Source organism: Aquirufa ecclesiirivi (assembly GCF_011250515.1).
GTDB classification, from domain to species: Bacteria; Bacteroidota; Bacteroidia; order Cytophagales; family Spirosomataceae; genus Aquirufa; species Aquirufa ecclesiirivi.
Window position 1 is genome coordinate 230686 of record NZ_JAANOP010000004.1, and the last position, 57671, is coordinate 288356.

Below are 57671 nucleotides of genomic sequence, written 5' to 3' on the forward strand. Positions count from 1 at the left end.
CGAATTAGCGGTAGGGTTGATGTTATTATCGGCTTCACCTGGTGGACCAACCGCCAATTTATATTCACATATATCTAAAGGAGATGTGGCACTCAATGTTACATTAACGGCTTTGAATAGTTTGATATCGGTATTTTCCATTACTATTATTGTAAATTTTGCCATGAAACAGTTCATGCAGTCGGATCAATATGTTCCATTACAGTTTTCCAAAGTAATGGAGGTAGTCATGATTGTTTTATTACCCGTTTCTATCGGTATGGTGGTTCGATCAAAATTTTCCAAATTAGCAGCCACACTGGATAAACCAGTGAAAATTGCCTCAGCCGTCTTTTTAACCTTGGTCATAGTTTTAACCATAATCAAAGAAAGAAATCATATCGTAGATGATTTCAAAGCAGTAGGATTAGCGACCTTGACATTGAATGTTGCTAGTATGGCCATTGGTTATTTTGTACCCTTATTTTTTCAACTAGGAAAAAAACAAGCCATTGCGATTGGGATGGAAATTGGCATACATAATGGGACATTGGCCATCTTCATTGCCTTGACGGTGATCGGAAATAGTACCATGAGTATACCTCCTGTTATTTACAGTCTTTTGATGTTCTTTACTGCGGCTATTTTTGGATATTTGGTCAATATTGGCAGAAAATATGCCTAGTATTGTCTGTTTTTGCTAGAATAGTTTACTTTTTGGAAAGTTTAATTAACTTATTCAGTCGTTTTATGCTATTATTTTGTGGTGTGTTTAACCAATATAAACGCCATGAAATTAATGTTCTCCTTTTTGCTTAAAAACATACTGCTCATTGCACTTATTAGTAGTAGTGTTTTTGCCCAAAAAACGAAAGTTACGCCGGAGACTGCATTGACTTCCTATATCCATAATGGAGATGCAAGCTATCAATGGGAGGTAAGAGATTCTTCAAAAATTGGATCAACAACTGCCTATCAATTGATTTTGACTTCACAAAAATGGAGGCAATACACTTGGCGTCATCAATTGACTATTTTCGTTCCAAAGGAAATCAAATACCAAGATGCCATGTTGTTTATTTCAGGTGGCTCAAACAAGAACGAGCAACCTAATTTAGTAGCTGATGAACGACTTTGGCCTATTTTAGCCAATATTTCAGATAAAAATAAAGCGATCGTTTCTTTGATTCGACAAGTTCCTAATCAACCCTTATATGGGGATAAAACAGAAGACGAGTTGATTTCTTATACCTTACATCAATTCAAAGAAACCAAAGATTATACTTGGCCTCTGCTCTTTCCTATGGTGAAATCAGCGGTTCGCGGGATGGATGCTGTACAGGAGTTTAGTCAAAAGCGTATTAAATCAAAAGTGTCTGGATTTGTGATTTCAGGCTTTTCTAAAAGAGGTTGGACTACTTGGCTAAGTGCTGCTATTGATGATCCTAGAGTGAAAGCTATCGGTCCCATGGTAATTGATATGTTGAACATGCCAGCTACTTTAGATTATCAGTTCAAAACGTACGGAGAGTACAGCATACAAATTCAAGATTATGTGAGTCTGGGAATCCCACAAGGGAAAGATACCCCAGACGGGAAAACATTAACCGCCTTAGTAGATCCTTTTTCTTATCGTGCCAAATTGAAGGTGCCAAAGACCTTATTCATTGGAACGAATGACGAGTATTGGACAGTGGATGCCATCAAACATTATTACGATCAGATTCCCGGTAAAAACATGATACATTATGTGCCCAATGCGGGTCATGATTTAGCAGGCGGGAAGCAAGCCTTTGAGGCATTGAGCGGATTTTTTGCCAATACCATTCAAGGAAGGGAATATCCTGTTTGTACTTGGAATGCTGCAACGACTAAAGATGGTGCTGAGCTAAAGGTACAGGTAGCCACGCAAGATTTAGTGGGAGCGACTTTGTGGGAAACCACTTCTATGGACAAAGATTTTAGAAATAATTTATGGCTTAGTTCCCGTGTGAAATTGGAGAATTTGCCTCAATTGAAATTGACCAAAGAATATCCTAAAAAAGGATTTCAGGCTTTTTATTTGGATTTACAATACAAAGATGCCTCTGGCGGAAAGTATACCATTAGTACTCGAGTATTTGTCACAGATACCGAAAAGATTTTATAATAAACCTCTAACCTATGAAACCGGTCAGGGCAGATGTCGAAAGATGTTTGCCCTGATTTTTTTTGGTTTATTTGATGGTATGTAATGAAAATAGAAATTCGGAACAGTTGACTAAACAATGCACCAAAGCGGCATAAAAGACATTTTTAGTCTTGATATAGGTATATCCATAAGCCCACCCTGCTACGCTGGCAAGACCCACAAATATGACGGAACCTGCATGAAAGTGAACTAGGCCAAAAAACATGCTCGTGATGGCCAGGGAAGTATAGGTGCCTGTTTTAGTTACATGATTCTTTTCTAAGAAATAGGCTCCCGCAAAAAGAGCCATAGAGATTAATCCCGGAAACCAAAATAAGTCTTTGTACATGGCATAACCTGTAAAGAAACTCAGTATGGTAAAAATCAGGGCTCCCCAGGTCCATAGGACTTTCCAATTGGCCATAAGGGCTATTTTTTTAGCCAATATATTTTGAATCAAACCTCTGAAAAATAACTCCTCAAATAAGGCCGTACCTATGTAAACGCGTATTAATTCACGAATAGCAGCTGGAATCACAATCCAAGCAAATCCTGAGAAAGGCTGGGAAATGTTAAAGTTCCAAGCAATTCCCGCAATGTAGACAAATCCCAAGAAAGACAACCATGAACCTAGAGCTACGCTCATGTATGACCATTTCCACGTAGGATAAAAGCCAACATCAGGTAATTTTCTTACCACGGTAAAGGCATAGGCAGCTCCTAGTATCAGTATGATTTTTTGGACAGAACTAAATCCATCTGTATCGTATGGGATATTACTATTTCCGGGAAAATGAATGATAGTGGAAGGAATTAATACCAATAGAAGGATAATCAAATCTGACCAAGAAACTTCATGTTTGGGAAATGCTAAAAATGCTAAGGTCGGGAAGAGGTACAAGAAGAAGTATAGCCCTGAGCTACCTATGAATGGATTGATGCCATGAAATAAGTAATGACTCATGAGCAACGAAAATAAAAAGAGAGGAATCCAAAGGGCCCTCTCTTTTTTTAGTTGGTAATAATCTTGTAGCTTTTCTACTATTGCGGGCCTTCCCATGGTGAAAATGAAGGCATATAAAACCAGAAAATAGCCGCTTGAAATCAATAGTTCTTGGCTGGGGACATCTTTGTTTAAATAGAGAAATACGGCATAAAGTAATGCTGTCATGATGCCTCCCTGCTGAATTGATTTCGAGTAGCTGTTCATTATCCGATGAATTTTTGAATGTGGTGGTAACTCTTCAAAATCAATTCTTCCTCTGTATTATAATTTTTGCGCCAGATACAAGCAGCTGGAAGTAATGGAGTAAAGGCCTCTACGACTAACCAACCTTTGTAATTCATTTTATCTAAACTTTCAAAAACATTGGCCCAATGTACTTGACCTTCCCCTAAGGTAGCGCGGGTGTTTTCTGATAATTGAAAATGACCTATTTCATCCGCGATGCGGATCATGGCTTCACCCGTATTGAATTCTTCAATATGAGCATGGAAAGTGTCAAACATGATTTTGACATTCGGGTGATTGATGGCTTTTACTAAGCTGTACAGCTGATCTGCTGAGCTTACCACATAGTTTTCAAATCGGTTTAAATATTCCAAGCCTAGCATCACATTCATTTTTTGAGCGTGCTCAGCTAGATCCAACATACTCTCTTTGGACCAGTCTAATTCCTGTTGGGTTGGTGCCGCTCCTGAAAAAACACCTAAAGCAGAATGGTAAGGCCCAGATAACCAAGTTGCCCCTAAATAAGCTGTGACATCTACCGCTTTTTTAAGAAATTCTACTCCATTTTTACGCACAGCTGGGTCCGGTGAAATGGTATTGCGATCAGCACCTAAAAAAGTCACCGTAAATACCTCTAAACCTAACCGGTCTATTTCTTCTTTCCAAGGTTTCCAATAGGCCAAATCCGTTTCGAAAATAGGGATTTCAACACCCGTATAACCGATTTCTTTGATGTAGGATAAATGAGGGATTAGTGATTCATTCATGTCGGGTCCGTAAACCAACATGTTCATCGCAACAGGATATTTCATATTTTATGAGTGATTTATGTCAATACGTACTTATTTCATTCCTCGGTAAGGAACGTTAATGTCTAATTTACCCACCCAGTTTTTAGGTACTTTTTTACCTAATTCCCAATGGATGGCATTTACAATCAAACGCTGGAAAGGCTCCACGGAAAAATCTTCAGGATGTCCCATGGTAGTAAAGAAAACTCGGCCTTTGTAAGGATTTACCCAGGTCCAAGCTATCGGCTGATCTTCAGCCGTTTTATCTGGGTTGACAGCTTTACCCATCATTAGCCACTCGGTTCCTTTGCTTGGATAATCTGGCAAAACACGGTATAACCATGAGCGAACATGGAAGCTCGGTGCCACACCTGTTAAAATGGGATGTTTGCTAGCAGAAGGAATCACCGAGGCATCCGTGCTGGCATTGTGGCCATAGTGGGTGTGCTTGGATTTTCCTCCCCAACCCGGAGGCGCTCCAAAAGTGGATTCAGCCCAAGCATTATACGATTCTAAAGGGTCGCCTTTGGGATAATTGAACGAGTGTGTGGAAGTGCGGAAGCCCATAACTGGTTTACCAGATTTGACATAGGCGTCGATCATGGCAACTTGATCAGCAGGTAATAATCTCCAGCGAAGGAAAAATACGGCTAAATCAGCTTCGGCTAAGGCCTCCAATCCGGGAATATTTTTCTCTGCATTTTGATCAGGAAATGATTTCAAAACTTTTGTTCGGAATCCGTAATTTTTTTCGAGTATCTCAGCTAAGAGAGGAAGCGTACTTTCTCCACTGTATTCATGGTCACCAGCTACAAATACGATCAAAGGTTTTTTAGCTTTTGATTTTTCTTTTAACTGGGGAGTAATACCCCATGAGCTGAAGAATAATAGACATAATTGTAGTAGTACAATCAGCCCAAGGCGAAGGTTACATTTCATAGTTCCAATTTTCAAGTGATAATTTCAGGTATCACCTAGATAGGTTTGTGTATTCTTCAAAACTAAATGATTTTTAACAAAACAATGAATACTTTAGCTAAAATTTATCTAGGATTTCATGGACTTTCATGTTTTATCTTCCATTAGCTTATTATTCATATTTTTGAGTTGTACGGTGATTATATGGATTGCAGGGGTTAAAATTACCCGAGCAGTAGATGCTATTACCACTCATTTTAAATTAGGAGAGGCATTTGGGGGCATGGTGTTTTTAGCCATTGTTACCAATTTACCAGAAATAGCCATTACCACGGTGGCAGCATACCACCATGATTATGACATCGCTGTCAGCAATTTGTTGGGCGGTGTGGCTATCCAAACGGTTGTTTTGGTTTTAATAGATGTTTTTGGGGTAGGACGATCAGCCCCATTGACCTTAAAGGGGCATTCACGGATCCTCATATTAGAAGGCGTAGCCTTAATTATGATTTTAACGTTAGTCATGATGGCCAAACAGTTTCCAGCCCAATTAGTGTTTTTTAGAACAACCCCGATAGAATGGCTCATCCTGATTATATGGCTAGGATCCGTTTATTCCATATCCCGATTAGCCAAATCCGAAGAAACAGTTTTGGAACAGCGCCAAATTCGCCTATCCAAATTGCGTCATCCAAAATCACCTTTTCTTGGAGGCATACAATCCGCCATGCTTGTTTTGGCGGTGGGGGCTGTTTTAACCTTGGGGGCAGGATGGGCTTTGGAATATTCGGGTGAAATTTTATCCAAACGCTGGCATATCAGTGGAGTGCTTTTTGGTGGAACCATTTTGGCCTTGGCAACTGCTTTGCCTGAAATATCAACGGGAATAGCCTCGGCTAAAATGAGGGATTATAATATGGCCGTGAGTGATATTTTTGGAGGAAATGCTTTTTTGCCGGTTTTGTTTTTAGTGGCTTCGATCATTAGTGGCGAGGCTGTTATTCCTACATTGAGTAATTCTGATATGTATTTAACAGGGTTGGGTATTATACTAACCTGTATTTACATGGTAGGTATGGTGCTGCATGCTAAGCGGCAAGTTTTTCAAATGGGGATAGATTCTTTTTGTGTTCTTTTAACCTACCTCATAGGCCTAATAGGCTTGTGGGCCATCGCATAAAAAAAGAGGCACCTAAATGCCTCTTTTTATCATGTTATTTATTTCCTAATGCGTGAATCCAAGTGGCTATTTTCTCCAAATCTTTTTGAGGAACATGGCTCATCGGTGCCATCGGAGTGGCAAAGTCAGGCCAGTTTTGAGGCTTAGGCTCCTTGATTAAAGAAATCAATTGAGCGACGCTGTATTTCCTTTTGGCAATTTCCGTATAGGCAGGTCCTACTGCTCTTTCATTGACTTTGTGACATGCCAAACAAGTATTTTTAGTCAAAAGCGCCATAGCCTCTTTATCCGTGACCAACTGCTTGGCAGCCGTTTTCTTTGGTCCTGCTTCCTTGGTCTGGTTATCGGGAGTATTTGCTTTCTCACCCGCATCAATCACGTCTTTGGATGCTTTGCGCTTAGGTGTTACTAACGGAATGTTTGCTTTTTCCCCAGTAGGAATTTGGTTTAAGGTATAGTATCCACTGCTATGCAATAAGGGGATATTTTCTTGTGCAGACAATACACCATCCGGTTTAATAGCATGGACATAGCCTTCACGCATTCCATCAATAACCAATCGAACGCGTAATCCATCATCACTCAATTTAGCTCCTCTTACAGCATTATCTTGACGATTGACCATCGGGCTTCCATAAACTGGGTGATACTTATAGGTATAATTAAAGACTTCATACTTGTTTACATCTTCTGCCAATTTTTTGTTAGCAGGTTGAGTAAATTCTATTTCAAAACCATCCACCATTGCACGGATAGCTTTCATCTCAAAAGGTATTTTACCTGTATAGACTAAGCGCTCAAGTCCAAAATCCTCCGAGCCCACAGAACCCCATCCACGATTGGTTCCACCAACTAGCATTTGTTGGTCTTTGCCCCAAGCCATACGTAAAACACCAGAACGGAAGCCGGAGCGAAACTCAAAACTTGCTCCTTGGTATTTTCCATTGATTTTTTCTAAAAATACTCGGTCTATTTTGGACATCCCTTGGTCTCCTACAAACACTTGACCGGCAAAGGGACCAAACTCTCCTTTGGTTTCATCCGTGATAATTTCTGAAGTAGAAACTCCCATGATACCATGAGGTAACCACACAGCAGGGGATTTTATGCCCATGTTAGGATAGGTCTTTTTACCTAATTCGTAAATGGTAGTCATGGCTTCATTCTTCACATATTCTGGCTTCACGAAAGGATTGTCTTTCGGATCTACTTGAGCAAAGACCATTTCTTTTCTCATTTTTACAGGAGATTCAGGACGGTCCGCCCATTTTAGGGAAGCGGGATGACCTAAAAAATCTCCTTTTTCCACATGAGAAATGAAGCCTGAACCCTGCCAATCACCTTGGTTATCACCATAGAAAAATTCACCATCAACCATACCAATACCACATGGAGAGCGCATACCCGCAGCAAAAGGTTCCATTTTTCCATCAGCTGAAATTTTCATGGTCCAACCTCTCCAAGGAACTAAGGATTTCCCTGCCCACCAGTCGCTATTACCAAATCCTACGTTTCCTGTAACATAAAATGAACCATCGGGTCCGATTTTTGGTCCAAAGGAATATTCATGGTAGTGACCTGAGATAGGCCAAGAGTAAACGGTTTGGTATTTATCTACTTTACCATCTCCATTTTGATCCACCAATTTGGTTAATTCACCTCGTTGGGCACAATACAGATAACCATCTTTATAGGCTAAACCCAATATTTCATGCAATCCACTGGCAAATTTGCGGTAAGTGGGTTTGGAAGATAAATAGTTTTCAATGATGTACACATCGCCGCGACGAGTAGAAACGGCAACATCTCCGTTCGGAAGGCTAACTAAACCGCCAACTTCTAAGGTAATTCCTTCAGGAATTGCCATACGAACTATTTTATAATAATCATTTTCAGTAGGAGCTTTTTGAGCTAAAACCGTTTGACAGCATAGTAAGCCAATGATGAAGCAGGCTTTTAAGCTATGGGTGAATCGTTGTATGTTCATGATGTATATTCTGGATTTTTACCAAAGAATGGAGTAAGTGATTTTTTCAGCAAGAGGTAGGACCAAAATCTGTCCTGTGGCCGTGGTACGAATACTCGCCTGTGGGGCTTGTATGTAATAACTTTGCCCATCAATGGCATATAAATCATTACCCATGGCTTGGATCGACTTAGCTGAAACGACTTTCAGGGAAGCATCGGAACTTGGTTTTTTGATGCTTAAAGTTCGCTGAAGGTATTTGTTTTCCATGACGCGAATTTCATCTCGAACTTGAGATCCCCAAATTTCATATTCAAACGTGGGCAATTCTTGTTCATTCACCTCATATCCTCCAATTTTAAAACCAGCCGTTTCTGGCATGCTTTCAATGGCTTTTTCCAAATCTGTAGTTTTTACTATCAAAGGACTAGAGCCTAGACTTAATACTGGACCTCTTGGTCTGGATGAACCATCACCTCGGTTGTCCCACATAGGTGTAGTATCCAAAAAGTCGCCCTTCCAGATCTGAGCAATTGCCCCATTGTCTAAATCGTAGGTATAATGTAAGTGAGCTGGATTGCCGACATTCACCGAATGAACTAAGCGTTTGCGGGAATCATTTTTTTGGATGTCTACAAAAGAACGCAGAAGCGTAGGTTTCGCTGCATCCATTAAGATGATATCAGATGGTCCATTGCCTAAAATAAGTGTGGAAAAAGGGTGTTGGAAATTGACCATTCTAAAATTGGGACCTTCGATACCAAAACCTAACATTGGACTCATGTCAGCATCAGCTTTATAATAAGTAATTTTTACAGCTGAATTTCCAGCAGGTAAATCCACTTCTACATTTTTCTTTCTTCTGTTGGAGTAAAGGGTATCGGATGCTATCATTTGACCGTTCACATGCAAGGCATAATTACCTGCACTGATTAGCTCAATGTTATGCTTTCCAGCCTTTGGAACGTTTAAGTTGGTCGTGTAAATAGCTGCAAATTCATCATTGTTTTTGCTGGCATTCCAGGCTAATTGAGCTTGAGAGCCGCTAGCATTAGGTTTTTTGTTAATAAAATCTTTGGGAGATTTGAATTTACCATAAAAAACTTGGTAGTTAACGGGACTTAAGCTAGCTGCTTGGCCATCAAAGTCTTTGATTTTCAGGTTTTTAAAGGCTACAGCACCATGATCTCCTTGGATCATGATTGGACCTCGGGCTACTTCTTTTTCAGAAATTGGACCGCCTGTAGGGCCACTTAATTCCACATTTTCATGTAAAATAAAACCATTTAATTTGATGAAAAGTACCTTGGCTGAGCTGATTTTGTTTCCTTGAGCGTCAAATTTAGGCGCCTGGAAAGAGATTTCCATATGTTGCCATAAGCCAGGTGCCAGACAGGCATTGACCCTTGGGGCATGGCCTTCATATAAATATTCTTGGGGGATGAATTTCCTTCTTTTGTAGATACCGCCACAATCCCCTGTGCTTGGGTTTTGAACGCCCCAGCTGTCCATCAATTGTACTTCATAGCGACCTTGCAAATAAAAGCCTGAGTTGGAGTGACTAGCCATCATGAAGTCAAATTCCACATCCATGTCACCATATTCTTTGACAGAAATCAAATTAGCCCTATTTTGAGGTTCTGGTAGATTGACCAAAACTCCTTGTCCAGGCTGAATAGCCATGTGTTCTTTTTTATTTAGATCGGCAGAGACTTGTCCGGCGATTTGCCAATTATTTTTGCCATTTGCTTTCCAAAAGCTTAAGTCTTGAAAAGATACGGGCTCTTTTTGAGCGAATAATCCAACTTGGATAAATAGGCAGCCAAACCCTAAGAGCCTGGAGAAAAATGTTTTTTGTTTCATTTAGTTTAATGCTAAAAAATAGAAGGTTAAAGGTAAGTAATTTGATAGATTTTATAAAAAATCCTCTCTAGAAGGATTAAAAACATCGATGAGCTCCCCCTCTTCCAAGCAGATAACACCGTGGATTTCTTGACTTGGGACAAAGTAGACGTCTCCTGCTTGAAGTATTTTTTTTAGACCAGCAATGTTGACTTCAAATTTACCCTTGGAAACGAAGGAGGCTTGGGTATGAGGATGGTGGTGTAGACTACCAATGGCATCTTTTTTAAAGCTAACTTTGACCAACATCATGAGATCGTTATGCGCCATGATTTTTCTTTGAATCCCGGGTTCGATGTCGGTCCAAGGGATATCTTGGTCTTGAATAAGTGTTTGCATGAATAAATGTATCGAGTGAAATTTTTAGGGTAATTGTTGCAAGGCTAAAGCATATCTTTTGCCTAATTCAGTCGCGGATCGACTGTCAAAATGGATGTGGTCACTTTTTGCCGTTAAATCTTTAGCAGATACAACCGCAATGTGCAGACTTGGCGCTCGAAAAGAGCTTAGTAATTGGTTGAAATCCAGGTAGTTTTGATTGAAATGGCCTAATTCTCCGACCACAAAAGGTAAATTCGTTTGTTTGGTGATGCTTCGAATTTGAGCGATTAAGGCATTTAATTTGTCAATATAGCCTACCCGTTTATTGGCTTCTGAATCACTTTCTCCCTGGTGCCACAGTATTCCTTTGATGACTCCGAGTTTTTGAGCTGCCAAAATTCGTTGAATAGCATCGTCTAAAGGGTGGGTTTTCGTAGCTTCATCGTAGCCATTGATAACCCAAGAATTGATGGAGGAGCCTCCCACAGCACAAGGAACTAATCCAATTTTTACCGAAGGAGATTGCTTGGCCATTTCCATACCAAAACTAAGTCCAGGACCAACACCCACTAGGCTAGGTTTGTCGAAATGCATAGGATGTTTCGCCTGAACAAATTGATTTTGAGTATGGAACATCCAAACTCGTTCATCTTGTTGAGATGAATAGGGCTCTACCATTTCGCCACGACCAGCCATGTTGGATTGACCCATCAGGATATAAATATGGAAATTGGGATCAGGACTAGATTGACTCCAAAGTGGGAGAAATGTCAAGTTGAGTAGTAAAATGAAACAGTATTTCATAATGATTTATTTTTCCAATAGTTGGCTAAAGTTGATCCATTGATATTCATCAAGGGACCAAAAATGGCTGCAGGTAATCCTAATGTGGCTACTTTCCCCATAGCCATGGCTAAACCAGAAGCGAGTCCAGCATTTTGTAAGCCCACTTCTATGGCGATAGTTCGACAGTCTTTTTCGGGTAAACCGGTTACACGACCACCCCAATAGCCTAAAATGAAACCGATGGTATTATGAAGGAAACATGCTAACACCAAGAGTGGACCTACGGAAAGTAAGGAATTTCGGCCATTTGCTGTGATAATAATGATGATAAAAGCAATACTGAGCATGGAAATAAGCGGTAATTGCTTTTGAAACCAAGGCCATTTTTGACCAATTAGTTGATTATATATGACACCCAATATAATAGGTATTAGGATGAGCTTTGATATTTCCCATACCATGTCCCAGAAATGTATTTCGATTAATTGACCCGCGAGGGTTTTCATGAGGAAAGGAGTTAGGATGGGAGCAAGAAAAGTTGCTATGGAGGTCAGAGTTAAAGAAAGAGCAACATTCGCTTTGGCTAAATATGACATTACGTTGGAAGCTAATCCACATGGCATACAGCCAACTAAAATAATACCAGCGGCAATTTCCGTAGGGAAGTCAAATACTTTGGTTAATCCCCAACCTACCAGCGGCATGATGCTAAATTGAAAAAAGACACCCAGAAATACGGCTTTGGGAGATTTTAGTATTTCTTGAAAATCTTGTAAACCCATGGTGGAACCCATCCCAAACATGATGAGTTGCAAAAGGGGAATGATGAAAATTTTGAATTGGATTCCCCCGGCACCAAGAAATGGACTAGGGTAAATTAAGGTAATGATAACAGCGATGATGATCCAAACGGAAAATGAAAGGCCATTGAATATTTTTTTCATAGTAGGTATATCGTCATGGCAAATATACGATTTACTAGAACGAATAAAAGGGCAAATTTTCCAACGCTGGCAAGGTTCTAAACCTTGACAGCGTTAGAACGAATGGCCAATTAATTTTATTTTATTCGGCTAACATCTTATCAATTTCCTGATTTTTTGATCAGTTAATAATCGATTTAATTTCGCGGAAATTTCTAAAAATGAATTAAAGACTTTCCATTTTCAAATGAAAAGTTATCTTTGCTTTCCTCCAATTAACCTATTCAATATGAAATCATTCCTATGGGGCCTTTGTGCCTATTTGCTTTGTTTTAGTTTACAAGCTCAAGAAGCTTATCATTTAGTTCCTAAGCCGGCTAAATTAATTCCTGTACCAGGGAAATTTGTTTTTCAAAAAAGTACAGCCATTACCTTGAATACTCAAGATGAAAGTTTCAATGCCGTGGCCACCATGTTGAAAGATCAAATTAGTGTATCTTCTGGATTGAATCTTCCCATAAAATCAGGATCATCAAGCTCAAAAGGCATTGTTTTTGTTCAAAATTCTAGCTTAGGGGATGAGGCTTATCGCTTGAATATTTCAACCAAGAAGATTGAAATTCAAGCTAAATCTGGAAAAGGTGCATTTTATGCCTTGCAAACATTATTTCAATTAATGCCAGCGCAAATATATTCGAATGTCACTTCCAATCAAGAATTGACCGCATTGACTTGTCAAATTGAAGACGCTCCTCGTTTTTCTTACCGTGGAATGATGCTAGATGTAGGCCGTTATTATTTTCCAGTGAACTTTATCAAACGATTTTTGGATTTGATGGCTGTTTATAAGTTGAATACCTTTCATTGGCATCTAACAGAAGACCAAGGTTGGCGAATTGAAATAAAGAAATATCCTTTGTTGACAAGTGTTAGCTCTGTCCGCAAGGAAACCATGGTAGGTCATTATCGAGATCAAAAATATGATAATAAACCCTATGGAGGCTTTTATACGCAAGAGGAAATCAAAGAGGTAATTGCCTACGCCTCCAAAAAATTCATCACCATCATTCCTGAAATAGAGATGCCGGGTCATTCTCAAGCTGTTTTGGCTGCTTATCCAGAATTAGGTTGTAATCCTGATAAAATTTATCAAGTAGCTACTAGATGGGGTATTTCAGAAGATGTATTATGTCCAAGGGAAGAAACGTTTACCTTTATGGAAAACGTTTTGACCGAAGTAATGGCCTTATTTCCCGGTCAATACATTCATATTGGAGGAGATGAATGTCCAAAGAAACAATGGAAGGAAAGTCGCTTTTGTCAGGATCTTATCAAGAAATTAGGCTTGAAAGACGAACATGAATTACAAAGTTATTTCATTCGTCGGATCGATAAATTTGTCACTTCAAAGGGTAAAAAATTACTAGGATGGGATGAAATTTTAGAAGGAGGATTATCCCCCAATGCTATGGTAATGTCTTGGAGAGGAACTAAAGGGGGTATAGAAGCAGCCAAGCAAAACCATGATGTAGTCATGTCGCCTAATAGTTTTTTTTATTTAGACTATTATCAAGCTGATCCCAAAACTCAGCCTTTAGCTATTGGAGGAAATTTAACTTTATCTAAATCGTACTCATTTGAACCCGATCTTCCCGAATTGACAGCGGAAGAAGCTAAGCATATTGTCGGTATTCAAGCGAATGTTTGGACAGAATACATCAGTACGCCTGCTTATGCTGAATATATGACTTTCCCAAGGGCATTAGCTTTATCTGAAATTTCTTGGTCACCCAAACAGCCCAAAGATTATGATGATTTCCTTCGTCGAGTTAAAGGAATTTTACCTGGTATGGATGCCCTTAAAATCAATTATTGCCCTGTAGGTTTGAAATAAACGTAGCATTGTTGGTTTTTTCCTAAACGTCGGCAAGGTTCCAAACCTTGACGACGTTGATTTTTAACAGGTCCTGATTTTTCAAACAAAAAACCAACGAATGAGAACTGACATTTATTTCGTAACTAATTGATAATTTCCCAATCAGGTATTTTTGCCACACGATGTTCGTGTTGGAGGATGGCGTCTAGTTGTGGGATTAATTCTGGATGCTGGTCAGCTATATTATTCTTTTCAAATGGATCCTTGTCCAAATCATAAATCTCCCAAGGAGCGAGTTTATTTTTCTTTAAGTTGGATTTTACTCCTTTCCATTGTTGAATACGGATGGCAACTTGACCTGTTTTTTCTGGAAACTCAAAATAAATGAAAGACCGCTGTTGCTGCTCTCCTTTTTTCAAAATGCTAGGTAAAAATGAGATTCCATCGGTATCTGCAACGCGTTGTCCCGTTAATTCTGCTAAAGTAGCCATCATGTCATATTGCACTGAAGGTAAGTGATTAATCTGACCTCCTGGTATTACGCCTGGCCAAGAAACAATCAGAGGTTCTCGAATGCCTCCTTCATAAAGATCTTGTTTTCGGCCTCTTAATCCAGCCGTACTTTGGAAAAATTCGGTATCTACCCCTCCTACATCAAAGGTGGCTCCATTGTCGGATGAAAAGAATATGATGGTTTGACTGTCGATTTTATGTTTTTTTAGAGCTCCCACGAGTCGACCAACCTGGGTATCTAAATAGCTAATCATACCTGCATACGTGGCCCTTGGATGAGCCGTAGGAGTATACCCTTTTTTACCTAAATAGGCACTATCAGGGAAAGCTCCTAAATAAGGCTTGATGGCCTCAGCGGGTGCTTGTAATGAAAGGTGGGGAAGAGAAAGTGGTAAGTAAAGGAAGAATGGATTATTTTTATTCTTCTCAACAAAGTTTAATGCTTTTTCCATCATGTTATCCACCACATATTCTTTGCCTTGAAACTGCTTAAAGTCGATGTCGAATGGTGCTCCTTTTCCTTGATATTGATGTACATTCATATATTGATTATTCAAGGTATCCCATTTTCCATTCTCCCATAAATGGGTAGTATAGTAGTTATGTGCTTGTTTTTGGTCTAACAATCCATAAAAATAGTCAAACCCATGTGCATTGGGATTCCCCGTTCCATTCGCCATACCTAATCCCCATTTACCAATGGCTGCCGTTTGATAACCAGCGTTTTTCATCAAGGTACCAAGCGTAAATGTATTGGCTTCCAAAGGCATTTGTCCTCTTTCTGTTTCATCTGTAAAACCTCCTAACTCATGATTTCCACGAATTTGGGAATGACCTGCATGCTTTCCTGTTAATAACATGCAACGCGCAGGGGCACACACGGGGGCTGACGTATAATGTTGCGTAAATTTTATTCCTTGTTTGGCTAAAGCATCCAAATATGGAGTTTTAATGATTTTTTGTCCATAAGCCCCCAATTCCCCATATCCTAAATCATCGGCATAAATATAAACCACATTCGGTTTTTTGATTCGACCAATATCCCTATTTCTCTTTCCTTTTTTTTGTGTTAAATCATCTCCTAGTTCTTCCCGAGCTTGATCTGCTACTTGTAATAGTTCTTTTACTTTTTCCGGATATTTAGCTTGTACATCATAGCGCTCACCAGGGTCTCTTCTTAAATCATAAAGCCCCTGAGGTACTGGAGCATTTTCATTCACTTGACCAGCTAAGCCATCATTGGCAGGTAAGAAACCCTCATAAGTCCTGCCTGGATGAGGTAAAACTAATTTCCAATGGCCTTTTCTAACCGCTTCTAAGTTGTTTTTACGGTAATAATACAAAAATTCTTTTCTTGGCTCAGCTTGCTTGTCGCCCTGTAAAATGGGCCAAATACTCACGCCATCAATCTTCTTTTTGGGTAGTTTAGCTTGAGTAACTTGGGCAATAGTCGGTAATACATCTATGGCCGCCGCTAATTTATTGGAAATTTGACCTGACTGAATTTTCCCCTTCCAATAGGCGATGAAGGGTACTCTTTGTCCACCTTCAAAAGTAGTGCCTTTTCCTTCTTTTAGCCCATTCGTTGAACCCGCATGATTGCCGTAATTTAACCAAGGGCCATTGTCGCTAGTAAAAATGACTAATGTATTTTCTTCCAAGTGATTTTTCTTTAATGTTTTGATGATTTCACCGATGGACCAATCCACTTCCATCATCACATCTCCGAAAAGTCCTTGATTGCTTTTGCCCTGAAAAGTGGGAGAAGCCGCTATCGGAACATGAGGCATGGAATGCGCTAAGTAGACAAAAAAGGGTTTATTTTTATTTTTTTCAATGAATTGTACCGAACGCTGGGTCAATACTTGAGTGATTTGTTCTTGGTCTTTTAAATTTCTCAAATAAATACTTGGCTCATTTCCATCAAATATGGATAATATGGGTAAATCTTGCTTATAAGCGCCGGGTTTAGTGATCGGATTTCCTTCCAAATCCACAGGCCACATATCATTGGAATAGGGAATACCCACATATTCGTCAAATCCTTGCTGCTTGGGCAAAAACTCTTTTTTATCTCCCAAATGCCATTTTCCGAAAATCCCCGTGGCATAACCTTGATCTTTTAGGATTTCTGCAATTGTTTCTTCCTCTGGATTTAATCCCACAGGAGAATTGGGAAAGAAGGCTCCCGAAACACCAACCCGATTAGGATAGCATCCCGTTAAAATTCCCGCTCTAGAAGCACTACAAACAGCTTGTGCAGATAAGAAATTAGTGAAACGAATACCTTGGTTGGCCATTCGGTCAATGTTGGGTGTTACGTATTGCAGGGCACCATAACAACTCAAATCACCATAACCTAAATCATCCATGAGGATTAAGATGACATTCGGTTTCTTGGATTTGGGGGCTTTGGACAAGCCACTAAACGCAGTTAAGAGGCTTAATAAGAGTAATAGTGTATGTTTCATAAATCAGGTTTAGTCCTTGAATTTAATCAATACTACTCGATAAAACATCCTGTCTTTTTTACTTTATCACATTGGATCTTTGAGGAGAAAAAAAATGACTAAGCTAGGCTTGATTCCCATCTTAGTCATTTTAAAGCAAACGTTAAATCATCTTAGTTGTTCAATGCTCCAGCATCAATCCAGGACTTAATTTGGCTGATTTCACAGCTGGATATTTTGGTGGAGGCATTGGGCATTGGGACAAAACCCGCACTATGATTGACTGAACCATACAGCTTACCATTGCTAACTACTTTTAAGACATTCGCATGAGTGCTTAGGTCAATACCAGCAGATGCTGTTGTTCCAGTATGACAACCCAGGCAATTGGTCTTTAAGATCGTTTGAATTGTACTAGAAAAACTAATATTCGTGGTAACACAAGCACTTCCACTGGGCTCACAAGAATTATTGAGCGCCCCTTGTTTAATCCAATTGAAAATGGCGGTTTTGGTATCTGTGCTTAGTGGAGCCATCGGTGGAACAGGCATACGTTCATCATCCGTTCGAATGATGCTTTTATATAATTTGCTGTTAGCCGGATCTCCCGCTCTAACCGATTTCATGATATTACTGTAATCGGTTAATTGAACTCCATCTTTTTTGCTGATGGCATCATGACAGCCACTCATGGCACAATTTGAGATGATAATAGGTAAGATTTTTTGTTGAAAATATACCAAATTCGGATCGCATGTCACCGTTGGAGGATTCACGGGAGGTTGAGTAGGACTAACCGCAACCACAGGGTTTACGGGATTGCTTGGATTTAAATCGACAAGAATACTTCCAGCAGGGTATGAGCCCACAATCCACTTCTTGATGGTAGTAACATCACATTTGGACAGAGTGGTGGTGGCATTTGGCATGGGGGAATAGCCAGTGGCATGAGTCATGGAACCGTACAGTTTTCCATTTTTAATATAGGGTACTATTTTATCATAGGTGCTTAAATCAACCCCACCCGAAATGATGGCACCACTATGGCAAGAAGTACAATTATATTGGAGTATAGGCCATACCGATTTGTCAAATGTAATGGTATTTGTATCACAAGAAGCGGTAGAATTAGGTAATTCTACTCCCGTATTATTTCCTGTTCCTGCTTCTGTGGCAGGCAAAGGACTATTTTTATCACTTAGGCAAGCCACCATGACTGAGGTGACTATGGTTATTACAAGGAACTGGTATTTCATTTATTTCTTTTGGGTAAACTGTATTTTACTTTTTACTTCTATCACTTCTGCAATTTTTGCAAAGACAATTTTGGGTATGTCAATTTGATAATCTTGTAATCGAACATCAAATTGGCTACTTAATTGTAACTGAGTTCCATCTGAAACAATGGTTCCTTTAATTTCAATCGGTTTAGTAACACCATGTATAGTAGCAGTACCTGCGGCAGTTACAGGATATGTCCCTGCTTTTTTTAGGTCTACTGCTTCTTTAATTTTTCCTTTAAAGGAGGCCATGGGAAATTTTTCACTTTCCAAATAGTTTTCATTGAAGTGTTCCTGCATGAGTTTATTGGGAAATACAAATGAAGTAATGCGCATTTGTACTGCAATTTCATTGGTAGCCACATTCATGATACTATTAACACTTTTGGATACGGCATCGATATTTTCTAATGGAGTTTTAGAAAAAAAGGAAACCTCGCCATTTTGTGCTTGGTACAATTGGGCATGGGCAGAAAAAGATGCCACCCATGTACCAATGATCATTGTTACTCGAAATATTCGTTTCATATAGGGGTTATTTATGTGTTTTTTTTGCTTCTGGGTCAAAACTGAAAGTCCTGGCGATATTGAATCCATAAAATATATCTCCATTTGCCCAAGTCCCTGTGGTTTGACCTATGAAATGTTTTTCAATCATCCCTCGAGAATTGGAGAAATGCAATTGAAATACGTGTCCTCCTGTTTCGATATCAAAGCCCAAGGCAAATGAATCTTGATAGGGATATACTTCTCCAGATTTAGCTAGGTAAGCCTTTTTATCAACCAAATTTTTATAATATTCAGCCGATATACTCAAGCGGTTACTCAATTTATACCTTCCACCAAATCCTACGGAAGTAAGGGTATTTTCGTGATAGGGAGTTTCACTTAAATTATTGTGCAAAACCGATGGCATGATTTGCAAGGAAAGTTTTTCATTCATCTTCCGTGCAATCAAAAGTTGACCTACAAAACTTTGACGCTGTTGGTCATTATAGAAGCGCATCAACGTGCCTGTTGGCATCGTATACCCAGTTGGCATGGTATTAAGGATCAGGCTACCATAAGCGGCTACACTTACCGGCATTTTGTTCGATTGTTTCAAAACCTTGTATTTGGTATAAAAGTCATAACTCTTTTCAATGGAGGAACGTCCTGCTCCCAACAACCATTGATCTGTAATACCATATTCTAGTCCTAGTCGGATTCTAGCTTCATCTAATCCAAAGAAGTTTTCAAGAAATCCCGAATTGACCGCACCAAAACGGTGTGAAATCCAAAAATTCAGATGTTTTTTGGCAATTGTCTCGATGGTTTGTCCATTGATTAAACGAGATCCTTTAAAGGTAGCTTGCGTATATACCATTTCTTTGGATGACTCTTTATCTAGCATAGCCATCAAATCTTCTTGGGCCATAGAGGTATGAGCCATACCACTTATTAGGAGCAGTAGGAAGGATATTATCTTCATGTGAATTTTATTTTATGAGAATACTCTCAGATTAGTGCCTGTTAAGGCTGTTTTATAAGTAGTTAAACCTCTGCTTCCATTGGCATTTAAGCCTTTACCATTGATGTCAAACATCGCGCCATGCACGGAACAATTAAACCCACCACTCGCATAACTAATAGCCACATTTCCCTCATGGGAACATACTTGAGTCACTGCCGCAAAGGTGCTTGAGTTAACACGCACAACTACGATTTGATTAACAATGACAAAACCATCAGGATTATTCAATTTGGAATAATCAGTTTTGGTTAAATCCAGCGTAAAGTCGACACCCGAAGCAGGGGTACCCGGTTTTACATTGGAGGAAGGACTCACGTTTTCTTCTTTTGAACAAGAACTTAGGCTTGAAGCAGTACAATACACTGCCAGAAGAGAGGCTCCCTTGAAGCCTAAAGACTTCAAGAATTCATTTCTGTTAAGATTGTTTTTCATTTTATTATAGAACATTAAGGGTTATTAAACGGCTAATGTTAAAAATTCTTTTTGAAAAACAAGGTTAATCTAGTGGAAATATAGAATTAGGAGTAAACTCTCAATGAGTTTCCAGTTAATGTTGTTTTATAAGTAGTTAATCCTTTGCTTCCATTAGCATTTAATCCTTTTCCACTCGTATCAAAATTGGCTCCGTGTTCAGGGCAATAAAACCCGCCACCACTGAAGATAACAGAAGCTCTTCCTTCGTGGGAACAAATTTGGGTAACAGCAGCGAAAGTAGTACTTGAAACCCGTGCAACCACCACATTTTGGGTCACGACATAAGAACCTACTGTATTGAGTTTGGAGTAAGCAGCCTGACTTAAATCTAGCGTGAAATCGGTCGAAGAGGAAGGCGTTATCCCAGTTTCATTTTTGCATGAACTCATGGCAGATGCACCGCAGTAGACAGCAACTAAGGAAGCTCCTTTTAATCCTAGGGATTTTAAGAACTCATGACGTTTTATTTTGTCATTCATAAATTATTAAGGGGTTTAATGTTTCCAAAACTAATCAAACAAACGAATGTTTTAACTGATCATGATCAGCTATTTCAATGATTTAGATTAAGGAGGCTAGCACGACTAGCAATAGGCTAATTGTGCCGACTTATCAATTCGTCAAATTGGGATCTTGTTTGTCAAGCAATTCCTCAGTTATTAATTGGTTTATGTGTTTTGTTTCTGTTAAATTCCCCATTGATTCAGATTTTTGATGATAAGAAAACCTTAAGTATGAATATTAAGTGGAGCAATATTTTTGTTGTGTTATTGATATCGAACTTGTCCTATGATATGCATGGTCAATTAAGCCAACGCCAAAAGGATTCATTAGCGGCATGTCATGTTCCTTTACCTTCAAAAAGGGGATTTGTCAAGGCAAATTTGGCCCAAACCAATCCAATCAAATCTTCTGTGGTACAAGGAATGAAAAAAATTCCTGCAGGAATTTTTGATATGGGAGCTCATGATGAAAAAGGTAGAACGGATGAATATCCCGTTCATCGAGTGGCGGTGAAATCCTTTTGGATGGATGAAACGGAAGTGACCAACGCTCAATTCGCCGCTTTTGTTGCTGCTACTGCTTATGTAACTACGGCCGAAAAGGCCATTTCTTGGGAGGAATTAAAAAAACAAGTGCCCGCAGGAACTCCTCGACCACCTGATTCTTTATTAGCACCTAGTTCTTTGGTGTTTGTCCCAACAACTGGCCCTGTTAATTTGGTGGATTACAGTCAGTGGTGGCAATTTGTCAGAGGGGCAGATTGGCGTCATCCAGAAGGGCCACTATCCTCCATCGTTGGAAAAGAAAATCATCCCGTGGTACAGGTATCTTGGGACGATGCTCAGGCTTATGCAAGATGGGCAGGGAAACGATTGCCTACGGAAGCCGAGTGGGAATGGGCCGCACGAGGAGGTCTGAAAAATTTAGAATTTCCTTGGGGTTCAGAAGCAATTGAATCAGGTATGTTTAAGGCTAATACTTGGCAAGGAAAATTTCCTTATAAAGATGAGGCCAAGGACGGTTACCTACATACGACGGCACCTGTAAAGCAATTTGCAGCCAATGGTTTTGGATTGTATGATATCGCTGGTAATGCCTGGGAATGGTGTTTTGATAATTACCGACATGATTATTATGCTACTTTAAAAAAGAAAGGTGGAGTTTCTCAAAACCCAAAAGGTCCAACAAATAGCCATGATCCAGATGAACCGGGCATACCCAAAAAAGTGATGCGAGGCGGTTCATTTTTGTGCAATGATTCCTATTGTGCATCCTATCGAAGCTCAGCCCGCATGAAATCAAGCCCTGATTCTGGTCTCATGCACACAGGTTTTCGCTGTGTAAAAGATGTGAGGTGATTTTTAATATCCATCTATTAAACTTTGGAATGCTTAATTAATATATCGGGTATTCCCAAAGTAAGATGCAGTATGAATGATGGTAAATGAATAACTAGAAGATAGATGGTAGCTAATAGGATTTTTTTCATCAGTTTTTTTGGTTTAAAGTATGATCCAATTTAAAATAGAGCGTTTCTAAATTGTTTTTACAAAAAAACAAGGACGAATCTAGATTCGCCCTTGTTGGAGAGTTAAAAACTGTTAAGCTTTAACATCTTTTAAGAAATTGATTATTAGTCGTTTCGTATTTTAATTGGCACCCTTAACTCGGCCTTTTTCATCATCCAAGCCTGTATTTCTATTGCGAGCTCCTTTCACTGCGGTATTTCCAAAACGGTAAGTGAAATTGAATCGAACCACACGAGTATCGTTTCTGTTTTTCACGGTTATATCAATATCTCCGTATTTGATTGTTGCCATTGGGTTTTGTGTATACAATATATCACTTGCATTTATCCGAATGGTTCCTTTTTTGTTCAAGACTGATTTTTGAACTCCAACATTTAGTGAACCTCCAGGGCCAAAATTAAAGGCTTGCTCCAAACCACCAGAGAAATATTGTCCTCCTAGTTCTAGTTTAATGTCATTTTTTAAGCTAAAAGTATGATTGGAGTTGATGTAGAACATATTTCCCACAGGGTTGATTTGTGCTTGATCTACTTTTCCTGAAAGCTCATTGCGATTCAATTGAATATCGGTATTACTTGTCCACCATTTGGTTACAGGAATAGGTAATGAGAAGCTTACACTATACGAAGTTCTTTGAGCCAAGTTGGCAGAAGTTTGATACGTTTTACGTGCTTCGGTATCTTGTCTCAACAATTGAGTGATTACATCATCGGTATGACTGTATCCAAAGGTGGTATTAAATGCTCCTTTGAACGTGTGAGTTAATTCAAACGAATTGGTTAATTGAGGCATCAACATCGGGTTACCTACTTGATAAGTATAATTATCTAAGAAGAAAACGAAGGGGTTTAAGTCGGAATAACCTGGACGATTAATTCTTCGGCTATAGTTTAAACCCAAGGTATGGTTTTTGCTTGCCTCATATTGTACAAAGGCACTTGGGAATAGTTGCTTGTAGTCGCGGTGGAAGGAAGAATCTGAAGCAGCATTTCCATAAGCCATTGATTTTCCATCGGCAATGGTCCATTCGCCACGTAAACCTATTTGGTAGCTCCATTTGCCCAATTTACGTTCTGTATTTAAGTAAACTGCGTGAATTTGTTCTTCGTACATAAAGCGATTGCTTTGTTTGTTAAGGAAAGTATAATCCACATCACTAGCTGTTTTTCCTCTAAACTGAAGGTCGTTATCCGTTTTTACATAGCTGGATTTTACACCCATTCCCCATTTGCTGGTTTTGCTGATAGGTAACACATAATCTGATTTGAAGGAGTATTGGTCAATGTTGGAAAATGCTCCAGTACGTAAAAGGGAATCGTTTTTGATTTTATTGAATTCAGAACCATACCATTGAGTCAAATAATCATTTTGATTTTTATCTACATAGCGGGCATAATCTAAGTCAATCGTCAACTCTTTTCCTGTACTATCAAATGTATGTTTGAAGTTGATGTTGTTGGCAAAATTATGGAATGGATTATCCATGGAGTTGTAGGTGTCCAATTTACTCATGATAGCATTAGTAGCCAGATTACGTTGAATAGATTGATTTAAACCATTGTTTAAACTTGTTTGGTTTAAGCCACCAGAGAATAAAATCCCTAAGGTTGTTTTTTTATTGACCGTCCAGTCTGCACCAACCTTCATGGAAGTATAAGTGCCTTTGAAAGGGAAATCGGTGGTTGAATTCCAAACTTCATTTTGGGCACGGAAATAACGAGTGATGTTATTGTGTTGTAAGTTGTTTCTTCCAAAGTAGGACGCATTTCCAAAAATGTTCCAACCATTATTGCGGTAATTTAAATTTAAACCTGCACTGGAGCGAGTATAAACACCTTGTCCGATAGTGCCGTTTACGGATCCATTCATGCCCATATTCACATTCTTCTTCATTTTAATGTTGATGATACCTGCAGTACCTGCCGCATCATATTTAGAAGAAGGGTTAGTCATGATTTCTAATTGAGAAATTTGATCAGCAGAAAGATTGCGTAAGAAGTTGCTCAAATCATTACCTGATAAATAGGATATTTTACCATCAATCATGACTTTAACACCTTGTTTTCCACGTAAGCTGATGTTTCCATCTTTATCGACAATGACCCCAGGAGAGCGCTCTAATACTTCCATGGCGGAGTTACCTGCTGCCATCACCGAGTTTTCTACATTGACAACGGTCTTGTCTAATTGTCTCTCGATAAATGGTTTAGTTGCTCGTACTACCACCTCATTTAGTTGAGTAGAAAGGGGTTCTAGAGCAATAATGCCTAAATCCAATTGAGTATTGGCCGTAACTTCGCCCAATTTTTTGGAATAAGCTTTATAGCCTGTAAATTGAATTTTCAAGGTAAAGTTTCCTTGGGGTAAAGTGGAGGCTTTTAATTCACCATTTTCATCGGTGATAAATCCTTTTACTAACGTGGAGTCACTGGCTTTTCTTAAAAGAACGGAGGCAAAAGGAACAGGCTGATTTTTTTCATCTCGGATTTTAGCTGAAAGTCCGTTATCGGCAAATGCGAGGAGGGGGGCAAGAATTGAAAATAGGGTAGATAAAATAAAAGTTTTCATTAGGCGGATTGAATTGTTTTTTGGTTGTTTAACAGAGAACAAGTCGAAGATGCAAACAAGAGCCCGAGGGTTGCATGTCTCTCTTTCGACAATGCAAAGCTATACTAGGTACTTTGTTATACATAGTACTATATGATAAACAATAAAATGCTTTGGATGAATGGTAAATAGGAAGGGCAAATTGTCAAATGCCTGTTTGGATTAGGGAAAATTGATTATCAATTTATTGGACAATAGATATGAATTCTCATTCGTTTGGCATGTAAAAAAACAACGCTGGCAAGGTTCCAAACCTTGACAGCGTTGTTTCAAACAATCCTAAAATGTGGCTTTATTGTGGTCTTAAACGGAAAACCATACCTGGATTTTCAACTCCTACATACAAATAGCCATCTACACCCATTTTCACATTACGCATACGCCCTAGATTAACGAGTACTTTTTCTTGCGAAACGACTTTGTTGTTTTTTATCACCACACGGTTCATGTAATTGAAACGTAAAGATCCGATCATTAAATTTCCTTTCCATGCAGGATATTTATCACTGTCTACAAAGGCCAATCCAGAAGGAGCAATGGATGGAAGGTAATAAGTGATAGGTTGCTCCATACCTTCTTTCTTAGAAATACTCGTAATGGGTTTACCATCGTAATTGATTCCATAGGAAATGGTTGGCCAGCCATAATTCTTACCAGCTTGGATAATATTGATTTCATCACCTCCACGTGGACCATGTTCTGTTTCCCAGATGGCTCCAGTAGATGGATTCAAGGTTAAACCTTGGGGATTTCTTTGTCCATACGAATAAATACTGTGATGAAATTTGGCTTGATCTTTTCCTACAAATGGATTGTCTTTGGGTACACTACCATCATCATTCAAACGATGGATTTTACCATTGTCGTTATCTGTTTCCTGAGGGAAGACTTTTTCCATGCCCCGTTCACCGACACTAAAGAATAGATATCCTTGTTTATCAAAGGCGATACGTGAACCAAAATGGTGGAATGTCTTGGTGTAAGGTAGCGATTCAAAAATATCCTGAGATTCAACCCACTCATTGTTTTTGATTTTACCTCTCACAATTCCTGTGGCTGTAACTGTTTGGCCTCCTTCAGTTTTAAATTTGGAATAGGACATGTAAACCCAACCGTTGGAAGCATAGTTGGGATGTAAAACCACATCCAATAATCCACCTTGACCTTTAGCCATTACTGCAGGAGTTCCTTTGATGGCCGTTTTATGTTGTTTTTGGTCTACCAAATACAAAGTTCCAGCACGGTCTGTCACTAAATAATCTTTGTTTGGTAATTGAGCAAAACCCCATGGACTTTCTAATCCACTAACAATTGTATCCAATACCACGGTCATTCCTTCTGATTTGAATACATTGGATGTAGGCTTATTGGCAAATTTGTATTGATCTACACTGGCTAATTTCTCTGTAATTAAATCAGCTAATTTTTCAATCTCTTTTGCACTTAATGCCGCTTTCCATGAAGGCATACCTAAATCGGCATAACCATTCGTGATGGTGGCGATCAATTCGGGCTTAGTTTTTCCATGTTTCCAAGTACGATCCACAAAGGCATCGACTTTTTCTCCATGGCAACTTGAACAATATTGTGTGTAGGTTTTTTCTGTGGATTCATCCACTAATGCTTTTTTCGGAGCATTGGTTAAAGACATGATGCTGATGGATGCCACCGCAATTCCGCCCAAAATACTGAGTCTTTTATGCATTATAGTAAAATTAAAGGGTCAATTTTCTTTACAATTCTAGCACTAAGCTAAAAATAATTTGTTGAAATTTTATCAAGGTCTATCGGCTTAAAAAGGAGGAACATTTCTATATTTTTTTTACATTAGACTTTCAAACCTATTAAACCATGAAAAAGTTTCTCTTGATTTGCCTTGGGCTAATCTCTTGGAGTGTGTCTGCACAGGATTCCTCTAGTTCTTGGAACATCATCACATCTCAACAAGCTGCTCAAAAAAGACATGAAAGTTCCATGGTAGAATGCGATGGAAAATTTTATGCTTTAGGTGGAAGAGGAAAAAGACCTATAGAAGAGTTTGATCCTAAAACATACAATTGGACTGTTCTAGCTGATGCCCCCATGGAATTTCATCATTTTCAGGCCATTTCATTTCAACATGAAATTTATGTCATCGGTGCTTTAACAGGTAATTATCCGCATGAAAAACCAATCCCTCAATTTTTGATATTTAATCCCAAAACTAAAACTTGGAGAGAAGGGGCCTCCATTCCTGCCGATCGATTGAGGGGTTCAGTCGGTGTATTTACTCGGGGAAATAAAATTTATTTAGTGGCAGGGATTATCGACGGTCATTATGATGGGCATGTCAAATGGTTTGATAAATACGATACAAAATCCAATACTTGGAAAATTATGCCCGATGCACCTAGAGCTCGAGATCATTTCCAAGCCGTGATGGTCGGTAAAGACAAGGCCTATGTTGCAGGAGGGCGTACATCTCATGCTAAGATTGGTAAAGTACTTGATCTTTGCATCAAGGAGGTGGATGTTTTTGATTTTAAAAGCAATCAATGGACAACTTTGACAGAAGGCCTTCCTACCTTACGTGCAGGTACATCTTCCATTGCAAATGGGCCTTACCTAGCTATAATGAATGGAGAAAGTGTTAAACAAGTTCCTGCTCATTCCGAAGTAGAAGTGTTGGATACCCGAACAGGAACTTGGTCTAGTTTACCAAATTTACTCCAAGGCAGACATGGAACAGGGGTCGTATATTGGAAAGGAAAAATTTACGTTGTTGCAGGAAGTGCCAATCGAGGTGGAGGACCAGAACTCAATGAAATGGAATGTTTAACATGGAAATAGAACAGCAATTATGAGAACCATGCGCCTAACATCCATTCGATTCACCCTTATTTTAGTAGCTTTTAGTATACTAGCTTATACCAGCTGGAGATGCACGAGCTCTCGGGCAGATGATACCGCAATGCCGGAAGTAGTGGATTATAACTACCACATTAGGCCTATTCTCTCTGACCGATGTTTTAAATGCCACGGGCCAGATGCCAATAAACGAGAAGCCAATTTGCGTTTAGATACACCTGAGGGAGCATATGCCGCATTTAAAGATAATGCCAAAGCCCATGCCATTGTACCTGGAAATCCAGAAGCATCTGAATTAATGGCTAGAATTACCGCCAAAGATACTTCACAGCGGATGCCTCCCATGAAATCCAATTTGACATTAAGTCCTCACGAAATTGAGCTCTTAGAAAAATGGATTGAGCAAGGTGCCAAATATAAACCACACTGGGCATTCATCGCGCCTAAAACACCCGAAATTCCCAAGGCAGATGCTGCTTGGGTACGAAACCCCATCGATCATTTTACCTATGCCAAAATGAAGGAGAAGGGGCTAAGTCCTAGTGAAGAAGCCGACAAAGAGCGTCTTTTAAAGCGCGTGTGTTTTGACCTAACTGGACTTCCTCCGAGTTTAGAAATGCAAGATCGCTTTTTGAAAGATACGAGTCCACGAGCCTATGAGAAGATTGTAGATGAACTTCTTGCCAACAAGCACTATGGAGAAAAAATGGCCACTTATTGGCTAGATGTAGCGCGTTATGCAGATTCTCACGGGTATCAAGATGATGGATTAAGGACTATGTGGCCTTGGCGGGATTGGGTCATTCATGCTTTTAATTCCAATTATTCCTATGCTAAATTTTTGACATGGCAATTAGCGGGCGACCTAATCCCACATGCCACCAAAGAAATGATGTTGGCCACAGGCTTTAATCGAAACCATAAAATCACACAGGAAGGTGGAGTGATAGATGAGGAATATCGAGTGGAATATGTCAATGACCGTACGAGTACTTTTGGTAAAGCATTTTTAGCGCTCACGTTTGAATGTTCCAAATGCCATGACCATAAATATGATCCTATTTCACAAAAGGATTATTACAGTACCTATGCTTTTTTTAATCAGGTTCCTGAAAAAGGACTTTTTGGCACCATTGATGCCTCTTTTGCCGATCCTCCCAATATTAAAATTACCAGTCAAGAGGTGTCATCTATTTTGAAATTTATCAATAAACGAGATACGGCAGCCGTAGAAGTGATGGTGATGAAGGACTCCAGTAATTGGCGACCAACCTATGTGCTTAATCGAGGAAATTACGATGCCCACGGTGAGCCTGTAGGAATAGGGATACCGAAAAGTATTTTACCTTTCTCTCCTCAAAAATATGGTAAGAATCGATTGGGATTGGCCAAATGGTTGGTTGATGATCAAAATCCACTGACATCTCGGGTATTTGTGAACCGAGTTTGGTTTCAGTTTTTTGGGAGAGGGATAGTTAAGACGTTGGGCGACTTTGGTATGCAAGGAGAATTACCTACCCACCCTGAATTATTGGATTGGCTAGCCGTTGATTTTAAGTCGCACCACTGGAATATCAAGCGTTTGGTCAAACAGATTGTCACCTCTGCCACTTACCGCCAATCTTCCAGCATTACATCAGCACATTTAAAAGTGGATCCTGATAATATTTACCTTTCTCATGCGCCACGTTTACGTATTCCAGCGGAAAATGTGCGTGACCATGTATTAGCTAGTGCCGATATTTTAAATCCTGAAATAGGTGGACCGAGCATTAAACCTTATCAACCTAAAGGGATATGGGAAGTGGCTTCTTCTGGTCGTGGATCTTTGATGACTTACATTCAAGATCATCAACAGGATTTATACCGCAGAGGTATGTATGTTTTTATCAAACGTACCGTGCCACCACCGTCCATGTTGATTTTTGATGCGAGTAATCGCGATCAATGTGAAGTGCAAAGAGGAAGGACTAATACTCCTTTGCAGGCCTTGGTGATGATGAATGATCCGCACGTTTCAGAAAGTTCCCGAGTCTTGGCAGAAAACATGGCTCAATTGAAGCTCCCTGTGGATGAAGTATTGAGTCAGGTATTTCGAAAAATAGTGTGCAGAACTCCGCAGGCCAAAGAACTGGCCATTTTGAAGAAATACTTGGAGGCCGAACAATTGGAATTTCAAAAAAAGCCTTCCAAAATCAAGCAATTGATGAAAGTGGGTGAATATCAAAAGAATCAGGCCTTGGCCAATCCATTTACGGCTGCTTTGATGCAAACGATTCAAATGATTTATAATATGGAAGAAACGTTAATGCGGGTGTAAACCTTTTCATCTATGGGAAACGAGTTTTTTAAAAATAGGCTGAATATCACCAGAAGGCATTTCTTCGGAAAAGCTGCTGCGGGAATTGGTGGCCTGGCATTAGGGTCATTGTTGATACCTAAAATTTGGAAGGGAGACGGAACGGATGTAGTATCTAGCCCTTTGGGATTAGCCCAATATGCCCCTAAGGCCAAGAGAATCATTTATTTATGCCAAAATGGGGCACCTTCCCAATATGAAACGTTTGATTATAAACCTTTATTAACCAAAATGATGGGTCAGGATTTACCTGAATCCATTCGGGGTGGTCAGCGCTTAACAGGCATGACGGCCAGCCAGACCAAATTCCCATTGATGGGTTCTTATTATAACTTCCGTCAGCATGGACAGTCGGGCGCCTATATCAGTGATTTGTTACCCAATATTGCCAAAATAGCGGATGATATTTGTATCGTTCGCACCATGAATACGGATGCCATTAACCACGACCCAGCTTTGACTTTTTTACAAACGGGTGCTCAAGTGGGCAATAGACCCAGTATGGGGGCTTGGATGAGCTATGGCTTAGGAAGTGAGAATAAAAATTTACCTGCTTTTTGTGTATTATTATCTAGAGGAAGAGGAAATGGCCAAGGGGTTTATTCCAAACTCTGGACCAATGGATTTTTGGATTCAACCCACCAAGGTGTGGTGTTTAGTTCCAGTGAAGACCCTATTTTATACTTAAATGATGCCGAGGGAATTGATAAACAGGATCGTCGGCGGATGTTGGACCATTTAGCAGAACTGAACCAATTGGGATTTGATGAAAGTGGTGATCCTGAAATTCAAGCGAAAGTCCAACAGTATGAAATGGCCTACCGCATGCAAACGGCGGTACCCGAATTGACTGATTTATCCAAAGAGCCAGATCACATCATTAAAATGTATGGTCCTGATTGTTTGGTACCGGGCACCTATGCCGCCAATGCTTTATTGGCCAGAAAATTGTCAGAATCCGGGGTTCGCTTCGTTCAATTGTATCATCAAGGTTGGGATTCACATGGAAATTTGCCGAATGAAATGGGTATGCAAGCACAAGATGTGGACCGTGCTTCGGCTGCTTTAATTACAGATTTAAAACAAAGAGGTCTTCTTGATGAAACGTTGGTGATTTGGGGAGGAGAGTTTGGTCGAACAAATTATTGTCAAGGTAATTTTACTCCAGATAATTATGGGCGTGATCATCATCCAAGAGCCTATAGTATTTTTATGGCAGGAGGAGGCACCAAGCCGGGCACTGTATATGGTGAAACAGATGAATTTGGCTACAATGTGGCCAAAGATCCTGTGAATATCCATGATTTTCATGCTACGGTTTTGCATTTAATGGGAATTAATCATGAACAATTAACCTATAAACATTTGGGGAGAAGGTATCGACTAACCGATGTTTCGGGTAATGTAATCCCAGGACTTTTGGCATAAATGGGATGAATAAAGAACAATTATCTTCTTGGTACAGCATCTTGTTGAGTGGCTTAATTTTTCTCCATGCCTTGTTGCTCTTTCTGCTTTTTTGGCAAGATCAAGTGAATTTACCTTGGGCTTTTCAGCTATTTGGTCGCTTTCATCCTTTGATTTTACATTTACCGATTGGCTTAGGAGTTTTGCTTCCATTCGTGCATCTTTTGCGGAGGCCATTGGGAGAACATGCCTTTTATCTTTCATTTCGCTTTGTACTCTATTTAACAGCCCTCAGTGCTGCCATTACGGCCTTGTTTGGTTTCTTTTTGTCGCAGGAATCCGGATTTGAACCTGAATTACTTGTCTTTCATCAATGGGCAGGCTTAGCCGTGGCTTGGATGTATTTACTCTTATTAATCTTGTTTGATCGATTATTGGTCAATCCATTTCAGGCATTTATTGGCTCTATGGTGGGTGTGCTACTCCTTAGTTTGGCAGGTCATGGTGGAGCCAATATCACGCATGGTGAAAATTATTTGATGGAATTTTGGCAGCCAGAAAAGGAAGTTAAGGCTCCCACAGAGGAATCTGTTTTATTTGAAGGAGCTATTCAGCCCATATTGGAGAAAAAATGTGTTTCCTGTCACAATGATCAAAAAACGAAAGGCCAACTCAATATGAGCTCTGTAGCCAAGATGCTACAAGGCGGTAAGCATGGCGATCTTTGGAAAGCAGGAGATGTGTCAAAGAGTTTATTTTTACAACGCGCGCATTTGCCTTTGGAACATAAAGAACACATGCCACCTAAGGGGAAAAACCAATTGACTCCTGATGAGATTTTACTTCTAGAAGCTTGGGTGAAAGAGGGTGCCTCTTTGGATAAAAAGATCAAAGCTTACCCGCCAGCCCTACAAATAAGTAAACTTGTTGCTCGTTTATTTGCGATACCCGCCAGCATCGAAATTCCCAAAAGAGAATATCCCTTTTCTGCCGCCAGTGAATCTGATTTGCAAGCTGTGAATAGCCCGTTTTGCTCGGTTTATCCCATGTCCAGTGATGCGCCAGCCTTACAAGCAGATTTTTATGTGGCCAAACGATTTGAACTGAAAACTTTGGAGAATTTAAGCAAAGTGGCTGATCAGTTGGTTGGAATTAATCTAGCCAAAATGCCTATCAAAGACGAAAATCTATCACTTTTGGCTCAATTTCCTAATCTAGAAAAGTTGAATTTGAATTTTACAGAAATATCAGGAGCCAATTTGAAAGCATTGATGTCCAACAAGAAATTAGTGTCTTTATCGCTTTCAGGAACTAAAATTACAGCCAATCAATTGCAGCCGCTGATTGTTCAATTGCCACTTCTCAAGGAAGTTTTCATTTGGAATACAGGCATAGCATCAGAACAAATAGCCAGTTGGAAAAAGACCTTCCCTAAGATTCGTTGGGAGGAGGGATTTGTTCCCTCGGATGAAAAATTGATGATTAATCCGCCCATTTTGGTGAATGAGAATTTCTTTTTGGGACCGCAAGACAAGGTAGTTTTTAAACACACCATCCAAGGTACGAGCATTCATTATACGTTGGATAAAGAAAAAGAACCAGATTCCTTGGGGACTTTAATTACCCAAGGACCCATTGATATTCCTGCATTTACGGTAGTGAAAGCTTTGGCCACCAAACCTGGTTGGTTAGCCAGTAAAGTGGTGAAAAATACCTTTTATAAGTATCATTTTGTGCCAGATTCGGTTTACTTGTTGACTCAAGCGGAGGCCAAATGGCAGGCAAAAGGAGCGTCTACGCTCAAAGACCTGATACAAGGCAAGCGCGATACTCGTGGATTGGCAAATGATACGTGGATTGGATTTCAACAGCAAGATGCCGATGCTTTGTTTGAGTTTAAACAAGCTAAGGCCGTGAAAGGTATGACGGTGAGTTATTTGAGAAAGCAGGATTCCAATATTTTTCCACCTTTGGAAATAGAAATTTGGGTGGGTAATTCAGCTAAAACCTTGAAGAAAGTTGCCTCCGTGAAACCCGAACAGCCCGCAGAGAATGGAGGATATTCCCCACAAGCTATCAATATTCCTTTACCTTCAGGGAATTTTACTCATTACCGTATGCTAGCCAAACGTATTAAGCGTTTCCCTGCCTACGTCAAAGACAAAGCCAATCCTGCCATCATAAAGCTGGATGAGGTGTTGTTTTATTAAATTGCTTTAAAACCTAAACCTATGACTAACCGAAGAAAATTTGTACAATCCTTAGGCCTGATGAGCAGTGCCTTTTCTGCTTCTAGTTTATTCCAACAAAATCATGCGGCTGATTTTAAACGCATTTTGGAAGCTAAGCAGCATATATCTCCTGCCTTATTAGCAGAAGACGAGGATTTTTGGGCCTTTGTACAGCAAGGATATACCACCAGTCCCAACATCATCAATTTAAATAATGGAGGTGTGAGTCCTAGTCCACGTATTGTTCAAGAAGCCGTAGAACGCTACAATAAATTATCCAATGAAGGGCCTTCTTATTTCATGTGGCGGGTTTTGGATCAAGGTCGTGAGCCTTTGCGGGAGAAATTAGCTGAATTGGCGGGTTGTGACAAGGAGGAAATTGCCATCAATCGCAATGCCACCGAGGCTTTAAATACCGTCATTTTTGGATTGGATTTTAAAGCGGGAGATGAGATTATCGGGACCAAGCAAGATTACCCGAATATGATCAATGCCTGGCGACAAAGGGCGCAACGCGATGGGATTGTGTATACTCAATTGAGCTTTGATTTTCCTATTGAAAATGATGCCCAGATTGTGGATGCATTTGAAAAGGCTATCACTCCCAAGACGAAATTATTGCATGTGACGCATATCATCAACTGGGTGGGTCAAATCATGCCTGTAGCTAAAATCTGTACAATGGCAAAAAAACATGGAATAGAAGTAATCGTGGATGGGGCTCATACCTTTGGATTACTCGATTTTAAAATTCCAGATTTGGGATGTGATTATTTTGGAACCTCCTTGCATAAGTTTTTATCAGCGCCTATTGGTTCAGGTATGCTGTGGATTAAAAAGGATAAAATAGAGAAAGTTTGGCCTTTAGTATGTAATGATAAACCCCGAGGAACGGATATTCGTAAATTTGAAACTTTGGGAACGAGAAGCTTTCCTATTGAACAGGGCATAGGAGAGGCCATTAATTTCCACAATGCGATTGGTTCCAAAAGGAAAGAAGAGCGTATTCGTTATTTGAAAAACTACTGGACTACGCAAGTAAAAGATGTGCCAGGAGTAAAGATTCATACTTCTTTTAAATCGGCATATTCTTGTGCCATAGCAGGAGTGAGTATTGATGGTATGACCATCGCTGAATTAGACAGTGCTTTATTTACTAAATATAAAATCCATACAGTGGGTATAGTTTGGGAAAACATTTCATGCGTCCGCGTAACTCCGCATGTTTATACTCGATTGAAGGATTTGGATAAAATGGTACATGCTATTAAAGAATTGGCCGCCCAAGCTAAAGCGAAAAAATTGTAATTAAATTGGCCTAAATGGGCCACCAATAGGCTTAATGTAGCCAATTTATATACCTTTGTGAAATTCTAAACCTATCATATGTCGACCTTACCTAATTTAGATCAAAGCAGTTTAAGCTCCAATCGCCTGTATTCATTAGATGCCTTACGAGGTTTCGATATGTTTTGGATCATGGGCGCTGATGAAGTTTTTCATACCATGTTTAAGGCTACAGATTCACCCATTTGGGGATTCTTTGCGCATCAGTTCTCGCATCCTGAGTGGCATGGCTTCCGATTTTATGATTTAATTTTTCCACTTTTCTTATTCATGGCGGGGGTAGCTACTCCTTTCTCTTTGGGTAAAGAAATAGAAAAAGGTAAAAACAGGGAACAGCTATTGTTGAAAGTTATCAAACGGGGTTTAATTTTGGCTGCCTTGGGTGTGGTCTATAATAATGGCTTGGAAATTAAACCCATTGAGGAAATTCGTTTTGGAAGTGTGTTGGCTCGAATTGGTTTAGGCTATATGTTTGCCAACATCATTTATTTATATACCAAAAAACCGATGTTTCAAGCCATTTGGTTTGGAGGGATTTTGATGTTTTACTATTTGTTATTGAAGTTTAATGCGGCTCCTGGTTTTCCTGCGGGAGATCTAAGTCAAGAAGGAAATTTTGCATCTTACATGGACCGCCTAATTATGCCAGGTCGTTTGTATAAAGGAAATCATGATCCTGAAGGCTTGACCTCGACCATTCCTGCCATTTCCACCGGTTTGTTGGGAATTTTAACAGGTAATTATTTGAAAAATGACCCAAGCGATGGTACTCAAAAGACGAAACGCATGGCGATGTTCGGTGCTTTATTCATCGTGTTGGCTTTGGTTTGGAATATCGATTTCCCCATCAATAAAAATCTATGGTCAAGCTCCTTTGTTTTGATGGTAGGAGGTATAAGCTTATTATTGTTGTCTTTATTTTATTACATCATTGACGTAAAAGGCTATCAAAAATGGTCATTTTTCTTCCGAATCATTGGAATGAACTCCATCTTGATTTATATGTCAGGGGTATTTATTAACTGGGAATACAGTACGGATAGTATTTTTCATTGGTTAGGTCAATTGTTGGGAAATCCATACAATGCAGTAGCTATGGCCATTTGTTATACAGGAGTTAAGTGGTACTTCTTGTATTTTATGTACCAGAAAAAAGTATTCCTACGAGTGTAATGTAGAATTAGGATTGTAGAATGTAGAATGAAAAATGAAGCATGTAAAAATAAATGTATATACGTATAGTTGCAGGTAGGAATTTTAGCTGATTTCTGTAAATTGAATAGCATACGAAACAAATAAATCATTTTCCCTCGAAGATTACCATGAAAAGAGTTAAAACAAGTATAAGTCAATTTACCTTGGCAATGTTGGCACTAGGTATATTCATGTCCAATAAACCAGCGGCTAAATTGCCTGTGGAAGCGTGGGAAATCAAGGTTCCTGCGGGATTTAGTACCAAAATTGTAGCAACTGGTTTGGGAGCTACTCGTCATTTAACGGTGGCTAACAATGGAGATATTTATGCTAAATTATCCAAGTTTAAGGATGGTAAAGGCATTGTTCATTTGAGGGATACCAATAAGGATGGTGTAGCTGATGAAACAAATTATTTCGGAGATTTTGTGGGTACAGGTATCCAAATTCATAACGGATTTTTATATGCGTCTTCCAATACAGGGGTTAATCGTTTTAAAATGAACGAAAAATCAGAAGTTGTAGATAAAGCGCATTATGAAAATTTAGTAAGTGGCTTGATTGACAAAGGCCGTGATAATGCTAAGCCCTTTGTGTTTGACAAACAATCCAATTTGTATGTAACTATTGGTTCTTGGAATGATGCATGTCGTGTGCCGGGCACTGGTCAAGGTATGGTTCCATGTTCCGTTTTGGATTCGGCAGGAGGTATTTGGAAGTTTAAGGCAGATCAATTAGGTCAAAAGTTTCAAGATGGTAAACGCTATATTACTGGGTTGAAAAATGCCGTCGGTATTACTTGGAATACCAAGACCAATACACTTTTTGCTACATCACATGGACGAGGATTCTTCCATGATTTTTATCCACAATACTATACCCCAAAGCAAAGTGCTGAGATTCCCGCTGAATGTTTATATGAAATTCACGAAGGGGATGATGGAGGCTGGCCTATCATTTATTATGATCAATTTCAAAATAAGAAAATCTTAGCTCCGGAATATGGTGGAGATGGAAAGAAAACGGCAGGAGAAAAGGCGATTAATCCGAAAGTAGCTTTTCCTGCGCACTTAGGCCCCAATGATGTCTTATTTTATACAGGAAATCAATTTCCTTCCAAATACAAAAACGGAGCATTTGTAGCCTTTCACGGACAAAATTCAGAATTGAAAAAGGGTTATTTTGTAGCTTTTGTGCCGTTTGTGAATAACAAACCATCGGGTAAATGGGAGATCTTTGCGGATAATTTTTCGGGAATTGATTTGGCTAAACCAACGGGCCCAGTTCAACATCGTCCTTGCGGATTAGCTCAAGGACCAGATGGTTCCTTGTATGTAGCGGATGATTTGGGAGGAACGATTTTCAAAATCAGTTACAAAAAATAACAGCATCATGATTTAATTTTGAATGAAAATGAGATGAACATACCATGGTTCATCTCATTTTTTTTAAAACCTAGCAGTTATGAAAACCATGCGATGTATACTTCTATTAATGTTAAGCCTCTTACTGGGTTTTTCTTCGGATGCGCAAAACAAAACGAAGCGTTATCTCTATGTAGCTGCTCCTGGAATCAGAGATTACCTAGGATATGGTGGCCATGGAATATTGGTTTTTGACATCAATAATAAGCATCGATTCGTAAAGCGAATTAAAACCCAAGGATTCCACCCGAATGGAAAGCCATCCAATGTGAAGGGGATTGCGGTAAGTATACCTTTAAACAGCATTTACATCAGTACCTTGGAGTCCTTGCAGCGTATTGATTTAAGTAGCGAAAAAGTTATTTGGGAAATACCTTTTGCTGGAGGTTGTGATCGCATGTCGATTTCTCCCGATGGTAAAACCATGTATCTGCCATCCTTAGAAAAGGATTTTTGGAATGTTGTTAATTGCGAAACGGGCGCCATCATTCAGACCTTGAAAGGTTTTAAAAGAGCTCATAATACCTTATATGGTTTGTCGGGGAAATACGTTTATTTGGCCGATATTGGTAATCCCTGGTTGTATCAGGTGGATGCACAAAATCATACATTGGTACAGAAAATAGGTCCATTCCGTAATTTTGTTCGCCCTTTTACGGTTAATGGCAAGGAAAATATGGGTTTAGTAACTGTGGATAGTCTTTTGGGCTTCGAAGTTGGGGATTTAAAAACGGGTAAGAAATTGGCCAGTATAGTGGTCGAAGGATGGAACAAAGGCCCTGTTCGTAGACACGGAAATCCAAGTCATGGTATCGCATATAGTCCTGATGAAAAGGAAATTTGGCTTTGCGATGGTTTTAATATGCGTTTGCATGTATTTCAAGGGAAAGCACCTTATCAACAGTTGACAAGTATTCCATTGAAAGATATGCCCGGTTGGATTAGTTTCTCTTTGGATGGGAAATATGCTTATCCATCCAGTGGGGAAGTAATTGACCCAATGACTAGAAAAGTATTGTATCACTTAGAAGATGAGCAGCACAATTATGTTTCCAGCGAAAAATTAGTAGAAATAGAATTTCAAGGAACTAAAGCCATACGTGCCAGTGACCAATTTGGCAATGGAAAGGCTCATTAGTTTTGACGAGCCTTTTCTATCAATTCTTGGGCCTTTTTATCGGCCTCTTCCAATAAGGCATCCGCTTTACGGTCAGCTTCTTTTTTGAGTCGTTCCGCTATCTTTTGGGCAGCTATTTTCGCAAATGGGTTCTTGGCTTCTTCCACTAATCGGTCGGCATTGGCGTAAGCTTCTTGTCGCAATTTTTGGGAGAGCATTTCGGCTTCTTTTTTCATCGATTCTGCCTTGGCTTTAGCTTCATCCAATTGCTTATTTATCTGCTGTTTTGCTTCTTGTTTCACCAATTCTTTGGCTTGAGTCGTCACTGAACTGTTCGAGTTGCCTTGCGCATTGATGACATTGACCTTAAATTGAGGCTTTTGAACGGTACCACTGACCTTTATTTGCATTTTTAAGGCTTGTTGGATTTTCTCCAAATTAAGGTTGGGATTTAATTTGGCTAATTGTTGATTCAAACTAGCCGCCACGTCCGATTGTAGCGTTTTTGCTGGGATGTCCGTTAGGATGTTGTATTCCAAACTTTGGTCTAAACCATTGGAGCCGTTGACTTGAAATTTGGTCAAATTCGTTTGAACTTCAAAGGGTTTGAATTGTAGCCTACCTTGCTTTATTTGAAAATTGAGGTGTGTTGGTTTTAGGGCTAGATTTTTTAATTGATCCCATTGGGTTAAGCTGACCAATTGATTAAAGCTAGTGGAATTTTTTAGATTAAAATCGATCAAATCCATATTTCCCTGGGCGTTGGTGCTCATGATATTGGGGGATAAATCGGGATTTAATTCTCCAGAATAGGTAAAGTCAACATTTACTTTACCTTGGGCAGCAGCGGCAATTGGCGCCAATTTTTGTACCAAGCTAAAGTATTTATGAGCTTCTTGAATGTTTAAATCTTGGATATTGAAAGCCCAATTAACCGAAGCGTTTTGATGATCTTTTTTGCTAAAAGTTCCGGTTGATTTCCAAGAAGCATTGGCCAATTGAAAGGATAGATCATCCATCGAAATGACTTGATCAGCCAGGTGGATTTCCCCTTTTGCTTGACTAATGACCAAATCTTTGAAAAGTAGCTTACCGATGCTGGATTGAAAGGTGAAATCGATGTTTTTGGGGATTTGCAGATCCGCTGAAGAAGCCGTAGATGCCGAAGTGCTATTTTGGCTCTTCATCCACGGATTTAAATCCACTAAAGGAGATTCCAGAGTTAAATTCCCAGTAATTTTATCATTTTTCAAGAAGTATAAGACATAATTTTGCAAACTACCGCTAGCTACGAATTCGGTATTGGCGACATTGCCTTCCAGTGTACTGATAATCAATGATTTAGGGTTTATCGTAGCAGCCGCATTCTTGATGTTGATTTTTTGCTGCGTTTCGCTATTACTGTATTGAATTTGGCGGGCATTAAAATATCCATTTGCTTTGCCTTTTGCTTGTTTAAAATCCTGCACATAACCATCTAGCTGTACATCACTTTGTAAGGTACCGCTCATTTGCGTGTTTTTTTGAGGGATAATTTTAGCAATTTCACCTAAGTTCAAAACTCCTTTCAGACCAGCTTTGAGGTAGGGGTTTGAAAGGGGTGTTTTTAAGAACAAATTCGCTTGTATAGGCAGATTGTTCATGTATAATTGGAATTTTTTTAAGTTGATTATGGTATGGTCAGGAACACCATCTGGATTATCTATTTGCAGATCCAGCTCCATTTGTTTAACACCTACGGGAACCTTAGCATAACTAAATGCCCCATTTGAGATACGTACATCCATTCCAAAGCCAGGCATCGAGCGACCGTTCATTTTACCTTTGGCATAACCCGATAGCGCAAAATCACCTGACGATTGAAGTTCTTGGAAGGAGTTTTGGTATAAAAGAGGAACAAGAGATAGGAAATCTTTTAGGGGAGATTTTAGGGCATGAAATTTGATGTCCATATCGATGGAAGTATCGGGCATGGCCACCCAGACATCAAAATGGATGGGTAATTCATTTAGGTATAAATCATTGTTTTTAAAAGCAAATTCCATTTTGGCAAAATTCATCTCAATCGGAGCTTCTAGTTTACCTTTTACTTCAGATAGGTAGGTTTTACCCAGAAACTCAAAACTTAGCTTTTCAACTTCAGTACTCGTGTTTAAGGTGAAAATATCCTTTGAAAAATCACCCGAACCTTCGTGATTTAATTGAACTAATTGGGTAGAAAATCCCCTCATTTGGTCAATGTAATTGATTTTTGAATCAATTAATTGATAATGATTCAGGGAAATGCGCATGTTTTGATCGGTTTTTTCTTTGGGGGAATCGGAAGGAGGAGCTTGATAAATATCCCAGTTCATTAGACCAGAAGGAAGAATGATTAAGTTGAATTGCGCCTGTTCCAGGATCACTTCTTGAATCTCGATGTTCTTATCCAATAAATAGGCCAAGGGAGCTATTTGAATCGTTAGCTTAGGTATCTGAGCAAGGGTATCGTTCTTAAACTCATTTTTACCTATGATGCTGCTGTTTTCAACTTCTATGCTTAATCTGGGAAAATGACGCAAAAGGCTGATAGAAGCATCTTCAAATTGGAATTTGGCTTTAAGTTTTTCATTCGCCGTTTTTGTAATCAGATCCTTGATTTCATTTTTATACATCATGGATATTCCCATCGCAGCGAAGATGAATAATAGGATGATACCTAAGAAAGAATAAAGGACTTTTTTTAACATGGGAGAAATGCTTGTGGCGGTTAAAACTATTTTACTGGAATTTGGCTTAGCGAATGATTTAATTGGGTAAATCAGCTAGCATAGCTTAAATTTACGATTATTTTCTCAGTGGAAACCAACTCAATTATTTGATTTATATGAAACGATCTATTCAAGTATACGGTATAAGTAGCCTAATGATTCTTTTCGGTGCTTTGTTTGTTATTTCTTGTGCACAAAATGCTTTGACAGGAAAAAGTCAATTATCTCTAGTATCTGAGCAAGAAATCCAAGCACTTTCCTTGACACAATACCAAGATTTTTTAAAGACGAGTACGGTTATTTCACCAGCCAAAGATGCCCAAGCGCAAATGGTTCAACGCGTAGGAAAGAAAATCACGGCCTCTGTGGAGAAGTATTTTGCTGAAAAAAACAACAAAGAGTTTTTGAAGGGTTATCAGTGGGAATACAATTTGGTTAAAAATGATACCACCATCAATGCTTGGTGTATGCCGGGTGGGAAAATCGTTGTTTATACTGGAATTTTGCCAGTGACTAAAAATGAAACGGCCTTGGCTTTTGTGATGGGACATGAAGTATCACATGCTTTATTGCAGCATGGAAACAAGCGAATGAGTGAATCGATGATTCAGGAATTAGGTGGCACTGTTTTGTCAGCGGCTATTTCTAGTAAGCCGAAAGAAACGCAAGATTTATTTATGCGAGCTTATGGCATTGGTACATCGGTAGGAATTATGTTGCCATTTTCGCGTGAACAAGAATTGGAAGCAGATAAATTTGGTTTAATGTGGGCTGCCAAATCAGGATACGACCCTTCAGAAGCTTCGGCATTTTGGGAGCGTATGCAAAAATCAAAATCAGGACAGGCTCCTCCTGAGTTTTTAAGTACCCACCCTTCCGATGCCACTCGAATTCAGAAAATTAAAGAATACCTGCCAGAAGCGCTTAAATATTATAAAAAGTAACCCATTTAAGATCAGCGATCTATGGGATTCGAGTATTTATTCAAGTAAATTCATGGCCAATGGCCTTCCTTGTGCTTACTTACAATCAACCAACATGAAAAAAATTGCTTTTGTTTTATTATTGCTACCAAGCATATTGTGGGCACAAAAAACATCCAAGAATAGTATTAAAATAAATTTGAGTTCTTTATTACTAAGGAACTATAATTTCACTTATGAACGTAGCATAAGCAAGCACATGTCATTTTCACTTGGATTTAGAACCATGCCTTATGGGGAGGTGCCTATGGAAGGGACGATTACTGAGCAAATTGATGATAAATCGATCAATTTATCCCGAATGAAATTAGGGAATATTGCGATTACTCCTGAAATCAGGTACTATTTTAGTAGTAAGGGAAATCAAGGGTTTTATGCGGCACCTTACGCAAGGTATTTAGTATATGATCTAACGGCACCTATCACAGTTGAGGATAAAACGAGTGGTCAATTAGTACAAGTAGATCGGGATTTCAAAGGGAAAATAACATCCATGAATGGTGGTTTGATGTTCGGAATTCAATATCCTATTTGGAAGAATCGCATGGTGTTTGATTTTTGGATTGTTGGAGCTCATTTTGGAACTAGCACGGGAATATTAACGGCCGAATTTAATCCGGCATTAAGTACGGATGAGCAAGCCATATTACAGAGAGAAGTGGATAATTTGGATACTTCACCATTTAAATCTGTGGGTAAAGTGACGGCAAATAGGGCTCAAATTAATACAGAGGGTCCATGGTTTGGAGTGAGAGGATTGGGGATAAATTTGGGCTTTAAGTTTTAAAAATAGCTGGAGTTTTATGTTTTCTTAATCTTGGGTATATCCATTATTACCGATTTTATCTTACATTTAACGTGTAACCTATTTAATCAACATGAAACTTCCCAGTTTGGGAGCAGGCTTCTTTGTCTGCTTGTGCTTTATTTTTAGTTCCCTCACTGCCCAAGTTCCCGGTGTTATCGTAGCACATAGTCCAGCTTCCAGCGGTCAGTACATTGGTTCTCCCAGTATTTGTATTTTATCAAATGGCGATTATTTAGCCTCACACGATTTTTTTGGACCCAAATCTACGGAACATAGCTCTGCGGTTTCTAGGGTATATGTATCCAAAAATAAAGGTAAATCTTGGGTTCAAATTAGCCAGATTCAAGGCCAATTTTGGTCTAAGTTGTTTGAGTTTAGAGGCAAACTTTACATCATGGGCACCAATAAGCACCATGGGAATACCATTATTCGTAATTCTACTGATGGTGGCTATACTTGGTCGGAACCCGTAGATGCACAACATGGACTTTTATTAGAAGGAGAATACCATTGCGCACCCATGCCTTTCTTAGAGCATGATGGGCGTTTATGGAGGGCCATGGAGGATGCGATGGGAACTGTGAAAAAATGGGGAAAAAGGTATGGAACATTTATGATGTCCATGCCATTGGATGCAGATCCTATGTTGGCGGCCAGTTGGACAAAGACGAATGTTCTACGTTATGATTCGACCTATTTGGACAACCATTTTGGAGCATGGATTGAAGGAAATGCGGTATTAGATCCCATGGGACAAGTTTGGAATATCTTGAGGGTAGATAATAAATCGACGATGGATGAGTTTGCCGCTATGGTAAAGATTAGTGCCGACGGCAAAGAGTCTAGTTTTGATCAAAAAAATGGCTTTATTCGTTTTCCTGGTGGCGCCAAAAAATTCACCATTCGTTATGATCCCCTTTCTAAACGATATTGGACTATTTCTAATGTGATATCCGACTCCACCAAAGTGAAGCATCAAGGTAAAAACCCTGCTTCCTTTAGAAATACTTTGGCCTTATGTTTTTCCTATGATTTGAAAAATTGGGAAGTTAAAATGGTGATTTTTGAGCATCCTGATGAAATCAAGCATGGTTTCCAATATGTGGACTGGCAATTTCAAGGTAAACATATGGTATTGGCTTGCAGAACGGCCTATGACGATGCTGAAGGAGGAGCGCATAATAACCATGATGCGAATTACTTGACTTTTTATCGAATCAAACGTTTTAGAAAATAATTCACCTATTTATTATCATATTTATGAAACAAATTGTTTGCTTGGTTTTTGTTTTATTAGCTCAAACCTCGTTTATTTTAGCTCAAAAAGCACCTGAGAATCGGGTGATTGTCATTACGACAGATGGACTACGTTGGCAGGATGTGTTTAAAGGTATGGATACGACTTTGGCGAAGAACAAGGCATATCATCATGGAGATAGTTTAGCTATTTTTACGAAGTTTTGGGACCATGATTTAGCTACTCGAAGAAAGAAATTGATGCCCTTTTTGTGGGGTGAATTAGCTCAGAAAGGGCAAATTCATGGTAATAGAGCCTTGGGAAATCGGGTAGATGTGGCTAATCCACATTGGTTTTCCTATCCTGGATATAGTGAGTTACTGACTGGTCAAGTGGATACAGCGGTGAATTCCAATGAGTATAAACCTAATCCCAATACCAATTTTTTTGAGTATTTAAATCAATTGCCAGCCTATAAAAATCAAGTAGTTGCTTTTGGTGCTTGGGATGCCTTTGATCGGATTTTAAATGAAAAGAGGGCTGGTTTTCCTGTGATTAATGGATATGATGTATATCCCAACTTGCATCAGGATCCTCAAATGAAATTGATTTCTGATATGTTGAGTCAATCGTTTCGAGTATTTGGAGATGTGGAAAGTCAAGATGTATTCATTCATTTTCAGGCTATGCAGTATTTGAAGACGAAAAAGCCTAAAGCCATGTATATTTCTTATGGTGAAACGGATGAGTTTGCTCATGAAGGGGCCTATCAGCATTATTTACAGGCAGTTCATCATTTTGATACTTGGTTAAAGGAAATATGGGATTTTGTTCAAACAGATCCATTATATAAAGGTAAAACGACGATCTTAATTACGACGGATCATGGTAGGGGAGACATTATCAAAGATCAATGGAAGTCGCACGGTAAAAAAGTACAAGATTCACATGAGATATGGTTTGCTATATTAGGAGCGGGTGTGGAGCCTGTGGGAGAAGTGAATCAGGTGGCTCAAATTTATCAAAAGGACTTAATTCATAGGTTAGCAGAAAAGCTACATATAAGCTTCAAAAGCGAGCGTAAAGAGTAAGGAAATTTGGATAACGTTGAAGGAAATATAGCAGCACAGGGTTTAAACCCTGTGCTATTCTGTTTTAGGATTATTGTAGAGTTTGCCTCAGGTGTAATATAGCACTGGGTTTAAACCCAGTGCTGTTTTGTTTCAGGATTTTGTAGAGTTTGCCTCAGGTGTAATATGGCCCAGGGTTTAAACCCAGTGCTATTCTGTTTCAGGATTTTGTAGAGTTTACCTCAGGTGTAATATAGCCCAGGGTTTAAACCCAGTGCTGTTTGTTTTAGGATTTTGTAGAGTTTGCCTCAGGTGTAATATAGCACAGGGTTTAAACCCTGTACTGTCCCGTTTAAGGATTATTATAGAGTTTACCTCAGGTGTAATATAGCACTGGGTTTAAACCCAGTGCTATTCTGTTTCAGGATTTTGTAGAGTTTACGGCAGGTGTAATATAGCACTGGGTTTAAACCCAGTGCTGTTTTGTTTCAGGATTTTGTAGAGTTTGCCTCAGGTGTAATATAGCACTGGGTTTAAACCCAGTGCTGTTTTGTTTCAGGATTATTATAGAGTTTACCTCAGGTGTAATATGGCCCAGGGTTTAAACCCTGGGCTGTCCCGTTTTAGGATTATTATAGAGTTTGCCTCAGGTGTAATATAGCCCAGGGTTTAAACCCTGGGCTATTCTGTTTTAGGATTTTGTAGAGTTTGCCTCAGGTGTAATATGGCCCAGGGTTTAAACCCTGGGCTGTTTTGTTTTAGGATTTTTGTAGAGTTTACGGCAGGTGTAATATAGCACTGGGTTTAAACCCAGTGCTGTTTTGTTTCAGGATTTTGTAGAGTTTGCCTCAGGTGTAATATGGCCCAGGGTTTAAACCCTGGGCTGTTTCATTTTAGGATTTTTGTAGAGTTTGCCTCAGGTGTAATATAGCCCAGGGTTTAAACCCTGGGCTGTCCCGTTTAAGGATTATTAAAGAGTTAGCCTCAGGTGTAATATAGTACAGGGTTTAAACCCTGGGCTGTCCTGTTTAAGGATTATTATAGAGTTTGCCTCAGGTGTAATATAGCCCAGGGTTTAAACCCTGGGCTGTCCCATTTAAGGATTATTGTAGAGTTTACCTCAGGTGTAATATAGCACTGGGTTTAAACCCAGTGCTATTCTGTTTCAGGATTTTTGTATAGTTTACCTCAGGTATATAAAAAGGCCCAGGGTTTAAACCCTGGGCCTTTTTATGTTAGTTGATTAAGTATTCTTATGGTTTCACGTCAGAATCGCTAGCTGGAGCTACTACTGCTTTTTTAAAGAATGAGAATCTCAAAGCGATTTCGTGTGTTTGTGTACTTACTTTACTGATATTTGAAATAGGTAACTCGTATACATAACCTAAATAGATTTTTTTGGAGGCTTGCATCCCAAGACGTAAACCGTAGCTATCTTTATTACGGTAACTTAAACCAATGTCTAATTTTTCCTTAATTTGAACGTTCAAATTGATGTCCCAGCTCAATGGCACATCTGCTGCTAATCGCACTAATGTACTCGGGTATAAATTGATATTATTACCCATTTTGATTTTTGTACCTACCATGGTGTAGAAATAATCTACGTCTTTGTAAGCTCCACTAGCTGAACCGAAATCGTATTTGAATACACGAGGCTGCGAAATACTAACAAATAAACCATCTCCTTTACTGAAACGTAAACCCCAACCTGTATTAAACTTAAGGCCAGTAGAAATATCTTGAGCAAAAAGCGCATCATTTGGATTAACTAAGCGAATGGAAGACCAATTTAATGCCAAATTTGAAAATCCTCCACGGATACCACCTGACATTTTCCATTTGTCATTTAAAGAGACGTGGTATGCGAAATCTGCACCGATGTTGGTTGTTTTCACTGGACCAGCCTGATCCACCATGGCGATGAAACCTAATCCCTTTTTTTCTCCCCATTTAATATTCGCAGTAGCAGCGATTGTCTTTGGAGCTCCTTCAATTCCAATCCATTGTTGTCTGTTGATGAATACCACTTCAGAGTTCTCTGTAGAACCAGAATGTGCAGGAGTAATGATTTGTGGATTGAAACGGTACAAATTGTACATACTTTCAATTTGTGCCTGTGATGAATAACTCCATGAAAGCAAAATACCCAAAAGGAGGTAAGTAAGGGCCAAGCGGCCCCAACTTTGCCTTTTTTGATCTACTCTCAGTTTAAAATTTATATAATTATAGAACATTGTGTTACTTTACTTTACTGCTAATCTGTTGATAAGTACGTATGTCGATATGTTTTCCTTTTGTCCATAAAAATCTATTACGTAATAATAGATGCCATCTGGAAGGAGCTTGCCATCGCTAGTTGATTCCGAAGTGAGGTATTCGCCACCCCAATCATTGGTATAGTTTTCTTTTTCAAAAACTAAATTTCCCCAGCGATTAAAAATGCTTAGCTTATTCTTAAGCCCTAAGATTCCGTCAATGACTAATTTGTCATTCTTTCCATCACCATTCGGCGTGATTCCCTGAGGAATAATACCAATGGTCTCGATATTTTCAGTGCGGAACTTGTTTTTATCACCAGTAGGAATGACAATTTGACCTTTCAGACTAGAATCTGTCATTGCCATTGTACGGGTCATTGTAGGAGAAATGCTAGAAGAAAAACGCGTCTTGGCAAGAACCTCTAGATTCATCAAAACAAATCCTGATGTAAACAAAAGAGAAACTCTTATTGTTTTCATAGAATTTGATAATAAACTCGACTTGAGGTTGAATGTTAAATTCATTTAATCTTTATTAGAACACGTTTTAATTTTTAAAAACTAGTTTCTTCTTTGGAAGTTCAACACACTCATCGCAATGATGGATGGTTAGAAGATTGTCTTAAATTTTATTTAAAACAAGCAAACCAGATTTTAGTGGAATTAAAGTTTTCTGTAGTTTTAGTACAGAAGAGCCGAACCGTGAGTTTAGCTGAGAGATAAATTTTTTCATATTAATTTAGAACAAGTAGAACACTAAACCAGAGCGAAGTCCTATACCCCTCTTCTGTTTTGCTTTACAAATGTAGTCTAATGGATTAATTTAAAAAATAGAACATAATTATTATTTGTTCTTAATTTTAAATTGACAACAAAGTTGTTGCTCTGCATTTCACAATGCCCATTTGTGCTTTTTTCGATTCTGAGATTAGGTGAAAAATCCACAAATGTATAGAAATTTTTACAGTCTCAATTGTTGGTTTTTTGTGTGATAATTTAAGCTTTTCTTTACAAAAATAGATATTTGTAGCCTTAATTACCTTCATTTGGGCTTTTAATGGGTTGAAATTTGCATATAAATGCAGTATTTGGTGAATTTCAGTTTGTAAAGTTAATTTAATTTTCCTGTTTTATTTATTATAATGGAACGAAAATGTAGCCCATTTTTTAATTGAAGAATAGTTTACATGGCTATTGTATCCTTATGATTTTATCATTTCTATCGAAATTAGGTTAAATATTTACTTTCAAATGGTTATAGCATAAAAAAAAGCTAGATCAAATATTAACCTAGCTTTCCAATTTTCGTTCTCTAATCTACTATCTTTAATTCTATTTCGTTTCTAAGCTACTTTTCTTGTTAAACGTAAATCGTAAAGCAATTTCATGTGTTTGTGTAGTCACCTTACTAATGGCTGAAATGGGTAATTCATAAACGTAGCCAGCATACAGATTTTTTGTTGCCTGAAACCCTAAACGGATACCGTAACTATCAGCCTTGCGGTAACTGAAGCCTAAGTCAAACTTATCACGGATATGGCTATTTACATTTAGATCATAACTTAAAGGAACGTCTGTAGCTACACGCACCATAGCACTCGGATATAAGGTGATTTGTGAACTCAGTTTTACTTTGGTACCTAGCATAGTATAATAATAGTCCACATCTTTATATGCTCCAGAAAGTGCCCCAAAATTATATTTTAGGACCCTAGGCTGCGAAATGCTCAAAAATAGTCCATCACCCTTGGAGAAACGTAATCCCCATCCTGTATTGAATTTTAAGCCACTCGAGATGTCTTCTTGGAAGTTTTCATCTCCACCATGTGTTAGGCGAATCGAGGACCATTCAATCGTTAAATTGGAAAATCCACCACGAATACCACCCGACATAGTCCATTTGTCACTTAAAGGAACATGGTAAGCGAAGTCTGCACTGATGGTCGTAGCTTTTATAGGTCCAGCTTGGTCCATTAATGCCACAACACCAATACCTTTATTTTCACCCCATTTTTGGTTAAGGCTAGCCGCAAATGTTACTGGTGCACCTTCAAAGCCAGTCCACTGGCGACGGTTAATCACCGTGATATCTGATACATCCATAGAACCAGCATGAGCTGGAGTAACAATTTGAGGGTTAAAACGATATAAACTGTACATCGTTTCTATTTGACCTTTTGATTCGTGTGAAATAAAACTTAGCAACAACGCCACAAGTATAGCCATCAACATGCCAGGGAATGACATGTTGATCGACTTAGTTTTATAATGATAATTTAGATTCGTATTCATTTTTATTACTGTTTTCAGTGGTGTAGCTTACTTGTTTTTCAGTCTATTGATGAAGATGAATGTTGAAATGTTTGGTTTAACACCATAGAAATCAACGATGTAATAGTAAACGCCATCTGGCAGTAAACCATCTTTCAAGATAAACACGTTGTTACTTTCACCACCCCAGTCATTTTTGTAGTCTTTGGTTTCGTACACGATTTCACCCCAACGGTTGAAAATGGTCAATGAATTCTTGAATCCTAAGATGCCTGGAATAATCAATTTGTCATTTTTACCATCACCGTTTGGAGATAGTCCTTGTGGAACAAATGATGGACAAACATCTGGGTCTAGGCGATTTGGAATACCATCATTGTCACAATCTGGTAGTCCACCATAATCTAAGTTGTCTTCCATGACATCAAGGATACCATCATTATCATCATCCATATCTTGGAAATCCGGTTTGCTATCTTTGTCGGTATCTGTTGGAGTTGCAGGATTTGTTCCAGCCTCTACTTTATCTAACACTCCGTCATTATCAGCATCTAGATCTCTAAAATCAGGTGTTCCATCCGTATCAGAATCTACAGGAGCATTTGGATTTGGACCTGCTTCTACTTTGTCAGGGATGCCATCACTATCTGTATCTAAGTCTCGGAAATCAGGAGTTCCATCAGAATCTGTATCCAAAGGGTTATTCGGATTATTTCCAGCTTCTGTTTTATCCAAAATACTGTCATTGTCAGAGTCTAGCTCACGGAAATCAGGAATACCATCTTTGTCGGTATCCGTTGGCATCGATGGGTTCTTTCCAGCTTCTATTTTATCAGGTATTCCATCATTGTCTGAATCTAAGTCGCGGAAATCAGGCGTACCATCTTTATCCGTGTCCACGGGATTGATTGGATCATTCCCAGCTTCAATACTATCTGGAATACCATCGTTATCGGAATCTATGTCACGGTAATCAGGTGTGCCATCTTTATCTGTATCTACTGGGTTATTAGGATCTTTACCTGCTTCAAATAAATCTGGGATACCGTCATTATCTGAATCTGTGTCTCGGAAATCAGGCGTACCATCTTTATCAGTATCAATTGGATTATTAGGGTCTGCTCCAGCTTCTATTTTATCCGAAATACCATCATTATCCGAATCTAAATCCCGGAAGTCAGGTGTTCCATCATTATCTGTATCAACAGGATTACTTGGGTTAGAACCTGCTTCAATCTTATCTGGGATACCATCATTATCAGAATCTAAATCGCGGAAGTCAGGAGTACCGTCTTTATCCGTATCTACAGGATTGTTTGGATCGGCACCTGCTTCAATCTTATCTGGAATACCATCATTATCCGAATCTAAATCACGGAAGTCAGGAGTACCGTCTTTATCCGTATCAACTGGATTGTTAGGATCTACACCTGCTTCGATTTTATCAGGAATACCATCGTTATCAGAATCTAGATCACGGAAGTCATATATACCATCCTTATCTGTATCCAATGGGTTGTTCGGATCATTTCCAGCTTCTAACTTGTCAGGAATACCGTCATTATCTGAATCCAAATCGCGGAAATCTGGGGTACCATCTTTATCGGTATCTACTGGATTACTTGGATCTGAACCAGCTTCGATTTTATCTGGAATACCATCATTATCTGAATCTAAATCTTCGAAGTCTTTAGCCCCATCTTTGTCAGTATCTACTGGAGAGTTACATGAAACAGCTTCTAAAGCATCTAGGATACCATCATTATCGGAATCAGTATCACGGAAATTAGGCTTATCATCTCCATCTATATCACCACCTAATTCTACGCGGTCAGGAATACAGTCATTGTCAGAATCTAAATCTAAGAAATCAGCAGTACCATCTTTGTCGGTATCAATCACCGCAACATATTGTCCGCGATCATCCCAGCCATCACCATTTCCATCATTTAAGGTGGTACAGGTAGCACATTTGTTCTTGCCTTCCCAAGCATCAGGAATGGTATCACCATCTGAGTCAAGATCTAGGTAATTCGGGATATTATCACCATCATTATCGCTATCACTTTCATCGCTATCACCTAACCAATCACCGTCTGAATCTAGATCACGGTAGTTTGGTCTTCCGTCTCCATCTGGATCAGCTGTTAATTCTTTGCTATCCAATAATGAATCACCATCAGAATCTAAATCTAAGAAATCCGCTGTTCCATCTTTGTCAGTATCTGGAATAGGAGCAGGGTTAGCTTCTAAGAAGTCTGCTAAACCGTTTTTGTTATTATCAATGAAAGCCCCATTTTGGTCAACTCGGCCATTGTAATTTGGATCAATTACTCCGCGACTTGAGTCGGTTGCTTCCCATGCATCTAAGATCGAATCTCCGTCAGAATCGAGGTCTAAATAGTTTGGAGTTCCGTCACCATCACGATCGCTAGATCCTTCTGTTCTATCCAAGATTCCATCGTTATCAGAATCTAAATCCAAATAGTTAGGGATACCATCACCATCTGAATCAATGTTTTTCTCGATACTATCTAGGATACCATCATTATCTGAATCTGGATCTTGGAAGTTTGGAATTCCATCGCCATCATAATCTTGGCAGCTTGGACCACCAGAGGCACATTCTACGCTGTTTGGAATACCATCATTATCACAATCATTGCTACCAAAAATAGCAAAGCTCGGAGAACCGATGCTTGGAGGGTTACCACCAGCACCACCTACACAATAGTTAAGCGGTTGTGGATCTGTTCCGTTGTTGGTTCCGTCACCGTCGCAGTCTGTGTTTTTCCAAGTCAAAGTAGTATTGGCAAATATCTGACTAGCAGGATTGTATGAGCAACCATCGTTAGGATTGGTTCCGTCAATCGCCTCTTGCGCATCAGAAACGCCATCACCATCCGTATCCGTTGGTAAACCTGAAATTACTGTAATACGTAAAACTGCAGTAGTACTACCTGTACCATTGGTAGCAGTTACGGTATAATCAGTAGCCGGACTAGTGACAGAAGGGTTTCCACTAATTACCCCAGTGGTTGTATTGAAAGATAAACCCGTAGGTAATGGAGTCGAAATACTATAACTAGTTACTGTTCCAGTAACTGTCGGTGATAAACTAGTAATACTAGATCCCACAGTATACACATTGGGAGAAGTATAACTCAAGCCTGTCGGTGCAGCATTATTAACCGTAATACGTACAACTGCAGTAGTACTACCTGTACCATTGGTTGCGGTTACGGTATAATCCGTAGCCGGACTAGTGACAGAAGGGTTTCCGCTAATTACCCCGGTGGTGGTATTGAATAATAAACCCGTTGGTAATGGAGTCGAAATACTATAGCTAGTTACTGTCCCTGTAACCGTCGGCGATAAACTAGTAATAGTAGATCCCACAGAATACACATTAGGAGTCGTATAACTCAAGCCTGTTGGTGCAGCATTATTAACCGTAATACGTACAACTGCAGTAGTACTACCTGTACCATTGGTAGCGGTTACGGTATAATCCGTAGCTGGGCTAGTTACCGTAGGGGTCCCACTAATTACCCCCGTGGTGGTATTGAATAATAAACCCGCAGGTAATGGAGTCGAAATACTATAACTGGTTACTGTCCCTGTTACCGTTGGTGATAAACTAGTAATAGTCGATCCAACGTTGTACACGTTGGGAGTATTGTAGCTTAAACTGGAAGGGGCCGCTGGGTTAACCGTTATCGTAAATGTGTTAGATACAGTATTCCCACCAGAATTAGTTGCTGTCACTGTAAAGTTACTTAAAGATGTAACAGTGGTAGGGGTTCCCGTAATTTTACCGTCAGTAGTACTAAAAGATAATCCGCTTGGTAAAGTGCCTGAAGTTAAAGCATAGGATACCACATTACCTGTAACTGAAGGATTAAGTGATGTAATCGCCGTTCCAACGGTATAAACATTTGGTGTATTGTAAGTTAAGCCTGTTGGGGCTACATCGTTAACCGTAATAGTAAATGTATTAGATACAGCATCACCACCAGAATTAGTCGCTGTTACGGTAAAGCTTCTTGAAGCATTTGCAGCGGTTGGCGTTCCCGTTATTTTACCGTCAGAAGTACTAAAAGATAATCCATTAGGTAAAGTCCCTGATGTTAAGGCATAGGAATCAATTGTACCCGTTACTGAAGGATTAAGTGAAGTAATCGCCGTTCCAACCGTATATACATTTGGTGTGAAATAAGTTAAATTGGTGGGAGCAGGAGCAGCGGTTGCATTAACAGTGATAGTAAAAGTATTAGAAACCGTACTACCACCAGAATTAGTTGCTGTTACCGTATAACTTTTCAAAGAAGTCACATGGTTGGGATTACCTGTAATTTTACCATTTGTTGTATTGAAAGATAAACCAAGGGGTAAAGATCCTGTGGTAAGTGCATAAGAAACGACATTTCCTGTAACTGTAGGATCTAGTGAAGGTATTGCTGTTCCAGCTACGTAAACTTTCGGAGTAGGGTAGCTTAAATTCGTAGGAGCTACATCATTAACGGTGATATCAAATGTATTAGAAACCGTATTACCACCCGTGTTGGTCGCCGTAACGGTGAAGCTTCTCAAAGCAGTTACTGTAGTAGGTGTTCCGGTGATTTTACCGTCAGTAGTACTAAACGATAATCCATTAGGTAAAGTCCCTGATGTTAATGCATAAGAAACCACATTACCTGTAACGGAAGGATTAAGCGAAGTAATCGCGGTTCCTACGGTATAAACATTGGGTGTATTGTAAGTTAAGTTTGTAGGAGCTACGTCATTAATCGTAATAGTAAATGTATTAGAAACCGTGCTACCACCCGTATTGGTCGCTGTAACAGTAAAGCTTCTCAAAGCAGTTACAGTGCTTGGCGTTCCGGTAATTTTACCGTCAGTGGTACTAAAAGATAATCCGCTAGGTAAAGTCCCTGATGTTAATGCATAGGATACCACATTCCCTGTAACGGAAGGATTAAGTGAGGTAATCGCGGTTCCAACAGGATATACATTTGTTGTATTGTAGGATAAGTTTGTAGGAGCTACGTCGTTAACCGTAATAGTAAACGTATTAGAAACCGTGCTACCCCCCGTATTGGTCGCTGTAACAGTAAAGCTTCTCAAAGCAGTTACTGTGTTAGGCGTTCCAGTAATTTTACCGTCAGTGGTACTAAAAGATAATCCGCTAGGTAAAGTCCCTGATGTTAATGCATAGGATATCACATTCCCTGTAACGGAAGGATTAAGTGAGGTAATCGCGGTTCCAGCGGTATAAACATTGGGAGTATTGTAGGTTAAGCCTGTAGGAGCTGCTTCATTGACCGTCATGGTAAACGTATTAGAAACCGTGCTACCCCCCGTATTGGTCGCTGTAACGGTAAAGCTTCTCAATGCAGTTACAGTGGTAGGCGTTCCGGTAATTTTACCATCAGTAGTACTAAACGATAATCCATTAGGTAAAGTGCCTGATGTTAATGCATAGGATACCACATTACCTGTAACGGAAGGATTTAGTGAAGTAATCGCGGTTCCAACGTTATAAACATTGGGTGTATTGTAAGTTAAGTTGGTAGGAGCTGCTTCATTGACCGTAATGCTAAATGTATTTGAAACAGTACTACCAACGGCATTGGTGGCTGTAACAGTAAAGCTTCTTAAAGCAGTTACCGTGGTAGGCGTTCCGGTAATTTTACCATCCGTAGTACTAAAAGATAATCCATTAGGTAAAGTGCCTGACGTTAATGCATAGGATGCCACATTGCCCGTAACGGAAGGATTAAGTGAAGTAATCGCCGTTCCAACAGCATATACATTTGGAGTTGAATAAGTTAAATTACTTGGTGCAGGTTCATTATCGAGGATAGACACTACGGTGGTATTAGTTACGATAGCGGCATTGACAGCATCTGCTAAGACAATGTTAAATGTTTCTGTCCCTTCCGCAATGAAATCATCCAAAACAGGAACGGTAATCGTTTTGGAGAACTCTCCAATAGCAAAAGTTAAGGGCCCGGTTGTATTAGTGTAATCAGTTATAATGGTGGCAGTTCCTCCTGAAGTAGTATAACTAACTGTAGTAGCCACAGTTGCTGCTGGATTTAAGGTTACAGTAGCTACGGCATTGACAACACCTGTAGCTTCTGTGACACTAAGAGTAGCGGTTATATTTAATTTTGGTTGGGAGTTATAATAGGTATTTAATTCAGTAACATAAGCTGATTTATTGTTTGCTGCATTACCTGTTACTACTCCTCCACTTAAATCTAATGGTTTACCGTTAAATGTCAAACCAATATTTTTGGTATCGGTAATTGTATAGTTTCCAGAGCTAGTAGAAACCGTAATACTGGTTCCTGTATTTGGATAGAAAACCATCGTTTGAACAATAGATCCAGCTGTATTTCTCCAGTTAATAAAACCAGGAATCGTTTGTTTTACATTATTGTTATCATAAAAGGTGACAAATCCTGCTAAATCATTGCCTTGTAATTCAAATTGAGTAGTACTGGAATTTTGAACAAAAGACAAACGTGTGATTCCACTCGTTGAAATAGCAAATGCATTTTGCGCTTTATTATTACCATTCTGATCTCCAATAAACCCTTCATTGAAAGATGCTGATATAATTCCAGCAAATGATGGGGTAGCAATTAAAAGAGATAAAAAGAATGTGGCTAAAAAGAAAAACTTCAAGTTGAAGGAGCGCTTTTCAGTTACCTTAAAAGTTGAGTAACATTTTTGCATACAATATGATTTTAATCACTATTTGGTTTAAGCAAACAGTAGGGTTAGAGAATCAACCCTAGGCCATGCATGCACGGACTATAGAACGACCAAGAAACTTTTGAGAATAAGAGATTGCGCCAGATGGCTAATTAGACAAAAATGTAGTATCAAATCCTACTTGTGACAAGAAGATAATTGATATGATTTGAGTTTATTTAGAACAAGGAGTAACCTGCTTTCAATCAAAAGAATTCCTGTTGTAGGTTTTCTTCAATACAAAGTAAGGCTTAATTGTTGTCAAATTATAATTGCAACACAGCTATCCTGTTCTCGATTTATAACGAAGGACAAAAAATATGCGTTTAACTCGCGTATGGCCATGTGCTTTAAAAGGCCCGTTTGCAAGCATGATGTTATTCGTTTTGGAAAATATAGCAATAGGTCTAAAAGTACCAAAAACAAGCAAAGTTCATTGTTTGTAAATATTTGTTTAATTTGAATATATCTTTACTATTCGTGTATTTAATTTATAACTACTTGATTATCAATAAATAATATATTAAATATTTATTTTACTTGTATTTTATTAATTAATATTACTTTACAAATTTTGTTGATGCACATAGTAAATAATTAACTCCCTTCAATCCAACCGTTCATACTATTTTACCCCAAAATAATGGAAATTTAACTTGATAAATTAGAATATTTTCTATATTGCCC

At 39.1% G+C, this 57671-nt stretch carries 38 protein-coding genes (1 of these 38 running past the window's edge); 17 read left to right on the top strand and 21 right to left on the bottom strand.

The genetic code is table 11. The annotated features are described in order from the left end of the window. Window positions 1-664 carry the 3' portion of a bile acid:sodium symporter family protein gene (locus tag G9H65_RS07685; protein WP_166374753.1) on the top strand. 200 nt of this gene lie to the left of the window's left edge, so only the last 664 of its 864 coding nucleotides appear in the window; its start codon lies off the left edge, out of view; its stop codon occupies window positions 662-664. A gap of 105 nt (window positions 665-769) precedes the next feature. After that, complete coding sequence (locus tag G9H65_RS07690; RefSeq protein WP_317164412.1) at window positions 770-2128, top strand: PhoPQ-activated pathogenicity-related family protein; 1359 nt, start codon at window positions 770-772, stop codon at window positions 2126-2128. 67 nt (window positions 2129-2195) lie between these two features. On the opposite strand, the gene G9H65_RS07695 is transcribed toward G9H65_RS07690, so the two are convergent. Genes G9H65_RS07695 through G9H65_RS07705 form a run of 3 tightly spaced genes read right to left on the bottom strand, consistent with a single transcriptional unit; the run spans window position 2196 to window position 5110 of the window. After that, complete coding sequence (locus G9H65_RS07695) at window positions 2196-3359, bottom strand: CPBP family intramembrane glutamic endopeptidase (RefSeq protein ID WP_166374754.1); 1164 nt, start codon at window positions 3357-3359, stop codon at window positions 2196-2198. Then, window positions 3359-4192, bottom strand: a complete 834-nt coding sequence (locus tag G9H65_RS07700; RefSeq protein WP_235927477.1) for a sugar phosphate isomerase/epimerase family protein — start codon at window positions 4190-4192, stop codon at window positions 3359-3361. The genes G9H65_RS07695 and G9H65_RS07700 overlap by 1 nt, the downstream gene beginning before the upstream one ends. Window positions 4193-4222: 30 nt before the next feature. Then, a complete protein-coding gene (locus tag G9H65_RS07705; protein ID WP_205753275.1) occupies window positions 4223-5110 on the bottom strand; it encodes a ThuA domain-containing protein in 888 nt (295 codons plus the stop codon). 118 nt (window positions 5111-5228) lie between these two features. Between G9H65_RS07705 and G9H65_RS07710 the strand changes: the two genes are divergently transcribed. Further along, complete coding sequence (locus tag G9H65_RS07710) at window positions 5229-6269, top strand: sodium:calcium antiporter (protein ID WP_166374755.1); 1041 nt, start codon at window positions 5229-5231, stop codon at window positions 6267-6269. Window positions 6270-6303: 34 nt separating this feature from the next. Here the strand turns inward: G9H65_RS07710 and G9H65_RS07715 are convergent, their stop codons facing one another. Genes G9H65_RS07715 through G9H65_RS07735 form a run of 5 tightly spaced genes read right to left on the bottom strand, consistent with a single transcriptional unit; the run spans window position 6304 to window position 12188 of the window. After that, window positions 6304-8256 carry a c-type cytochrome gene (locus tag G9H65_RS07715; protein ID WP_205753276.1) on the bottom strand — a complete coding sequence of 651 codons (1953 nt, stop codon included), beginning with the start codon at window positions 8254-8256 and terminating at the stop codon, window positions 6304-6306. 18 nt (window positions 8257-8274) lie between these two features. Then, window positions 8275-10098 (bottom strand): family 16 glycoside hydrolase, encoded by a 1824-nt coding sequence (locus tag G9H65_RS07720; RefSeq protein WP_166374756.1) that lies wholly within the window; start codon window positions 10096-10098, stop codon window positions 8275-8277. 51 nt (window positions 10099-10149) lie between these two features. Beyond that, window positions 10150-10476 (bottom strand): cupin domain-containing protein, encoded by a 327-nt coding sequence (locus tag G9H65_RS07725; protein ID WP_166374757.1) that lies wholly within the window; start codon window positions 10474-10476, stop codon window positions 10150-10152. A 24-nt stretch (window positions 10477-10500) separates the two neighbouring features. Next, complete coding sequence (locus G9H65_RS07730) at window positions 10501-11262, bottom strand: sialate O-acetylesterase (protein ID WP_166374758.1); 762 nt, start codon at window positions 11260-11262, stop codon at window positions 10501-10503. Next, the gene (locus G9H65_RS07735; RefSeq protein WP_166374759.1) at window positions 11259-12188 is read right to left on the bottom strand and encodes a bile acid:sodium symporter family protein; all 930 of its coding nucleotides are present in this window, start codon (window positions 12186-12188) and stop codon (window positions 11259-11261) included. The genes G9H65_RS07730 and G9H65_RS07735 overlap by 4 nt, the downstream gene beginning before the upstream one ends. A 268-nt stretch (window positions 12189-12456) precedes the next feature. Here G9H65_RS07735 and G9H65_RS07740 point away from each other — a divergent pair, with 268 nt between their 5' ends. After that, window positions 12457-14061, top strand: coding sequence for a beta-N-acetylhexosaminidase (locus G9H65_RS07740; RefSeq protein WP_166374760.1), 1605 nt, complete (start codon window positions 12457-12459; stop codon window positions 14059-14061). A 125-nt stretch (window positions 14062-14186) separates the two neighbouring features. Here G9H65_RS07740 and G9H65_RS13505 read toward each other — a convergent pair whose 3' ends face one another. The 6 genes from G9H65_RS13505 to G9H65_RS07770 all read right to left on the bottom strand — a co-directional run bounded on the left by G9H65_RS13505 (window position 14187) and on the right by G9H65_RS07770 (window position 20752). After that, complete coding sequence (locus G9H65_RS13505; RefSeq protein ID WP_166374761.1) at window positions 14187-17027, bottom strand: sulfatase-like hydrolase/transferase; 2841 nt, start codon at window positions 17025-17027, stop codon at window positions 14187-14189. A 152-nt stretch (window positions 17028-17179) separates the two neighbouring features. Then, on the bottom strand, window positions 17180-18220 hold the full coding sequence (locus tag G9H65_RS07750) for a c-type cytochrome domain-containing protein (RefSeq protein WP_166374762.1): 1041 nt from the start codon (window positions 18218-18220) through the stop codon (window positions 17180-17182). A 42-nt stretch (window positions 18221-18262) separates the two neighbouring features. Next, entirely contained in the window at window positions 18263-18814 is a 552-nt protein-coding gene (locus G9H65_RS07755; protein ID WP_166374763.1) for a YceI family protein, read from the bottom strand. Window positions 18815-18821: 7 nt separating this feature from the next. Next, complete coding sequence (locus G9H65_RS07760) at window positions 18822-19757, bottom strand: DUF5777 family beta-barrel protein (protein ID WP_166374764.1); 936 nt, start codon at window positions 19755-19757, stop codon at window positions 18822-18824. Window positions 19758-19769: 12 nt separating this feature from the next. Further along, window positions 19770-20231: a QcrA and Rieske domain-containing protein gene (locus G9H65_RS07765; protein ID WP_166374765.1), complete on the bottom strand. Its 462-nt coding sequence runs from the start codon at window positions 20229-20231 to the stop codon at window positions 19770-19772. Window positions 20232-20317: 86 nt separating this feature from the next. Beyond that, window positions 20318-20752 carry a Rieske (2Fe-2S) protein gene (locus G9H65_RS07770; protein WP_166374766.1) on the bottom strand — a complete coding sequence of 145 codons (435 nt, stop codon included), beginning with the start codon at window positions 20750-20752 and terminating at the stop codon, window positions 20318-20320. A gap of 255 nt (window positions 20753-21007) precedes the next feature. Here G9H65_RS07770 and G9H65_RS07775 point away from each other — a divergent pair, with 255 nt between their 5' ends. After that, the gene (locus G9H65_RS07775; RefSeq protein WP_205753277.1) at window positions 21008-22135 is read left to right on the top strand and encodes a formylglycine-generating enzyme family protein; all 1128 of its coding nucleotides are present in this window, start codon (window positions 21008-21010) and stop codon (window positions 22133-22135) included. 291 nt (window positions 22136-22426) lie between these two features. On the opposite strand, the gene G9H65_RS07780 is transcribed toward G9H65_RS07775, so the two are convergent. Together G9H65_RS07780 and G9H65_RS07785 are read right to left on the bottom strand one after the other, a co-directional pair. Beyond that, on the bottom strand, window positions 22427-24874 hold the full coding sequence (locus G9H65_RS07780; RefSeq protein WP_166374767.1) for an outer membrane beta-barrel family protein: 2448 nt from the start codon (window positions 24872-24874) through the stop codon (window positions 22427-22429). A 331-nt stretch (window positions 24875-25205) separates the two neighbouring features. Continuing rightward, entirely contained in the window at window positions 25206-26618 is a 1413-nt protein-coding gene (locus G9H65_RS07785) for a PQQ-dependent sugar dehydrogenase (RefSeq protein ID WP_166374768.1), read from the bottom strand. A 146-nt stretch (window positions 26619-26764) separates the two neighbouring features. Here G9H65_RS07785 and G9H65_RS07790 point away from each other — a divergent pair, with 146 nt between their 5' ends. From G9H65_RS07790 to G9H65_RS07825, 8 genes are all read left to right on the top strand, one after another. Then, entirely contained in the window at window positions 26765-27742 is a 978-nt protein-coding gene (locus G9H65_RS07790; RefSeq protein ID WP_166374769.1) for a Kelch repeat-containing protein, read from the top strand. A gap of 10 nt (window positions 27743-27752) precedes the next feature. Beyond that, window positions 27753-30080, top strand: a complete 2328-nt coding sequence (locus tag G9H65_RS07795) for a PSD1 and planctomycete cytochrome C domain-containing protein (RefSeq protein ID WP_166374770.1) — start codon at window positions 27753-27755, stop codon at window positions 30078-30080. A 12-nt stretch (window positions 30081-30092) separates the two neighbouring features. After that, complete coding sequence (locus G9H65_RS07800) at window positions 30093-31547, top strand: DUF1501 domain-containing protein (RefSeq protein ID WP_166374771.1); 1455 nt, start codon at window positions 30093-30095, stop codon at window positions 31545-31547. Between the two features lie 5 nt (window positions 31548-31552). After that, window positions 31553-33736 carry a c-type cytochrome domain-containing protein gene (locus tag G9H65_RS07805; protein WP_166374772.1) on the top strand — a complete coding sequence of 728 codons (2184 nt, stop codon included), beginning with the start codon at window positions 31553-31555 and terminating at the stop codon, window positions 33734-33736. 21 nt (window positions 33737-33757) lie between these two features. Then, entirely contained in the window at window positions 33758-35065 is a 1308-nt protein-coding gene (locus G9H65_RS07810; RefSeq protein ID WP_166374773.1) for an aminotransferase class V-fold PLP-dependent enzyme, read from the top strand. Between the two features lie 78 nt (window positions 35066-35143). Further along, window positions 35144-36277, top strand: coding sequence for an acyltransferase family protein (locus G9H65_RS07815; protein WP_166374774.1), 1134 nt, complete (start codon window positions 35144-35146; stop codon window positions 36275-36277). A 149-nt stretch (window positions 36278-36426) separates the two neighbouring features. Next, complete coding sequence (locus G9H65_RS07820; RefSeq protein ID WP_166374775.1) at window positions 36427-37683, top strand: PQQ-dependent sugar dehydrogenase; 1257 nt, start codon at window positions 36427-36429, stop codon at window positions 37681-37683. 79 nt (window positions 37684-37762) lie between these two features. Next, window positions 37763-38860 (top strand): YncE family protein, encoded by a 1098-nt coding sequence (locus tag G9H65_RS07825; protein ID WP_166374776.1) that lies wholly within the window; start codon window positions 37763-37765, stop codon window positions 38858-38860. On the opposite strand, the gene G9H65_RS07830 is transcribed toward G9H65_RS07825, so the two are convergent. Further along, window positions 38857-41568, bottom strand: a complete 2712-nt coding sequence (locus G9H65_RS07830) for an AsmA family protein (protein WP_166374777.1) — start codon at window positions 41566-41568, stop codon at window positions 38857-38859. The two genes, G9H65_RS07825 and G9H65_RS07830, sit on opposite strands and share 4 nt — an antisense overlap. A 137-nt stretch (window positions 41569-41705) precedes the next feature. Between G9H65_RS07830 and G9H65_RS07835 the strand changes: the two genes are divergently transcribed. The 4 genes from G9H65_RS07835 to G9H65_RS07850 all read left to right on the top strand — a co-directional run bounded on the left by G9H65_RS07835 (window position 41706) and on the right by G9H65_RS07850 (window position 45708). After that, window positions 41706-42533 carry a M48 family metallopeptidase gene (locus G9H65_RS07835; RefSeq protein ID WP_166374778.1) on the top strand — a complete coding sequence of 276 codons (828 nt, stop codon included), beginning with the start codon at window positions 41706-41708 and terminating at the stop codon, window positions 42531-42533. Window positions 42534-42627: 94 nt separating this feature from the next. After that, a complete protein-coding gene (locus tag G9H65_RS07840; RefSeq protein ID WP_166374779.1) occupies window positions 42628-43359 on the top strand; it encodes a DUF3575 domain-containing protein in 732 nt (243 codons plus the stop codon). Window positions 43360-43450: 91 nt separating this feature from the next. Further along, window positions 43451-44617 (top strand): exo-alpha-sialidase, encoded by a 1167-nt coding sequence (locus tag G9H65_RS07845; RefSeq protein ID WP_235927478.1) that lies wholly within the window; start codon window positions 43451-43453, stop codon window positions 44615-44617. Window positions 44618-44640: 23 nt separating this feature from the next. Next, on the top strand, window positions 44641-45708 hold the full coding sequence (locus tag G9H65_RS07850; RefSeq protein ID WP_166374780.1) for an alkaline phosphatase family protein: 1068 nt from the start codon (window positions 44641-44643) through the stop codon (window positions 45706-45708). A 1232-nt stretch (window positions 45709-46940) separates the two neighbouring features. Here the strand turns inward: G9H65_RS07850 and G9H65_RS07855 are convergent. From G9H65_RS07855 to G9H65_RS07870, 4 genes are all read right to left on the bottom strand, one after another. Then, complete coding sequence (locus G9H65_RS07855) at window positions 46941-47861, bottom strand: PorP/SprF family type IX secretion system membrane protein (RefSeq protein ID WP_166374781.1); 921 nt, start codon at window positions 47859-47861, stop codon at window positions 46941-46943. A gap of 72 nt (window positions 47862-47933) precedes the next feature. After that, window positions 47934-48428, bottom strand: coding sequence for a gliding motility-associated C-terminal domain-containing protein (locus G9H65_RS07860; protein ID WP_166374782.1), 495 nt, complete (start codon window positions 48426-48428; stop codon window positions 47934-47936). Window positions 48429-49280: 852 nt separating this feature from the next. Beyond that, window positions 49281-50240, bottom strand: a complete 960-nt coding sequence (locus tag G9H65_RS07865; protein WP_166374783.1) for a PorP/SprF family type IX secretion system membrane protein — start codon at window positions 50238-50240, stop codon at window positions 49281-49283. 27 nt (window positions 50241-50267) lie between these two features. Beyond that, window positions 50268-56966 (bottom strand): putative Ig domain-containing protein, encoded by a 6699-nt coding sequence (locus tag G9H65_RS07870; protein WP_166374784.1) that lies wholly within the window; start codon window positions 56964-56966, stop codon window positions 50268-50270. Window positions 56967-57671: the final 705 nt, after the last annotated feature.

Coding starts and splice junctions, on each gene's coding strand:
- G9H65_RS07690 (WP_317164412.1), top strand. CDS start 770: ATGAAATTAATGTTCTCCTTTTTGCTTAAAAACATACTGCTCATTGCA.
- G9H65_RS07695 (WP_166374754.1), bottom strand. CDS start 3,359: ATGAACAGCTACTCGAAATCAATTCAGCAGGGAGGCATCATGACAGCA.
- G9H65_RS07700 (WP_235927477.1), bottom strand. CDS start 4,192: ATGAAATATCCTGTTGCGATGAACATGTTGGTTTACGGACCCGACATG.
- G9H65_RS07705 (WP_205753275.1), bottom strand. CDS start 5,110: ATGAAATGTAACCTTCGCCTTGGGCTGATTGTACTACTACAATTATGT.
- G9H65_RS07710 (WP_166374755.1), top strand. CDS start 5,229: ATGGACTTTCATGTTTTATCTTCCATTAGCTTATTATTCATATTTTTG.
- G9H65_RS07715 (WP_205753276.1), bottom strand. CDS start 8,256: ATGAACATACAACGATTCACCCATAGCTTAAAAGCCTGCTTCATCATT.
- G9H65_RS07720 (WP_166374756.1), bottom strand. CDS start 10,098: ATGAAACAAAAAACATTTTTCTCCAGGCTCTTAGGGTTTGGCTGCCTA.
- G9H65_RS07725 (WP_166374757.1), bottom strand. CDS start 10,476: ATGCAAACACTTATTCAAGACCAAGATATCCCTTGGACCGACATCGAA.
- G9H65_RS07730 (WP_166374758.1), bottom strand. CDS start 11,262: ATGAAATACTGTTTCATTTTACTACTCAACTTGACATTTCTCCCACTT.
- G9H65_RS07735 (WP_166374759.1), bottom strand. CDS start 12,188: ATGAAAAAAATATTCAATGGCCTTTCATTTTCCGTTTGGATCATCATC.
- G9H65_RS07740 (WP_166374760.1), top strand. CDS start 12,457: ATGAAATCATTCCTATGGGGCCTTTGTGCCTATTTGCTTTGTTTTAGT.
- G9H65_RS13505 (WP_166374761.1), bottom strand. CDS start 17,027: ATGAAACATACACTATTACTCTTATTAAGCCTCTTAACTGCGTTTAGT.
- G9H65_RS07750 (WP_166374762.1), bottom strand. CDS start 18,220: ATGGTGGCTTGCCTAAGTGATAAAAATAGTCCTTTGCCTGCCACAGAA.
- G9H65_RS07755 (WP_166374763.1), bottom strand. CDS start 18,814: ATGAAACGAATATTTCGAGTAACAATGATCATTGGTACATGGGTGGCA.
- G9H65_RS07760 (WP_166374764.1), bottom strand. CDS start 19,757: ATGAAGATAATATCCTTCCTACTGCTCCTAATAAGTGGTATGGCTCAT.
- G9H65_RS07765 (WP_166374765.1), bottom strand. CDS start 20,231: ATGAAAAACAATCTTAACAGAAATGAATTCTTGAAGTCTTTAGGCTTC.
- G9H65_RS07770 (WP_166374766.1), bottom strand. CDS start 20,752: ATGAATGACAAAATAAAACGTCATGAGTTCTTAAAATCCCTAGGATTA.
- G9H65_RS07775 (WP_205753277.1), top strand. CDS start 21,008: ATGAATATTAAGTGGAGCAATATTTTTGTTGTGTTATTGATATCGAAC.
- G9H65_RS07780 (WP_166374767.1), bottom strand. CDS start 24,874: ATGAAAACTTTTATTTTATCTACCCTATTTTCAATTCTTGCCCCCCTC.
- G9H65_RS07785 (WP_166374768.1), bottom strand. CDS start 26,618: ATGCATAAAAGACTCAGTATTTTGGGCGGAATTGCGGTGGCATCCATC.
- G9H65_RS07790 (WP_166374769.1), top strand. CDS start 26,765: ATGAAAAAGTTTCTCTTGATTTGCCTTGGGCTAATCTCTTGGAGTGTG.
- G9H65_RS07795 (WP_166374770.1), top strand. CDS start 27,753: ATGAGAACCATGCGCCTAACATCCATTCGATTCACCCTTATTTTAGTA.
- G9H65_RS07800 (WP_166374771.1), top strand. CDS start 30,093: ATGGGAAACGAGTTTTTTAAAAATAGGCTGAATATCACCAGAAGGCAT.
- G9H65_RS07805 (WP_166374772.1), top strand. CDS start 31,553: ATGAATAAAGAACAATTATCTTCTTGGTACAGCATCTTGTTGAGTGGC.
- G9H65_RS07810 (WP_166374773.1), top strand. CDS start 33,758: ATGACTAACCGAAGAAAATTTGTACAATCCTTAGGCCTGATGAGCAGT.
- G9H65_RS07815 (WP_166374774.1), top strand. CDS start 35,144: ATGTCGACCTTACCTAATTTAGATCAAAGCAGTTTAAGCTCCAATCGC.
- G9H65_RS07820 (WP_166374775.1), top strand. CDS start 36,427: ATGAAAAGAGTTAAAACAAGTATAAGTCAATTTACCTTGGCAATGTTG.
- G9H65_RS07825 (WP_166374776.1), top strand. CDS start 37,763: ATGAAAACCATGCGATGTATACTTCTATTAATGTTAAGCCTCTTACTG.
- G9H65_RS07830 (WP_166374777.1), bottom strand. CDS start 41,568: ATGTTAAAAAAAGTCCTTTATTCTTTCTTAGGTATCATCCTATTATTC.
- G9H65_RS07835 (WP_166374778.1), top strand. CDS start 41,706: ATGAAACGATCTATTCAAGTATACGGTATAAGTAGCCTAATGATTCTT.
- G9H65_RS07840 (WP_166374779.1), top strand. CDS start 42,628: ATGAAAAAAATTGCTTTTGTTTTATTATTGCTACCAAGCATATTGTGG.
- G9H65_RS07845 (WP_235927478.1), top strand. CDS start 43,451: ATGAAACTTCCCAGTTTGGGAGCAGGCTTCTTTGTCTGCTTGTGCTTT.
- G9H65_RS07850 (WP_166374780.1), top strand. CDS start 44,641: ATGAAACAAATTGTTTGCTTGGTTTTTGTTTTATTAGCTCAAACCTCG.
- G9H65_RS07860 (WP_166374782.1), bottom strand. CDS start 48,428: ATGAAAACAATAAGAGTTTCTCTTTTGTTTACATCAGGATTTGTTTTG.
- G9H65_RS07865 (WP_166374783.1), bottom strand. CDS start 50,240: ATGAATACGAATCTAAATTATCATTATAAAACTAAGTCGATCAACATG.
- G9H65_RS07870 (WP_166374784.1), bottom strand. CDS start 56,966: ATGCAAAAATGTTACTCAACTTTTAAGGTAACTGAAAAGCGCTCCTTC.